Here is a 54,796-nt window from a genome sequence, read left to right as displayed (position 1 = left end):
TTGCAGCAATTTCGCGGCACCGCAGAACCTTAACGGACCGACTCGCTGCCCCTCGCCCCGCCCCGCGGGCGCAGGGGCTTGAGCCAAACCCCCTCGCCGTTCTAGCCTTTGACGCAGGGTAAGACGGGGGCACGGAATGGGACAGCCGATCCGCGGGATCACGATTGTCGGCGGCGGCACCGCCGGCTGGATGACGGCGCTGCTGTTGCAGTCGATGCTCAAGAGCGGCCCCGGCGCCGATGGCGGCCTCGGGATCACCCTCATCGAAAGCCCCAACATCCCCACCGTCGGCGTGGGCGAGGCCACCGTGCCGGGAATGCCGCGCACCCTGAAGCAGGGCGGCATAGACGAACGGGAGTTCTTCCGCACCTGCAACGCCAGCTTCAAGCTCGGGGTGGTGTTTGGCCATTGGAACGTCGACGCGCAGGGCAACCGGGTGGATTACATCAACCCCTTCGCCCATCCGCCCGCGATCGACGGGGTCTCGGCGGCGGAATATGCGCTGAAGTTCGGCACCGGCGGGCTGGAGTTCGTGCAGTGCTTCTCGCCCTCGGTCGATCTGGCCAATGCCGCCAAGGGCCCGCGCGGACCGGGGCAGATGCCGGGGCCGCCGGTGGGCTTTGCCTATCATCTCGACGCGGGCAAGTTCGCCGGGCTGCTGAAGGACACCTGCGTTGCCCGGGGCGTGACCCATGTGCTCGACGATCTGGTCGACGTGGAGCTGGATGAGCGCGGCTACGTGGCGGCGCTTCAGCTCGAGCGCGGCGGGCGGCATCCGGTGGAACTGGTGATCGACTGCACCGGCTTTCGTGGGCTCATCATCAACAAGGCGCTCGGCGAGCCCTTCGAGAGCTACGGCAAGTATCTCGCCAATGACCGGGCGATGGCGGTGCAGGTGCCCCACCGCGACCCGGAGCGGATCGACTCGGTCACGAAGTCCACCGCGCTCGGGGCGGGGTGGAGCTGGCGGGTGCCGCTCTTCAACCGGATCGGCACGGGCTACGTGTTTTCCTCGGCGCATCGCACCGACGAGGAGGCGCGGGCGGAGTTTCTGGCGCATCTGGGGCCGGATGGCGAGGGCGCGGAGCCGCGGGTGATTCCGATGCGGGTGGGGCGCAACCGGAATGCATGGGTGAAGAACTGCGTGGCGGTGGGCCTGTCGGGCGGGTTCATCGAGCCGCTGGAGAGCACGGCGATCCACATGATCGACACCGCGGTGCGCTGGCTGGTGCAATACTTCCCCGACAGCGATTTTGCCGATCCGCCACGCGACAGGTTCAACCATCTGGTCGACGAGCTCTACAACGAGGTGCGCGATTTCATCTGCCTGCACTACGCGCTCGGCAACCGGACGGACGATCAATACTGGATCGACGCCCGCGAGGCGCTGGAGGTGCCCGACACGCTCGCCGAGAACCTCGAGCTCTGGCAATACGGGCTGCCCGCGCCGCATGACATCCGCTTCGTCTCGCTGTTTTCGCCGGCGACCTACCAGGCGGTGCTGCTTGGTAAAAAGGTTTACGAAACCGACTTCGGGAAGGGCAAGTTCTCGACCGGGAGGGCGCTGGATGCGGAGAAGTGGGCGGCCTTCGTGAAGCGGGCGCGGGCCGGGATCGGGGCGCAGGTGCAGGCGGCGGCGGGGCACAGGGCCCTGCTGCGGGCGCTGCGCGGCGATGCCGTGGCCGGCAACGGCCTGCTGCCGGGGCTGGGCGGCGGGCCGGGGATGCCGCCGGCAAAGGCGGATGTGGCGGGGGATGCGGCGATCTTGTGATGCGGGGCGCTTTGGGGGCCGGGCCTTCCCTTGCGGGGGAAGGGGACACCCGCGGCAGGCAGCAAAAACCCCGGAGCGGCGGGCCGCTCCGGGGCGATTCTTGCTAAAGGGCTTGGTTGAAACTCAGTAGCCGCTGCCGAGCTGGCCGATGTTGAAGAACATCGTCTCGCCGGAGTGGTCGTCGACGCCGTCGTTGTCGGTGCTCACCCAGGCGGTGCCATCGGAGAAGATCGCCAGACCTTCGACCTTGTCGAGCACGTAGCCGCCGTTTGCCTTGAGGTCGGGCAGGAGGTCGCGGACCTCTTCCTTGCTCACCAGCGGCAGCTCGCCGCCCAGCGCGGCGGGCTGCATCTCGGAGAGGGCGACGCGGTAGATCTTCTTGGTCGCGGCGGCTTCGCCGAGCAGGTTGTCGCGCTCGACGATATAGGCGTGCTCGCCATGGGCCACGATTTCCGACAGGCCGACCCAGCCGGTGGTGGGGGCATCGAGCGGGTAGCGCACGGCGCCCCATTCGCCGGTCTCGGGGGTGTAGGCGACCAGCTTGACCTGGCCCTTCTCGTCGTCGTTCCACTCGCGCTGCACGGCCATCCAGAGCGTGCCGTCAACCAGGGTGATGCCCTCGAAACCAAAGCGCTTTTCGACCGCCATCAGCTCGGCGGGCAGGCCCACTTCTTCCTCGATCTCGCCTTGGGCGTTCACGTGGTAGAGCGCGTGGGGGATGACCCGGTCGGTGCGGCCCTCGGAGGCGAGCCAGAAGCCGCCCTGCCCGTCCAGCGTGATGCCTTCGAGGTCGAGTTTCTGGGCCGGGTAGCCGGCGCGGGTGATGTCGATGGCCTGCGTGATGCGGGCGGGTTTGGTGGAGGTGTCGATCTTGTAGATGCGTGGCTGGTAGCCGTAGAAGCTGTCACTCACGGCCCAGACGGTGCTTTCGCCCTCGGCCACCATGCCCGAGATCGCGCCCCAGCCGGTGAGCTGCTCCATGCCTTCGGAGGTGAGCTGCGGATACATCGCCTCGCCCTCGGCATATTCGAAGAGCATCACGTGGGCCCGCGCACCGCCGTCTTCGCCAAGATCGGTCTCGTTGGCCGAGACCAGCAGGTTGCGCTCGGGGATGGTGACGTAGCCCTCGGGGCCGACGCCGGAGGGCAGGAGCTGGGTGAGCACCGGGTTGGCCGGGTCGGTGGCGTCATAGACGCCGACGACGGAGCCGCGCTCGGAGCCGACGAAGATCATCGGTTTGCCACCGAACTCGCCGAAGGTGACGGACTCGGGCTCGACGCCTTTGGCGTCCGACCGCTTGTCGGGGTAGTGGCCGATCTGGATCAGCGCCTGCTCGAAGCTGGTGCCGCTGTCGTAAACCACTTCGCCGGTCTTGGAAAAGATCGTCCAGCCGCGCGAGCCGCCCTCGTAGTCGCCCTCGTTGGCGGTGGCGAAGTGCTGATCGTCGATCCATTTGACGGCATCGGGCTCGCGCTTCACGCCGCTCTGGCTTTCGGTGAACAGCAGCGCGCCGCGCTCGTCGGTGGCGTCGATGCCTTCGAGGTCCACCGCACCGGCGGAGAAGTGGGCGGAAACGGTGCCATCGGCGCCGATGACGGCGATGTGGTTGTTTTCCTGCATGGTCACGACGATTTCACCGAGGGCGTTGATGTCGACGAACTCCGGCTCGGGGTCGTCGCCGCCAACTTCGGCAAGGCCGGTCATCTCGATCTTCTGGAGGCTGTCGCAATCGAGCGTGCCATCGGTCAGGGCGATCTTCACCACGAAACCGGCGGGCATCTGCGGCAGGGCGCCATCGTTGAGGTCTTCGTCACGCTCGTTCTCGATTGCCACGGCGATGAAGCTGCCATCGGGGGCCTTGGCCACCGAGTCGGGCTGGCCGCCGAGGTCGCAGCTGGCCAACTCTTCGCCGCTGCTCAGATCAATTGCGGCGAGGCGGCCGGAGGGGGCCACGTAGCTCTCGGAGGTGTTGATGCCGGTGAAGGCCACGCTGCCGAGAACGGCGACCGAGGTCGGCTCGCCGTCGAGCGCGATGTTGCCCAGCGGCGCGGGGGCGGCGGGATCGGTGATGTCGACCCGGCCGAGCACGCCAAGCGGGCTGTCGGTGTAGACCAGCGTCATGCCATCGGCGGTGACGTCGATGATCTCGGAGGAGGTTTCGCGGGCGCGGTCCTCGCCCTCGGCCATGTTGGAGGCCACGGGGAAGGAGGCGATACGGTTGAAGACCATCTCGGCCTGCGCGGTGCCGGCAACGGCGGCCAGCGCGAAGGCGGAGGTAAGAAGCGTGCGGTGCATGGGTGTCCCTCTGGTTTTTCTTGTGCGGCGACACATGCGCCCGGCGGGTGACACGGGCGTAAAGCGGGCATGTCAGTTGCGTGACATGCGGCGAGACTCGGAAGAGGGGGGGCTGGCGCGGGGGGAGGTGCCGCCTAGCGCGGCATCATCGAAAGGCGGATCATCGCCCGCTCGACCTGCGCCATCTGCGGCGCGGTCTGCCCGGCGGAGCGCAGGGCAAGGTCGGTGTCCAGCAGCAGGGCAATGGCCTTTTCGAGCCGGGGCAGGCCCCAGTTCTGGGCCTGTCGGATCATCCGGTCGCGCCGCGGGCCGAAGACCGGCGGGCGCAAGCCGGCGATGCCCTGCGCCGGGCCGCCGGGGCTGGAGGCGGCGCTGTGCAGGGTGCGAAAGTGCATCCCCGCCATGATGCAGAGCGTGGTGGGCAGCACCCCCTGCCCCTCCAGCCGCCGCATCAGCGGGCCGATCTGCTCGCGCTTTGCCTCGGCGGCGGCGTTCAGCAGCTCATCCACCCCGGCCTCGGTGGTGGCCGGCGCCAACGCGGCCACCTCGGCCTCCGAGAGCGGCGCGGAATCACCGATTTTGTAGAGCGCCAGCTTTTCGATGAACTGGCGCAGATCGCCCGGGTCGATATGCGAGGCCAGCGCCACCAGCGCCTCCATCGCGGAATGCTCCACGTTGGAGAGGCCCGCCGCGCCGAGCCGGTCCTTGATTTCCGCCGGGTTGGGCGGGTCGTCGTAGATGGCGGCAAAGCGGGCGCGCGGGTCTTTCTCGAAGAGCTTGCGCAGCTTGGAGGTGCCCTTGAGCGACCCGGCGGTGGCGACCACCATGCCGTCGCCCTCCTGCCACTCGGTGAGGGCCGTCTTGAACAGCTCCGTCAGCCCGTCGGTCGCGCCCTCGACATGCACGGCGCGGGGGCCGGGAAAGAAGGAGGCGCCCCGGATCGCATCGAGCAGCGCCGCCGGGTCGGAGCGCAGCTCGCCCCCCGACAGGCGGGTGAGGCGCATCTCTTCCTCGCCCTGCGGGCCGACCAGCGCCTTCAGCAGATCCTGCCGCTTCAGCGACACCCGCATCGCGTCGGCCCCGGAAATCAGGATGCCCGGGCCCATGGAGGGCTTGGAAAAGAAGGCGTTGGCGTCGCGGGTCGAGAGCTTCATGGCCTGCGCCTCACGGCAGGAAGCCTTCCGCCGTGGCCAGCAGGTGAGTCACGGCCTGGTCGGCGAGGATCACCATCAGCCGCTCTTCCGCGTTGCGGGCGGCGGCGGTGGTGGCCACCGTGGTGCCGGTGGCGGAATAGGAGGTGAAGCTGTCGGTGCGCCCGGTGGAGAGCACGGCGCCGGAGGTGGTGTCGGTCACCTGATAGGTGACCTCGCCCAGCAGGTTGTAGCGCTGGGTTTCCTGATCGGCGGTGATGGCAAGGCCTTCGCGGCGGGTGGTGATCGCGTAATCCAGCCGCATCGGGCCGGCGGCGGTGCGGCCAAGGCGGGTTTCGACGCGGGAGACGAACTCGAACTCGTTGTCGGTGGTCGGCTCCGCGATTTCGATCTGCCCGTGCAGGGTGTCACCCGGCCCGCCCGGCCCGTAGAGCGGGGCAAAGCCGCAGGAGGCAAGCGTGACGAGGGCCATGGCCGGAAGGGTGGATGCAACCCACCCCCTGGCCCGCCCGATGGTGGGGTGCACCCACCCTACGGCATCACGCCACCACATTCACGATCCGTCCCGGCACAACGATCACCTTCTTGGGGGCGTTGCCATCCAGCGCCCGGATCACAGCATCCTCGGCCAGCGCCAGCTTTTCAACCTCCGCCTTGTCCATGTCCTTGGGCACGCTGATTTCGGCCCGCCGCTTGCCGTTGACCTGAATCGGCAGCGTGACCGTGTCCTCGACCAGCAGGGCCGGGTCCGCCTTGGGCCATTGCGCCTCGGTGACCAGCCCCTCGCCGCCCAGCATGTGCCAGATCTCTTCGGCCAGATGCGGGGTCATCGGGGCCATGAGCTGGGCCATGGTCGCCATGGCCTCGCGCTTGGCCGCGCTGCCGGCGGAGGATTTGGAGAGTGTGTTGGTGAAGGCGTAGAGCTTGGCGATGGAGGTGTTGAAGGCAAAGCTTTCCACCCCCTCGGTCACATCCGCGATGGTGCGGTGCAGGGCCTTTTGCAGCGCCGCGTCTTCATCATTGGCCGGGGAATCGCTGGCGGCGATCTCATCGGCCATGCGCCAGACCCGCGCGAGGTGGCGGTTGGCGGCTTCGGCGCCCGAGGCTGTCCACTCCACATCGCGCTCGGGCGGGCTGTCAGACAGCACGAACCAGCGGGCGGTGTCGGCGCCGTAGCTTTCGATGATGCTCAGCGGGTCGACCACGTTGTTCTTGGATTTCGACATCTTGGCGGAGGGGAAGACCTCGAGATGCAAATCTTCAGCACCGACTGTCTCAGGGCGATTTTGCTGAAACCCTATCCACATTTCATCGAGTGCAGCGGCGTCCTGAGTATCGATCCCAACAAGATCGAGAGCGCTCTTCAACAGTGCTTTGGGTTTCCCAGCCACCTCAAACCTTACGACTTCCTCAGGGTAATAATACTTGGCGCGGGTCTCACGTGAGAATTTTACGGTCTGACCTTCTTCTTCATCGTACCTTTCGCCAGGTGCGCGTGTGACTTCCGCTCCGGCGTACAGTTCATGCGTGACCATGCCCTGCGTAAACAGCGCGTTGAACGGCTCCTTCGACTTCTCGGGCAGGTGGCCGGTGGCCACCATCGCGCGGGCGAAGAAGCGGGAGTAGAGCAGGTGCAGGATCGCGTGCTCGATGCCGCCGACGTATTGGTCGACGTTCATCCAGTAGTCCGCATCCTCCGCCACGGTGGGCGTTTCGGCGCGGGGCGCGGTGAAGCGGGCGAAATACCACGACGAATCGACGAAGGTGTCCATCGTGTCGGTCTCGCGCTTGGCGGGTGCGCCGCAGGCCGGGCAGGCGCAGTCGCGCCAGGTCGGGTGACGGTCGAGCGGGTTGCCCGGCGTGTCGAAGGACACGTCATAGGGCAGCTCGACGGGCAGGTTCTCTTTCTTCTCCGGCACCACGCCGCAGGCGTCGCAATGCACCACGGGAATCGGGCAGCCCCAGTAGCGCTGGCGGCTCAGGCCCCAGTCGCGCAGGCGGAACTTGGTAACACCCTCGCCCCAGCCAGCGGTTTCGGCCAGTGCGATGGTGGCGTCGATCGCCTCCTGCCCGGTGGCCTCGTCGAGCCCGGTGAAGTGGTTGACCCATTTCACCTTTTGCTCTTTCGGCGGGGTGAAGGCCTCGTTTTCGACGGGGGCCGGGTTTTCGAGCGCAAAGAAGGTGTCGATGACCGGCAGGTCGTACTTGCGGCAGAAGTCGAGGTCGCGCTGGTCATGGGCCGGGCAGCCGAAGATCGCGCCGGTGCCGTAGTCCATCAGGATGAAGTTGGCGATCCAGATCGGCAGCTCTTTGGAGGGGTCGAGCGGGTGGCGGACCGTGAGGCCGGTGTCGAATCCCTTTTTCTCGGCCGTCTCCAGCTCTTCTGCCGTGGTGCCGCCCTTGGCGCATTCGGCGCGGAAGGCCTGAACCTCGGCATTGTTCTCGGCCAGTTCCTTTGCCAGCGGGTGGTCGGGCGAGATGCCGACGAAGCTCGCGCCGAGCAGGGTGTCGGGGCGGGTGGTATATACTGTCACCGGATCGCCGCCATCGGTGCGCTCGAAGGAGAATTGCAGGCCCCGGCTCTTGCCGATCCAGTTGCTCTGCATCAGCCGCACCTTCTCGGGCCAGTCCTCCAGCCCGTCCAGCGCCTCCAGCAGCTCTTCCGACATGTCGGAGATCTTGAAGAACCATTGCGTCAGTTCGCGCCGCTCCACCTCGGCGCCCGAGCGCCAGCCCTTGCCGTCGATCACCTGCTCGTTGGCCAGCACGGTCATGTCGACCGGGTCCCAGTTGACGGTGGCATTGCGGCGGGTGACGAAGCCGGCTTCCAGCATGTCGAGGAACAGCGCCTGCTGCTGGCCGTAGTATTCCACGTCGCAGGTGGCGAACATGCGCGACCAGTCGAGCGACAGGCCCAGCGGCTTCATCTGGTCGACCATCGTGTCGATGTTGCCGTAGGTCCAATCCTTCGGGTGGCCGTTCGAGTTCATCGCGGCGTTCTCGGCGGGCATCCCGAAGGCGTCGAATCCCATCGGGTGCAGCACGTTGAAGCCTTGGGCGCGCTTGTAGCGGGCCACAACGTCGCCCAGCGAGTAGTTGCGGACGTGCCCCATGTGGATGCGCCCCGAGGGGTAGGGGAACATCTCGAGGACGTAATACTTGGGGCGGCTCTCGTCGCGTGTCGCAACGAAGGTCTGGGCATCTTCCCAGGCCTTCTGCCAGCGGGGTTCGATCTCGGACGGGGTAAAGCGGGTCATGGCGCGGCCTTGCGGGTGTTCCAACGGTCCCGGCGTGTTTACGGCGGGCACGGCGCAGGGTCCAGCGGGTTCGGTGATGTGGGTGGCGGCGGCCCGGCACCCACCCTGTGGATGGGGGCCAGGCCCGCTGCGGAAACTGTGGAGGTGGGGCTCAGCCCAGCGTCAGAGCTTGCCGTCCTGGATCCGAAGCTGGCGGGCACGGGTGAGGATGGCATCCTCCACGGCGCGCACGGTGTCGGCGCTGACCGGGCCGGAGCGGCTTTGCAGCGCAACCTTCAGCGAGCGGGCATCGAGCGCCGGGTCCTGCACGTAGACGGTGGCCCGATAGGGCTGGCCGCCGCCGGGCGGACGCCCGTAGCCATAGACAATGACGCCGGTGAAGGGATCGACCGTCTGGATCGGCATGAAGTTGAGAACTTCGAGCGAGGCGCGCCAGATATACTTGTTCACCTCGACGGTGATGTTGGGGTCGTCGTTGTTGCCGAACAGATCCCAGATCGTCGACTGGCGGACCTTGCCCTTGTATACGGTGCGGCCCTGCGCATCGGTCTCGACCTGGCGCGGCGCGTTGCGCACCGTGCTCGAGCCGCCGCCGGAGCTGCCACCAAAGCTGTTGCCCAGCCGTCCGCTCACTCCGCAGGCGGAGAGCGTCAGCACCAGAGCGATAATACCTGCTGCTCGGATTTCCTTCCGGAAGGTCATTGAAAACTGCCCCTCTCACCCTTTTTTGCTTGTCTATCCGAGCGGCCCCAGCCCCACAAGGCTTTTTGGCCGCAAAGGGTGGTCGGGGCGACTGTGGCAGACATGCACCATATCGAGGAGAGTCCCCCCGCCCGGTTTGCGCCATTATTGCAATCAAACGGCGAAAGAGCGAAACAGCCTGCCATACCCAATGCGGATTCCCTGCGTTGGGCTGACCTTTGATAACGAGGGAAATACGATGAAAAAGGTTCTTCTCACTTCGACCGCGCTGGTCGCCTTCGCTGGCGCCGCCTCGGCTGAAGTTTCGATCTCGGGCTCTGCCGAGATGGGTATTTTCGGCGGCACTGGCGTCGAAACCCAATTCTTCCAGGACATCGACGTCACCTTCACCATGTCCGGTGAAACCGACGGCGGCCTGACCTTCGGTGCATCCATCGATCTGGACGAAGCCCAGGACAACTTGGCCACGGTCGCCGGCAGCGGCGACTGCACGTTCTCGACTACGGTCGACGGCTGTGTGAACGACGCGCTTGACGACGTGACCGAAGACGGTGGCGTTGCCATCTTCATCTCCGGTTCCTTCGGCACCGTGACGATGGGCGACACCGACGGCGCCATGGACTGGGCCCTCACCGACGCCGGCAACATCGGCAACCCGGGCTCGATCGCTGACGACGAGACCTCGCACGCTGGTTACCTCGGCGCGTACCTCGACGGCACCTACGACGGCCAGATCGTTCGCTACGACAACACCTTCGGTGACTTCGGCGTCGCCATCTCGGTTGAGATGGACGAAACCGGCACCATGGACACTGGCTACGCCCTCGGCTTCAAGTACAACGCTGCTCTCGGCGGTCTGGACCTGGCCCTCGGCCTTGGTTACCAGTCGGTTGACGGCAACATGGGCGCTGTGAAGGGCGTTGCTGTGGAAGATGCCATCGGCTTCTCCGCTGTCACCACCTTCGACAACGGTCTGTCGGCCGGCATCGAGTACACCCAGTTCGGCGGCTTTGCTGGCGCTGACGACGTGACTCACCTCGGCCTCGGCTTCGGCTACTCCGTGGATGCCTTCTCGGCTCACCTGAACTACGGCCAGTACTCCTCCGACGACGCAGGGTTCAACGCTGCCGGCGGTGGCGACGACATCACCGGCTACGGTCTGGCCCTCGGCTACGACCTCGGCGGCGGTGCTTCGGTTCTGGCGGGCTACGGTTCGTCCGACAACGGCGCCACCACCACCGACACCTGGTCGCTGGGTCTGTCGATGTCCTTCTAAGGACACCGGTAACAGTATCTGGGAAGAGCGGGCCTTCGGGTCCGCTCTTTTCTTTTGGGCAGTTTGAACCTCCGGGCGATCGTGCTAGCACTCGGGCAAAAGCCGGAGAGCAGCCCATGGCGCAAAGCCTGACCCCCGCCCAGATCCCCGCCGCCTATGCGCAGGGCGTCAAGCTGATGGAGGCTGGCAAGCTGCGCGAGGCCGCCGGGCTCTTCACCCAGATCACCCGGATCCGCCCGCAGATCGCCGAACCCCATTGGCAGCTCGGCCGCATCGCCGCAAAAATCGGCGACAGCCGCTCCGCCGTCGCCTCGCTCGACCGCGCCCAGAAGCTGAAGCCCCGCGAGTTGGTGGTGCTGCGCGATTTTGCCCAAGCCCTCGGGGTCTTCGGCGATACCGAGCGGCAGATCACGGTTCAGCGCCGCCTGCTCGAGATCAAGCCCGACGACGTGGCCGTGCGCAGCGAGCTGGCGATTGCCCTGCAATACATGGGTGACTTCGACGAGGCGGAATCGCAGCTGCGCCGCTGCCTCGCGCTTCAGCCCAAGAACGGCACCATCTGGCGGCTCATCACGGCGGGGCGCAAGTTCAAGCCCGGGGATCCCGCGATTGCCGAGATGCAGGCGCTCTACCGCGACAAGTCCCTCCACCCGCGCCACCGCGCCAACCTCGATTTCGCGCTGGCCAAGGTGCATGAGGACATCAAGGACTACGCCCCGGTGATGAAGCACCTGAAGCGCGGCAACGAGGAATATGCCCGGCTGTTCCCCTACTCCCGCGCCGAGCGCGAAACCGAGATCGCCAACCTCAAGGCCGCCTTCGAGGGCATCGACTTCACCCGGCCCGCGCTGGAGCCGGACCCGGGGTTTGCGCCGATTTTCGTCACCGGCATTCCGCGCTCGGGCACCACGCTGGGCGAGCAGATCATCGGCGCACACAGCAAGGCGACGGCCATCGGCGAGGCGCGGGAGTTCAACCAGTCGGTGCAGCAGGCGCTTTCCACCGGTAACCTCGGCTTTCGCCCGCTCGCCGGGCTCGCCCCCGACGCCCTCCTCGCCCTGCGCAAGCGGGCCGAAGAGCTTTATCGGCGGCGGTTCAGCTTTGGGGCCCATTGCGTCGACAAATCGGTGCAGAACTGGCACTACATCGGCCTGATCCGCTACATCATGCCCAACGCCCGCATCATCGTGATGCGCCGCGACCCGCGCGACAACCTGCTGTCGATCTTCAAGAACGTCTTTGCCGAGGGCACCCACAAATACGCCTACCGGATCGCCGACATGGTGCATTACCTCAAGGTCCACCGCGAGATGATGGACTTCTGGCGCGAGCGTGCGCCGGGGCTGTTCACCGAGGTCAGCTACGAGGCGCTGGTGGCCGACCCGGAGGCCGAGGCGCCGCGCCTGGTGGCCGCCGCGGGGCTGGAGTGGGAAGACCAGTGCCTTGAATTCTACAAACAGAAACAAAGGGTAAGCACCCTGTCGATCGCGCAGGTGCGCCAGCCGATCTATACCTCCTCGGCCCGGGCCTGGGAGCGGTATGGCGATGAGATCAAGCCGTTGATCGCGGCGCTGGAAGAAGAAGGATTGGTGCCGGATGGGGCTTGAGGATATCAGCGCGAAGGTGGCCGCAGCCGCAGAGGCGGCAGGCCGGACGGCGGAGGAGGTGACCCTGATCGCCGTCTCCAAGGTGCAGCCCGATGCGCGGGTCGAGGCGGTGCTGGAGCAAGGCCACCGCTGCTTTGGCGAGAACCGGGTGCAGGAGGCACAGGGCAAGTGGCCGGGCTTCCGCGAGCGCTTCGAAGGGGTCGATCTGCACCTGATCGGGCCGTTGCAGAGCAACAAGGCCCGGGGCGCGATGGAGCTGTTCGACGCGATCCACACCGTCGACCGCCCCAAGATCGCCGCCACCATCGCCCGCCTTGCCGACGAGCTGGGCCGCTGCCCCGAGCTGTTCATCCAGGTGAACACCGGCGAGGAGGCGCAGAAGGCGGGCTGCCTGCCCGGCGAGGTCGACGGCTTCATTGCCGAATGCCGGATGCTCTCGCTGCCGGTGAAGGGGCTCATGTGCATCCCCCCTGTCGAGGAGGAGCCGAGCCTGCATTTTGCCCTGCTCGCCAACATGGCCGAGCGCAACGGGCTGACCGGCCTGAGCATGGGGATGAGCGCCGATTTCGAGCGGGCGATTGCGCTGGGGGCCACCCACGTGCGCGTCGGTTCGGCGATTTTCGGCGATCGGCTCGCGCCGCAGGGCGATGCCTGATCCGCACAATCTTTAGGCGAGCTGCCCCGAAAGGGGCGCGCTATTCCAAATTATCGCACAGCTTTTTCGGCCGAAGGTGCGACGCTGCACACATCTGTTTCCATTACACATTTTAGTGAACGAAACCGTTCGGTTCAGGGTTCCACCCACCGCAATCCAGGGGTTAGCTGCCGCTGGGGAGGGGTGGAGATGAGATATGCCCGCCTTTCAGATCAAGGACATTCCGGCCGTCTACCGCCGCGCCCGCCAGCTTCAGGCCGAGGGGCAGTTGCAGGAGGCCTGTGCGCTCTATCAGGACATCGTCGCCCTGCGTCCGCAGACCGCAGAGGCGCATTTCGAGATCGGGCGCATCACCCATAGCACCGGCGACTACGGCACCGCGCTGAAGGCGCTGGAGCAGGCCCGCAGGCAGCGCCCGCGCGAGCCCGCCGTGCTGATGGAGCGGGCGCAGGTGCTCTCGGACTGGGGCCGGATCGACGCCGCCATCGACGCCCACCGCGAGCTGCAACGGGTCGTGCCCGGCGCGGTCGGCCCGCATGTCGAGATCGGCCTGCTGGAGCAGCGGGCCGGGCGGCAGGACCGGGCCGAAGAGGCGTTTCGGGCGGCGCTGGAGCTGAAGCCGGGCGACGGCGAGCTCTACCGGCTGCGGATGACGGCCCATCGCACCAGCCCCGGCGATCCGCTGATCGACGAAATGCGCGCGCTTCACGGCAGCGGCCAGACGCGCGGCGCCTCCCGCGCCAGCCTGTGCTTTGCACTGGCCCGCGCGCTTGAGCAGGCCGGGGCCGAGCCGGGCGAGGTCTGGCGCTATCTTGAAGAGGCCAATGCGCTCACCCGCGCCCGTGCCCCCTACGACCGTGCCGCGCGGGAGGCCGAGGATGCCGCCCATATCGCCGCCACGGAGAGCTTCGCGCCGGGAAACACCGCAGCGCCCGACGGCTTTCGGCCGATCTTCGTCACCGGAATGCCCCGCGCCGGCACAACGCTGGTCGAGCAGATGCTGGCCAGCCACGGGCAGGTGACGGGCGGCGGCGAAATGGCGGTGACCGGGCAGGTGGTGCGCCGGGTTTTGTCCGGGCAACTCGCCCCGCAGGGCTTTGCCCCCGCGCTCGAAACCGCGATGCGCCGCAAGCTGGAATTTGGCCGCGTGGTCGCCGACAAGTCGTTGCAGACCTACCGCCACATCGGCCCCCTCGCCGCCCTGCTGCCCGATGCGCCGGTCTTCGTTGTCCACCGAGACCCGCGCGATCAGCTCTTCTCGATCTTCCGGCAGGTCTTCCGCGAGGGCCGCCACCGCTACGCCTACGACCTTGGCGATCTGGTTCATGCCTTCGCCGCCTATCGCCGGATGATCGACCATTGGCGGGAGCGGGTGCCGGGGGCCTTCGTGGAGCTCGACTACCAGCAGTTCGTCGCCGCGCCCGAGGCCGGGGCCCGCCGCATCATCGGCGCCGCAGGGCTGGCCTGGGAAGACGGGGTGATGGAGTTTCACAAGAGCGCGCGCGACGTGCGCACCCTCTCGGCGGCGCAGGTCCGCGAGCCGGTGCATGACCGCTCGATCGGCGCGTGGAAGCCCTATGCCGCTCAGCTCGCCCCGATGCTCGAGGCGCTGGAGGCCGAAGGGCTGCTGCCGGGTTGATCCGCCGCAAGGCCGGGGGGCACAAGCAGCGCCGTGCCCGGCGGCGCGAGGGCGGCGATGCGGGCGATATCGGCGGGGGCAAAGGCAAGGCAGCCCTCGGTCGGATGCCCGCGCTTGCGCCAGCGATGCAGGAAGATGGCCGAGCCGCGCCCCGGCGTGGCGGGCGTGTTCCAGCTGGTGGTCAGCACGATGTCATAGAGCGGATCGGCGCGGCGCAAGCGCTCGTGGCTGGGGTCGTAGGGCGCTGTGACATGGGTGTTGTAGGCCGGGTCGTCGGGCGCGTCCGACCACAGGTCGCGCGGCCCGATGGGGATGGCCCATGGCGCGGGCCGGGCCACCCGGTCGGCGCGGTAGTAGCAGGCCAGGATGTGGTGCAGCCCGGCGGGCGTGGCCCCGTCGCCCTCGCGCTTGTCGCGGGTGATCCCGCCCTTTCCGAGCGCAACCGGGAAGCGCCGCCCCCCGAACAGCAGGCCGCGCGGGGTGAGCCGCATCACGGGTAGGCACCGTGCACGGCGAGCGCGGTGGCGGTGACCGGCTCCGTCAGCCGGAACGACACCGCCAACTCATGCGCCCCGAGCCGATACCACCGCCCGCCCGTCGGCGCCTGCACCGCCGCGCCCATCGGCGGCGGGTTCATCTCTTGGCGCAGGAAGGGCCGTGCCGCGAGCGCGGGGGCGAGGGCATCCAGAGGAAGCGGGGCCGGAAAGGCGCCGATCAGCAGCCCGCCGAACCGCGCCGTGGGGCCGGGGCTGCGCAGTTCGAAACCGGCGAAATCCCCCGCGCCGGGCGCGCTGAAGCCGATCCACGCCCCGGCATCGCGGGTGCGGGTGAGCCGCTGGCCCAGCATCGCCTCGACCTCGGCCTGCGAGAAGTCCTCCAGCCCGGCGGCGGCGGTGAGGTAGTTGGCGACCTTCACAGCAGATGCCCCGACTTGGCGGCCTTGGTGGCGAGGTATCCGGCGTTCTCCGGCGTGCGCCCCACCTTCAGCGGCACCCGCTCGGCCACCTCGATGCCCTGCGCGGTCATCATGGCGATCTTGGCGGGATTGTTGGTCATCAGCCGCACCCGCCCGACGCCCATCTTGCCCAGCAGCGCCGCGCCGATGCGAAAATCGCGCTCGTCATCCTCGAAGCCGAGCCGGTGGTTGGCCTCGACGGTATCGAACCCCTGATCCTGCAGCGAATAGGCGCGCATCTTGTTGGCCAGCCCAATCCCCCGCCCCTCCTGGTTGAGGTAGAGCAGCAGCCCGCCGCCCGCCTCGCCCATGGCCGCCAGCGCGGCATGAAGCTGGGGGCCGCAGTCGCATTTCAGCGAGCCGAGCACATCGCCGGTGAAGCAGGCGGAATGCAGGCGGGTGAGCACCGGCGCGTCGCGGTCGGGGCGGCCGACCTCGACCACGTAATGCTCTTCGGCGCCGTCATCAGGGCGAAACACGTGGAGCTTGCCGCGCCCGGCCAGATGCATCGGCAGCCGGGCAGAGACCGCCTCGGCAAAGGGCGCAAGATCATGGCTCGCCTCGGCGGCGATCCGGGTCAGCCCCTCGGGCGCGGGGCCGGCGAGCGGGGCCACCAGCACGGCGGGCAGCACCCGGGCCTCCTTGGCGAGCCGAATGCCGGCGCGGGCGATCTCGGGGCAGCCCTCGCTGCCACGCAGGGCGGTGAAGGGGCCTTTCATCGGGGTGGCAAGGTCGCTTGCCGGGTCGGCCACGGCGGCGGCCCATGCGGCAGCGCCCTCGGCAGGCAGGCGCAGGCGGGCCATGTCGCCATCATAGGCGCGCGCCTTCAGGGTTTCGGCCCGCCGGAGGGTGATGGCAAGGTAGGCCCCCGCCGCCGCCATCTCGCCCACGCGGGCGCTGTCGCCCTGCTCGGCCGCCATCACCAGCGCCGCCTCGCCCGCCGCCCCGACGATCACCACCGGCAGCCCCAGCCGCAGATCGGCACGGGCGCGGGCACGAAGCTCTTGCGGTGTGGGCAGCAGGGACATGCGTAAAACCTCGGCGGGAACTCTGGGTCATGTAGTGGGTTTCTGTAGGAATATGAAACATTTCCGCCGCCCTGCACACGGTTGCGTGAGTGATTTGCAGCAAATCTTGTCGGACCCGTGCGCCGCTCACACATCCGAGAGGAACGAAGAAAGGAGGCTCACCATGGCCAACCTGAAGAAAATTCTTCTCGTCGATGATGACGAGGACCTGCGCGAGGCGCTGAGCGAGCAACTCGTGATGACCGAAGACTTCGATGTCTTCGAAGCCGGAGACGGCCACGGGGCAATGGAAAAGGCAAAGAACGCGATCTATGACCTCGTCATTCTCGACGTGGCCCTGCCCGATACCGACGGCCGCGAACTCTGCAAGCTGATGCGCAAGCAGGGGGTGAAATGCCCGATCCTGATGCTCACCGGCCAGGACAGCGACGCCGACACCATCCTCGGCCTCGATGCGGGCGCGAACGACTACGTGACCAAGCCCTTCAAGTTTCCGGTGCTGCTGGCCCGCATCCGCGCCCAGCTCCGCCAGCATGAGCAGAGCGAGGACGCTGTGTTCCAGCTCGGGCCCTATACCTTCAAGCCCGCGATGAAGATCCTTGTCGATGACGCCGAAAAGAAGATCCGGCTGACCGAGAAGGAGACCAACATCCTCAAGTTCCTCTACCGCGCCAGCGAGGGCGTGGTGCCGCGCGATATCCTGCTGCACGAGGTCTGGGGCTACAATGCGGGCGTGACGACCCACACGCTGGAGACCCACATCTACCGGCTGCGCCAGAAGATCGAACCGGATCCCTCCAATGCGCGTTTGCTTGTAACGGAAAGCGGCGGCTACCGGCTGGTCGCCTGACGATCCCTCCGTGGCCGGGGTTCTTGGCCACACCTCCCTGTTGGACTGGCCCGGGTTTGCGCCCGGGCCTTTTTTCATGTCCGGGCCGCAGCTGCCCGCCCCCGTGTGCCGCCCGTCCCGCCCTCTGCCCCACTCGCACCGTCATCCTCGGGCCTGACCCGAGGATCTCCCGCCACCAACCTCCACGCCCGGCCCCGAGGCCCACAGCGCTCTACACCCGCCGCGAGGCAGGTGCTAGAACCGGGGCATGAAACGGCTTCTCAGGATCGTGGCGGCGCTGGCCGTTCTGGCGCTCGGGGTGGTGGGCTACACCGCCGCCATGGCGCGTGTCGGCTCGGGCGAGGCGCCCGCCATGGCCCCGCCCGACCAGCAGGCCGATGCCATCCGCGTCGACAAGTCCGACCGGCGGCTGGAGCTGCTGCGCGCGGGCGGAGTGATTGCCAGCTACCGCATCAGCCTTGGTGCCGCTCCCGAGGGCCACAAGGCCCGCGAGGGCGATGAGCGCACCCCACAGGGCCGCTACGTGATCGACTGGCGCAACCCCAATTCCATCGCCCACCTGAGCCTGCACATCTCCTACCCCAACGCCGACGACAGCGCGCGGGCGGCACAGGCGGGCGTCAGCCCCGGCGGCGACATCATGATCCACGGCATCGCCAATGGCTGGGGCTGGATCGGCGGGCTGCACCGCCTGTGGGACTGGACCAACGGCTGCATCGCCGTGACCGATGCCGAGATGCGCGAAATCTGGTCGCGGGTGCCCGACGGCACCCCGATCACCATAGAAGAGTGAGGCAGCGATGGGCCGGTTCATCAGGGCTCTGCTGAAGGTCGTCGCCCTGCTGGTGGTGCTCGCCGTGGTGGCGCTTCTGGCCTTTCGCGGCATGGCCGCGCTGCGCGAAACCCAGACCGAGCCCCCGCCCGGCGGCGCGCTGATCCAGACCGCGATGGGCGCGGTGCATCTGCGCGAGGCGGGCCCGGTGGATGGCCCCCCGGTGCTGCTGGTGCATGGCTCTGTCGGCTGGTCGGCCTTCTGGGAGGACACCATCGCGGAACTCTCCGCAGCGGGCTACCGCGCCATTGCCCTCGACATGCCGCCCATGGGCTGGTCGGAGCGCGACGCGGAGGGCGATTATGGCCGCGAAAGGCAAGGTGAGCGGGTGCTGGCGCTGGTCGAGGCGCTGGAGGTCCAGCCGGTGCTGGTGGCCCATTCCTTCGGGGCCGGCGCTGCGGCGGAGGCCATGATGGCCGATCCGGGCGCCTTTGCCGGCTTCCTCGTGGTCGACGGCGCCATCGGGCTGGACAGCGAGGCCCGGGCCCTGCCCCTGCCGCTGCGGGCGGGAGCCATGCGCCAGCTCGCGGTCTCGGCTTCCGTCACCAACCCCTGGGCCATGCAGCCGATGCTGAAGGCCTTCCTCCACCGGAAGGACCGCGCCGCGCCCTACGTCGACACCCTCAACGCCCCGATGAAGCGGCAGGGCACCACCGCCGCCATCGCCGACTGGCTGCCGACCCTGATGATGCGCCCCGAAGGCGCGGCCTCGGTCACCGAAGCGGGCTGGCGCGGCCTGACCCTGCCCGTGGGCTTCATCTGGGGCGTCGAAGACACCGCCACGCCGCTGGCGCAGGGCGAGCGGCTGGCCGCGCTGGTGCCCGGCGCGCGCCTCTGGCCGCTGGAGGGGGTGGGCCACATCCCCCATATCGAAGACCCGGCGGCATTCGGGGCGGCGCTGCTCGAGGCGCTGGACTGGGTGCGCGAGAGGTAAGGCGGGACAAGTCCCGCCCTACGGCAGGAAACCGAGCGAGGGATCGGCGCAGATCTCGTCGACGCTCGGCCGCGCGCCCCGGCTGGCGGTGTGGCGGAAGAAGGCCACCATGTCGGGCAGCGCGTCGCCATAGGCCGCGATGGCGGCATCGAGGGCCTGCGCATCACCGCGAAACATGTCGAGCCCGATGCCTGTGCGAAACGCCTCCACGCCGCCCTCCTCGGGCGTGCGGAAAATGGCGGCAATCAGGCCCGGCAGGCGCGAGGTGGCCGAGTGGCGCGCGGCCAGCGCCCGGTCTTCCGCGGTTGGCTCGCCCAGGGCAGGGGCCGCGCGGCGCGCCTCGAAGTCGTATTCCACCATGGTCCGGACCCCGCGCAGCACCCGGATGAACCGCGCCTCCGCCGGTGTCGGATCGGGCCGGGCCAGCAGGGGCGCCACCACCCGCACCTCGCAGCCCGCCATCGCGGCGATGGACTCATCATAGAGCACCGGCACCGCGATGATCGCCATGGCATCCTGTGGCGTGACCCGGAAGAACTCCACCGGCGTGCCCGCCGAGATGAGCCGGAAGCCGGTATCGGTCGGCGCGAAGCCGGCCATCTGGAGGTAGCTGATGACGAAATTGGTATAGACCCGGTCCTGCGGCATCCCGAGGTGTTGGAGCGTCGAAGGCTCGATCGCCGCCGCCTCGTCGATCTCGAAATCCTCCAGCACCAGCTTGCCCCCCTCCACCCGCGCGCGGGCCGTGGCGGCCTGCACCGAGGGCGCGCAGATGCCGTCCCGGTCGCAGGCCTCGTGGTCGAGCGGCAGCGGATGGATGAACTCCAGCCGCATCTCCCCGCCCTCGAAGGTGAGCAGTACCGAGCGCGGCAGAACCGCCTCGTTCCAGAGATAGGTCGCCAGCAGAAAGCTGCCCTGCGGCGGCAGCTCGGCCCGCAGCGGCAGGGCGGCGAGGGTCAGGACAAGGGCGGCAAACAGCGTCTTCATGCGCCCGAGCCTGCCGTGGCAGGAGAGGGCTGGCAAGGGGTGGAAACCACGCGCCTGCCGGGCTATCGAGACGCCAGACCTCAGGAGGCGGGCATGGCATTTTCACTGGCGACATGGAACATCAACTCGGTGCGGCTGAGGGCCGACCTCGTGGCGCGGCTGATGCGCGAGGAAATGCCCGACGTGCTCTGCCTGCAGGAGTGCAAGAGCCCGGTCGACAAGATCCCGGTCGAGATCTTCAAGGCGCTCGGCTACACCCACATGGTCGCGCGCGGGCAGAAGGGCTACAACGGCGTGGCGATCCTGTCGAAGCTGCCGATCGAGGAGGTCGGCGCGGCGGATTACGCCAGGCTGGGCCACGCCCGCCACATCGCCGGACGGCTGGAGAACGGCGTGACCATCCACAACTTCTACGTCCCCGCCGGCGGCGACGTGCCCGACCGTGAGGTGAACGAGAAGTTCGGCCAGAAGCTCGACTACCTCGCCGAGATGCGCGACGCCTTCCACGCCGAAACACCCGAGAAGGCCATCCTCGTCGGCGATCTCAACATCGCCCCGCGCGAGGATGACGTCTGGGATCACAAGAAACTGCTGAAGATCGTCTCCCACACCCCCGTCGAGGTCGAGGCGCTCGGCGCCACCCAGGACGCCGGCAAATGGGTCGACATCACCCGCAAGGACATCCCCGAGGGGCTGCTCTACAGCTGGTGGAGCTACCGCGCCAAGGATTGGGACGAGGCCGACAAGGGCCGCCGCCTCGACCACGTCTGGGCCACCCCCGACATCGCCAACGCAGGCCACTCCAGCCGGGTGCTGCGCCCGGTGCGCGGCTGGGAAAAGCCCTCTGACCATGCGCCGGTCTTTGCGGAGTTCGACCTCTGAAAACCCCTGTCCGCGCGGGCGGCAGGCGGTGGTCTGGAGTATTTGCAGCAAGAAAATGAACAGGGCGCGACACGCAGCATTTTCTTGCGGAAAATACTCACTGAATCATGTCGTGCGCCGCAGGCGCGCAATTTGATTCCGGCTCAGTCGCGGCGGATCACCCCGGTCAGGGCGGCGGCGGCGAGGGCGGTGACGATCCAGCCGATGCCCTTGGCGATCCAGCGCAGCCACCAGCCCGCCCGGCCCAGCGGCGAGCGCGAGGTGGAGGGGGCCCAGGCGCTTTCCTGGCCGAAGTTCACCAGCGGAATGACCAGGTCGGCGGCATAGGCGAGCGCCGAAAAGGTTTCCCAGTCCTGCCCGGCCTGTCCCGGCTGGCTCCAGAAGGCGCCCGGCCCCTCGGGGTGGCTCTCGGTGGCGGCGATCCAGGGGGCGGAGGTGAGGATGGGCGCGGCGTTGGGCGTCATGTCGCCCGCCCGCCAGGTGGCCTGGTAGAAGGTCGCCAGCCCGAGGATGAGCAGCACCGCGAAGGCCACCGAGCGGCCCGGGCGGTAGCCGTAGCCGATGGTGAGGCGCAGGACCATGTCGGCCAGCCACATCGCCAGCCAGCGCGGCCCGTAGCCCGAGGTTTCGGCCCGCAGCCGCCGGTTCTCGGCCCGCAGCAGGCGCTCCTTCACCATCAGCACGGTCTGGGCATCGCTGCGGTGGCCCATCCGGCCGAGCACATGGGCCAGTTGCTCGTAGGGCTGCGCGTTGAAGTCCAGCCCCTCGGGCCGCCGCGCCAGCCAGCTCAGCCGCTCGGTCGGGCGGGTGTCGGCGTGGCGCGAAAAGTCGGAGTAGCGGAAGCCGTCGAGCCGCAGCGGGTAGCGCGCGCCCTGCCCCGAGGGTTCGTCCTTGAACCGCGCCACCTCGGCCCCGGCGAGGTTGACCACCCGGGCGATCTCGTTGGCCTGGAAGAACAGGATGCCCCCCACCCGCGCCCGCGCCAGCGACACGGCAATATCCGCCCCATGCTCTTCGGTCGCGCCAAAGGCCCTGTGGCCGAGCGGCTCGGCGGGCAGGTCGATGCTGCAATGGGTGATGAACACGTCATGGTCGACCCGGGCGGAGGAGAAGAACAGCATGCCGCGGCAGGTCAGCGCGGTCTCGCCCTCGGCATAGGGGTAGTTGCCCAGAAACACCGAGCCTTCCACCCGCAGCGAGGGCGCAAAGATCGCATCCTGCCCGCCGCCGTCGATCTCGGCGCCGCAGATCTGCAAATCGCCCGCGATCCGCGCCCCCGCAAGCCCGATCTCCCCCGCCACCCGGCTCTCGCCGCGGATGTAGACGGAGCCGGAGAAGCGGGCGTTGTCGGCGGTGATCGCGGCCACGTGGCAGCCCTGCAGGTGCAGCCCGCGCAGGCTGGCGTTGACCAGGTTCATCTCGCCCTCGACCCGGCAGGCGGAGAGGGTGATGTCCATGCTGCAATCGGTGCCCTGCAGATCGAGCGTGCCGGTGATCCGCGCGCCGCGCAGCCGCAGCCCCTTGGGGTTGAGCGGGTGCTCGTAGAGCCCCAGCAGCAGCTCGCGCAGCAGCGCCGCGCGCACGCTCACCGCCTCGCCCGCCTCGGCCCCCGGCAGCACCCCGTCGCCCAGCGTCACCCGCTCGGGCCCGGCGCAGGAGGCCAGCAGTTTCTCTTCCGCCGGGGAGAGCGGGGCGAAGGTTTGAAGCGCCGTCATGGGGCGACGTTGCCACCCCGGCGCAGGAGCGTAAAGCGGCGAAGCGCCCGGCGATGCGACGGCCCGGCCACATTGCGCAACCCTACGTCATGAAACATTGATGCAGCCCCGCCCCGATGCTATGTTTGCCACAGGCCCGGCGTCGGGGCTTTACAGGCGCGCAGCCACGGAGGACCAGCTCCTGTCTCACTCTTCGGAGGCCGCCGTTCAGCATACGGCAGGCAACGCCCCGCATCCGGGGGCACACAACAGCGACGCAGAGGGCAGCGCCCTGCTCGCACACATCCTTGCATCGCTGGAAGACGACAAGGCGGAAGAGATCGTCACGATCGACCTCGCCGGCAAGTCGACCATTGCCGACCACATGGTGATCTGCTCCGGCCGGTCGACCCGTCAGGTCGGTGCGATTTCCGAAAAGCTCGTGGATCGGCTGAAGCAGGCCTTCGGCACCATCTGCAAGATCGAGGGCAAGGATGCGGGCGATTGGGTGCTGATCGACACGGGCGATGTGATCGTCCACGTGTTCCGCCCCGAGGTGCGCGACTTCTATCAGCTCGAGAAAATGTGGCAGCCGGCGACAGCCACCGCCTGACGCCGCACCTTGAAGCTGACAATTCTCGCCATCGGGCGGCTTCGTGCCAGCCCGGAGAAATCCCTGATTGACGATTACCTGGATCGCGCCGGCAAGACCGGACGCGGCCTGGGGCTCGGCCCGGCCTCCGTGGTCGAGCTGGAAGACAAGCGCGGCGGCGGCAAACCCGCCGAGGCCGAGCTGCTGCGCCGCGCGGTTCCTGCGGGGGCCGTGGTGGTGGCGATGGACGAGCGCGGCAAGGTGATGAGCTCGCCCGCCTTCGCCGACCAGCTCGGCAAGTGGCGCGACACCGGCCGCCCCGAGGTGGTGCTGATGATCGGCGGCGCCGACGGGCTCGACCCGGCGCTGGTGGCCGAGGCCGACTTCACCCTCAGCTTCGGCAAGATGGTCTGGCCCCACATGCTGGCACGGGTGATGCTCTCCGAACAGCTCTACCGCGCCACAGCGATCCTTGCCGGCACGCCCTATCACCGGGTCTAGCGCGCGCCGTGCAGCGCCGTCCCGCGGGGTGGCGCAGGCAACAGCTCCGTCGGGCACTTTATGGTGCAGCAGTCATCTTGCAGTCGAGGGAGATGCTGCCCTCACCAAAGCGCCGCCCCGGTGGGGCGGGACGGCGCTGCACGGCGCCTTCGGCTTGATTCCGTGCAATGCCCACCCTCAGACCGTTCACCTCTTTCGAACCATAGGCTAAGACTCCCCGCAAAAGCCCAAGGAGCCGCCCCATGCCCAAACCCGTCGTTCTCTGCATTCTCGATGGCTGGGGCCTTGGCGATGGCGGCCCCGGCGATGCGCCTGCGCTGGCGAAAACCCCGAACATGGACCGGCTGCTCGCCACCTGCCCCCATGCCACCCTCACCACCTTCGGCCCCGATGTCGGCCTGCCCTCGGGCCAGATGGGCAACTCCGAGGTCGGCCATACCAACATCGGCGCGGGCCGCGTGGTGGCGATGGACCTCGGCCAGATCGACCTTGCCATCGAAGACGGCTCCTTTGCCGAGAACGAGGGGCTGGGCGCCTTCATCGCCGCGCTGAAGGCCTCGGGCGGCACCGCCCACCTCGCGGGTCTCGTCTCGCCCGGCGGGGTGCACAGCCACCAGTCCCACATGCTCGCCGCCGCCCGCGCCATCACCGCCGCCGGCGTGCCGGTCGCGATCCACGCCCTGACCGACGGGCGCGACGTGGCCCCCAAATCCGCCGACAGCTACATTGGCGAGACCGAAAAGAACCTGCCCGAGGGCGCCCGCTTCGTTACCGTCTCGGGCCGCTACTTCGCCATGGACCGCGACAACCGCTGGGACCGGGTGAGCCGCGCCTACGAGGCCATCGTCCACGGGCAGGGCGAGCGGGCCGAGAGCGCCGGGGCCACGGTTGCCGCCGCCTACGCCGAAGACAAGACCGACGAGTTCATCCTGCCCACCGTACTGCCCGGCTACGAGGGCATGAAGGACGGCGACGGGCTGTTCTTCCTCAACTTCCGCGCCGACCGCGCCCGCGAGATCCTGCGCGCCATCGGCGAGCCGGGCTTTGCCGAGTTCGACGCGGGCACCCGCCCCGAGCTGGCCGCGCTGCTCGGAATGGTGGAATACTCCGAGGGCCACAACGCCTACATGACCACCTGCTTCCCGCCGCGCGACATTGCCAACACGCTGGGCGCATGGATCGCCAAACAGGGGCTCACCCAGTTCCACATCGCGGAAACCGAGAAATACCCCCATGTCACCTTCTTCCTGAACGGCGGCAAGGAAGACCCGGAGCCGGGCGAAGACCGCTACATGCCGAAATCGCCCGATGTGGCCACCTATGACATGCAGCCCGAAATGAGCGCGCCCGAGGTCTCCGACCACCTCGTTGCGGCAATCGGCAAGGGCTATGACTTCATCGTGGTCAACTTCGCCAACCCCGACATGGTTGGCCATACCGGCGTGATCGAAGCCGCCGTGGCTGCCTGCGAGGCGGTCGATACCGGGCTGGGCCGTGCGCTCGATGCGCTCGAAGCGGCGGGCGGGGCGATCATCGTCACCGCCGACCACGGCAATTGCGACATGATGATTGACCCGGACACCGGCGGCCCCCACACCGCCCACACGCTCAACCCGGTGCCGGTGGTGATCTACGGCGCGCCCGAGGGGTCCAGAGTTTCGGAAGGGCGGCTGGCCGACCTCGCGCCAACGGTGCTCGACCTCATGGGCCTGCCCCAGCCGCCGGAAATGACCGGCAAGAGCCTGCTGCAATGATCCGCGCCGCGCTTCTCTCGCTTGCGCTCGCCGCCACCCCGGCCGCCGCCCAGCAGGCCGACCCGGCCAGCATCGCCGTCGAGGCGGCGTCGCTGCTCTCCAAGGCCGCCGCCGCGCTGCAAGAGGCCGAAACCCGTGCCGACCGGGTCGAGGCGCTCACCCGCACCGTCCGCGCCTATGAAACCGGGCTCACCGCCCTGCGCACCGGGCTGCGGCAGGCGGCGATCCGCGAGGGCGCGCTGCGCGCCACGCTGGAGGCGCGCGAGGGCGAGGTCAGCCGCCTGCTCGGCGTGCTCTCCACCATGGAGCGTTCGCCCGCCCCGCTGCTGCTGCTCCACCCCTCCGGCCCGGCGGGCACCGCCCGCGCCGCCATGACCCTCAGCGCCGTCACCCCCGGCCTTCAGGCCGAAGCGGCCGCCCTGCGCGACCAGGTCGAAGAGATCGCCCTGCTCCGGGTGCTGCAGGAAAGCGCCCGCGAAACCCTCGCCGACGGGCTGACCGGCGCGCAGGAGGCCCGCCTCGCCCTGACCCGCGCGATCGACGAGCGCACCGACCTGCCCCGCCGCTACGTCGAAGACCCGGCCCGCCTGCGCGAGTTGCTCGAAACCTCCGACACCCTCGCCGCCTTCGCTTCCGGCCTCTCCGACATGTCGGGCGCCTCCGCCCCCGAGAACGCCGGCTTCGAGGCCAGCCTCGGCACCCTGCCCCTGCCCGGCCCGGCCACCGTGATCCGCCGCTACAACGAGCCCGACGCCGCCGGCATCGCCCGCCCCGGCCTGCTGCTGGCACTCTACCCCGGCACCCTGCTCACCGCCCCGGCCGCCGCCACGATCCGCTACACCGGACCCCTTCTCGACTACGGAAACGTGATGATCCTTGAGCCCGCACCCGACACTCTGCTGGTGCTTGCCGGGATCGAAACTGTCTATGGTGAGCCTGGCCAGATCGTGGCCGCGGGCGCCCCACTCGGCCTGATGGGCGGGCAGACCCTCGGAACGACAGCCGGAGAATTTGCCGAAGGAGCCGCGCCGGAAGCTGGTGCAGACCGGAGCGAAACGCTTTATATGGAGCTCAGACAGGGCGAGGCCCCGGTGGATCCGACGCCGTGGTTCGCCGCTACCAAGGATGGATGATGGTATGAAGAAATTCATGATGGCCGCACTGGGCGGCACGCTGGCAGGGGTGCTGATAAGCACTCAGGTCGCAGGCCCCCTGATCGCTCAGGAAACCGACCGCAACGCCTCGATCTACGAACAGCTCGACCTGTTCGGCGACATCTTCGAGCGGATCCGCGCCCAATATGTCGAGGAAGTCGACGAGAAGGACCTGATCGAAGCGGCCATCAACGGCATGCTCACCTCGCTCGACCCCCACTCCTCCTACCTCTCCCCCGATGATGCCGCCGACATGCGCGTGCAGACTCGCGGCGAGTTCGGCGGCCTCGGCATCGAGGTGACGCAGGAAGAGGGCTTCGTGAAGGTCGTGTCGCCCATCGACGACACCCCCGCCGACGAGGCCGGCATCGAAGCGGGCGACTTCATCACCCATGTCGACGGCGAGTCGGTGCTCGGCCTCACGCTCGACGATGCGGTCGAGCTGATGCGCGGCCCGGTCGGCTCCGAGATCATCATCACCGTGGTCCGCGAAGGCGTCGACGAGCCCTTCGACGTGACCATCGTGCGCGACACCATCAAGCTCACCGCCGTGCGCACCCGCACCGAGGGCCACTCGGTCGTGCTGCGGATCACCACCTTCAACGACCAGACCTTCCCCAACCTCGAAGAGGGCCTGAAGAAGGCCGTCGAAGAGGCCGGCGGCATGGATGAGATCAACGGTATCGTGCTCGACCTGCGCAACAATCCCGGCGGGCTGCTGACCCAGGCGATCAAGGTCTCCGACGCCTTCCTCGACAAGGGCGAGATCGTCAGCACCCGGGGCCGTCAGGCCGCCGATGGCGACCGTTACAATGCCACCGCGGGCGATCTGGCCGAGGGCAAGCCGATCGTGCTGCTGATCAACGGCGGCTCTGCCTCGGCCTCCGAGATCGTCGCCGGTGCGCTTCAGGATCACCGCCGGGCCATCGTCGTGGGCACCAAGAGCTTCGGCAAGGGCTCGGTCCAGACCGTGATGCCGCTCAAGGGCGACGGCGCCATGCGCCTGACCACCGCGCGCTACTACACCCCCTCGGGCCGCTCGATCCAGGCGCTGGGCGTCTCGCCCGACATCGTGGTGCAGCAGCCCACGGTCGACCCGAACGCCGCGCCGGAGGAAGAGGAAGAACCCTCCGCCGCCGCCCGCCGCCGCTCCGAAGCCGACCTGCGCGGCGCGATCAGCAACGACAGCCTGAGCGAAGACGAGATCCGCCAGATCGAGGAAGAGCGCGCCGAGGCCGAGAAATCCGCCGAACTGCGCGAGGAAGACTACCAGCTCGCCTACGCCATCGACCTCCTGAAAGGCCTCCACGCACTGGAGCCCGCCGAGGCCGCCAAGGCCGCAGCCGAGTAAGGGCGCGCACAGCAGAAACACAAAAGGGCGGCCTCCGGGCCGCCCTTTTTCGTTCCGGCCCCCTGCCCTGCGCCAAGCTCAACAAATCCCTGCCGAATTTCCGCCAGAATGGCTTTGCATGCTGCCCGCATGTTTCACGAGTTCCTCCCCCTTGGCGGCCCCGCTCTCCTCAACGGCCCCGCCCCACAAACCGGCCCCGCCGCCCTGCTGATCGACGGCGACAACATCAGCCCCCGCCACGCCGAGGCCCTCCTCGCCGCCGCGCCCCGGCCCCAGGTCGCCCGCCTCTACGCCGACACCCCGCACGCCAAACCCTGGGAGGGCATCCACGCCCTCGACCTCAGGCAGACCGGCCCGGGCAAGAACGCCGCCGACATCCTCCTCGCCCTCGATGCGCTCGAACTCGCCCTGGCCCGCGGCTACCGGCACTTCACCCTCGCCAGCTCCGACGGCGACTTCTCCCACCTCGCCCGCCGCCTGCGCGAGCACCACTGCACCGTCACCGGCCTCGGCGAAGCCAAGGCCCCCGCCAGCTTCCGCAACGCCTGCACCCACTTCCACCTGCTGCCTGCCTGCCCCGCGCCGACTGGCCCGCAAGACCCCGACGCAACTCTGAACCTCAAGATCCGCGCCCTCATCAAGGCCGGCAGCACCGGCGCCTCAGGCATCCCCGTCGCCCAGCTCGGCGCCCAGATGTTCCAGCGCCACGGGCTGCGCGCCCGCGACCTCTCCGATCGATCCTGGCCCGCCTACCTCACCGCCCGCCCGGCCCTCTACACCATCACCAACCCCGGCCCCGACGCGATCGTCCGCTACCACCCCGAAGCCTTCCGCGCCCTCACGGCCCAGTAACCCCCCGCTCCATTTTCTTGCTGCAAATATCTCCGGGGGTGTGGGGGCTGGCCCCCCGCTCCGCCCCCTCCACACACGCCACCGCTATTGAATAACCCCCGCCCCTGCCCCTAACTCCCCCCATGACCATGGACCCCGACTCACTCCCCTACCGCCCCTGCGTGGGCGTCATGCTGCTCAACACCGAAGGCCAGGTCTTCACCGGCCAGCGGATCGACAGCGACATCCCCGCCTGGCAGATGCCCCAGGGCGGGCTCGACAAGGGCGAAGACCACCGCACCGCCGCCCTGCGCGAGCTGGAAGAAGAAACCGGGATCAGCCCCGCACGGGTCGAGATCCTCGCCGAAACCGCCGCGCCGGTGCGCTACGACCTGCCCCCCGAGCTGCTCGGCAAGGTCTGGAAGGGCCGGTATCGCGGGCAGGAACAGCATTGGGTGCTGATGCGTTTCCTCGGCGAAGACTCCGAGGTGAACCTTGCCACCGAACACCCCGAGTTCTCCAAGTGGCGCTGGCTGCCCGGCGCCGAGTTGGTGGCCAATATCGTGCCCTTCAAGCGCGCGGTCTACGAGGCCGTCGTCAAGGAATTCGAGGAGTATCTCCGATGAAGATCATCGCCGCCGCCCTGGCCCTCACCGCCGCCAGCCTCTCTGCCGTGCCCGCCGTGGCGCTCTCCTGCCTGCGGCCAGACCCGGTGCGCATCTACACCCAGGCCCGCGACGCCGAGGCCCGCTATCGCATCGTCCACGGCACCCTCACCGCGCAGGAAACCGTGCGCCGCAAGCGGCCCGCCCCCGGCAGCCAGGCCACGCCCAAGCCGGTGCGGGTGAAGGCCCGCCTGCAGGGCATGCAGCTTGGCCGGGGCGGCTTTGCCACCCCGATCGACACCCCCGTCACCGTCGTCCTCACCTGCGCCGCCTCGTGGTGCGGCGGCTGGCCGGGCGCCGGGCAGTTGCTGATGGCGGTGCAGGAAACTTCGGGCGGGCTGCGCGTCGAGTCGGACGCCTGCAGCAGCCAGATCTACAGCAAGCCCACCCGGGCCGACCTCGGCCGGGTGCTGACATGTCACAAGGGCGGGGCCTGCGCGACCGACATGCGCTGATCGTGCTTTTCCGCACACCCCGTCTCGTCTAGACGGGGTGTCATGGGACATAAAGTCGATACGCGGGCCATCGGGCTGGATGCGGGCCTGAGCTTCATGCGTTGGCTCACCGGGGCGGAAAATCTGCACTACGGGCTCTGGGATGGCCTGCCGGTGGCAGCCGAAAACCTCGGCGCGGCGCAGGCCGCCTATACCGAGAAGCTGTTTTCCTACCTCCCCCAAGGCCCCCTGCGCATTCTCGACATCGGCGGCGGCGCGGGCGAAACCGCCCGAAAGCTCATCGCCCTCGGCCATGACCTCGAAATCGTGGTGCCCTCCCCCTTCCTCGCCTCCCGCTGCCGCCAGAACGCCCCCGAGGCCCGCGTGCACCAATGCATGTTCGAGGATTTCCCCGGCGCGGGCGGCTTCGACCTCTGCCTGTTTTCCGAGAGTTTTCAGTATATTCCCCATGAGCTGGCGCTGAAGGAGGCCTTCGGCCTGCTCAAGCCCGGCGGCAAGGTGCTGATCGCCGACTGCTTCCGCTCCGAGCACTACCGGGGCGTCCAGCGCAGCCAGACCGTCGGCGGCGGCCACCGGCTCTCGGCCATGCGCGAAACCCTGGCCACCATGGGGCTGACGGTGGAGGCCGAGGAAGACATCACCGAGTCCGTCGCCCCCTCGATCGACCTCGAACAGGGGCTGTTCAACGTCATCGGCCATGCGGTCTGCCGGGTCGACGAGGAGCTGAAGGTCAAGCGCCGCAAGACCCGCTGGGCGCTGGCCTTCGCCATTCGGCGGATGATGAGCGAGCGCCGGCTGTTCCGCCTGAACGAGCGGCTCAACGAGCAGAAGCGCACCGCCGAGGTGTTCTGCCACTTCAACCGCTACATGATCTTCCGCCTGTCGAAGTAGCCGCAGGAGGGCGCACCGCCATGGCGCACCCTCCCGCCGTTCGGGTCAGCTCATCGCAAAGGCGCTCTTCTGCCCCGCCGTGGCCTGGGTCTTGAAGATCGAGGTGTTGTCAGGCGCGGGCGGCAGCGGCATGCGCACCGGCACGCTCTCCAGCCGCGGCTCCAGCACCGGCGCCCCCGTCACCACCCGGCTCTGGATGTCTTCCCAGAACTTCCGCTGCCCGAGGCTGTGGATGTAGCTCGAAGCGCCAAGGATCGGCCAGGCATCGGCGCGAGCCAGCTCGTAGAACAGGATCAGCCGGTTGCGGTCGCTCATGTTGGGCGCCGAGCCGTGCAGCGTGCGCACATGATGCACCGTCATGCTGCCTGCCTTGCCGGTGAGGGTCACCGCCTTGTCGAGGTCAAACGCCGGATCTTCCGGGCTGACCGCCCCGGCAAAGACCCCGTTCACATGGTGGCTCAGCACCGGCCCCTTGTGGCTGCCCGGAATCACCATCAGCGGCCCGTTCGCCGCATCGACATCGGCCAGCATCAGCCCGAAGGCGAGCAGGTCATCGTTGGTATGCGGGTAGAAGGCCCAGTCCTGATGCCACTCCACCGCCGCCCCGCCGCCCGGCGCCTTGGTGTTGAGCTTGGAGGTGTTGATGATCGTGTCCGGCCCGAGCAGGTCGTTCAGCACTTCGGTCACGCGGCTCTTGGTCAGGATCTCCCAGAAATAGGGGTTCTGCTTGTGCGGCAGCTTGATCCGGGTGAGGCGCGGGGTGTCTGCCGTATGGCCCTTGTCGAGATCGTAGCGCTCGTCGCTCTCGGTCAGCGGGCGGGCCTCGTCGATCATCTCGGCGGTGATCTGCTGCATCTTCGCCAGCTGATCCGGGTCCACCACATCCTCGACCATCAGATAGCCGTTCTCTTCGTAAAACTCTTTTTGCTCTTTCGTCAGCATTTCGCGCCTCCTCCGGGCCGTTCGACTCGCATGGTACCGATACCATAGCTTGCATGGTATCGGTACCACCGCTATTCCCGTGAGGTCAACACCGGAGCGGACATGCAGAAGAAATGGGTGACGATGGGCGACGTGGCCCGCGCGGCAGGCGTCGGCAAGATCACCGTCAGCCGGGCGCTCTCCACGCCCGACAAGGTCTCGCCGGACACCCGCGCAAAGGTGGCCGCCGCCGTGGCCGAGCTGGGCTATGTGCGCGACGACACCGCCGGGGCGCTCTCGTCGCAGCGCTCCCGCGTGGTGGGGGCCATCGTGTCGACCTTCGACCAGCCCACCTTCGCCTCCACCATCCGCGGCCTCTCCGAGGGGCTCACCGAGGGCGGGCTGCACCTGCTGCTCGGCACCACCCAATACGAGCCCGAAACCGAGGCCGGGCTGGTCGCCACCCTCATGGGCCGCCGCCCCGACGCGCTCATCCTCACCAGCTCCGAGCACACGCCCGAAACCCGCGACATGCTCACCCGCGCCCGGCTGCCCGTGGTCGAGCTCTGGGAGCTGCCCGAGCAGCCGATCTTTGCCGCGGTCGGCTTTTCCAACCGGGCGGCGGGGCGGGCGATCACCGCGCACCTGGCCGAGACGGGCCGCCGCAACATCGCCTTTCTCTCCACCGACCGCCCCCATGACACCCGCGCCCGGATGCGCGCCGAGGGCTACACCGAGGCGCTGCACCGGCATCTCCCCGGACAGGCCCCGCGCATCCTGCGCCTGCCGCCCCGCCCCGAGGCAACCGGCCCCGATTACGGCGCCGAGGGGCTGGCCCGCGTGCTGGCGCAATGGCCCGACACCGATGCCGTCGCCTGCGTGTCCGACGCGCTCGCCATCGGCTGCTACTGCGAGGCCACCCGCCGGGGCCTGTCGGTGCCCGGCCAACTCGCCGTGACCGGCTTTGGCGATGTGCCCGAGGTCGGGGCCTCCGGCATCGGCCTCACCACCATCCGCATCGACGGGCAGGCGATTGGCCGCAAGGCCGCCGCGCTGACCCTTGCCGCCACCTCCGGCGCGCCTCTGCCCGAAACCCGCATCGACATGGGCTTCACCCTCGCCCGCCGCGCCAGCAGCTAGGCGCCGCCCAGATGCGCCGCCATCGCGCGGCCCAGCGCAACGTGGTCCTCGGGCGCAAAGTGGATGCCATCCACCGCGCTCACCGAAATCACCGCCCCGGCATCGAAAAAGTCGATCCCCCGCACCGCCGCCAGCGCCCTCACCGCCGGGGCCAGCGCCGGACCGAGGGCCGCCGCCCCGGCAAATTCCGCCGTGAACAGCCCGGCCTCCACCGGCGGCGGCGGGGCAACCAGAGTGATCTTCATCCCCGGGCTGCGCGGCGCCTCCTCGGCGCTCGCCGCAATGTCGAGCAGCCCGGCCAGCCCGGCAGCGATCTTCTCGGCGCTCGGCGCGAACCGCGCCTTGCAGTCGTTCGTCCCCAGCATCAGCACCATCCGGTCGAGCGGGGCATGGCTCCGCAGCGCCATCCGCAGCGCCGGACGCGCGTTCATGAAGGCCCCCATCACCGGGTCGTCATGCTGCGTCGTGCGCCCCGGCAACCCCTCCTCGATCAGCTCCACATCGCCCAGCGCCGCCGCCATCACCCGCGGCCAGCGCACCTCGGGGCCAAAGCGGTCATACCCGCCCCGCACCGCCATCGGCGGGGTGCCGAAGGTGTTGCTATCGCCAAAACAGAGAATCCTTTGTGCCACGGTCGCCTCCTCACATTGCCGCCCCGGCAGCTTTTCCGTTTTCCCGCGCCGCGTCCACGGGCAGACTAGCGCAAAAGCGAGGACGAGTGATGGGCAAGCTGGGCCGGAGGGCTGTGGTGTTTGGCGCAGGTGCGGCGGCGGGCGTGGCCGGTGCCCGCTGGCTGAAAAGCGACGTGCCGGTGCTCGCAGGCACCCGCCCGCTGGGGCCCCAAGCCGCCGCCAACACCCTCAACGACGCGTCCGGCCTGTCGCAGACCCCCATCGCCAAGCACGTGATCCTCACCGACGACCCGGGCGAAAGCCTCGTTGCCGCGCTGCGGGCCGAGCTGAAGGAGGCCGCCGCAGCGGGCCGCCCGGTCAACCTCGGCGCGGCGCGCCACTCCATGGGCGGGCAGGCCATTCCGCGCGGCGGCACCGCCATCACCCATGACAACGCCCGCATCACCCTCGACAGCGCGGCCCGGCGCTACCTCGCCCCCGCCGGCGCCCGCTGGCATCAGGTCATCGCCCAGCTCGACCCGGTGGGCGCCAGCCCCGCCGTCATGCAATCCAACTCCGACTTCGGCCTTGCCGCCACCTTCTCGGTCAATGCCCACGGCTGGCCGGTGCCCTACGGCCCGATGGGCGCGACCGTGCACCGCCTCACCATGGTCCTGCCCGATGGCGAGCTGGTCAGCGCCAGCCGCAGCGAGAACGCCGAGCTTTTCGCCATGGCGATGGGCGGCTACGGGCTGATCGGCCTCATCACCGAGCTGGAGGTCGACATGGTCGACAACCAGCGCCTCCTGCCCAGCTTCACCCGGATGGAGGCCGAGGCCTTCGCCCCCGCCTTCCGCGCCGCCGTCGACGACCCCGAGGTTCCCATGGCCTATGGCCGCCTCAACGTGGGGCGCGAGGGCTTCATGTCGGAGGCGCTGCTCATCACCTACCGGGCCGACCCCGACAGCACCGAGATGCCGCCCGCCGCCTATGCCTCCGGCCTCACCTCCCGCGCGGCCGCCCGGCTCTACCGATGGCAGCTCGGCAACGAGCGGATGAAGCGCTTTCGCTGGTGGACAGAGGCCCGCTTTGCCCCGGTCATGGCCGGGGCCGCCACCCGCTCCGCCCTGATGAACGAGCCGGTCCTCACCCTCGATGACCGCGACGAACGCCGCACCGACATCCTGCACGAGTATTTCGTGCCCTTCGACCGCTTCTCCGACTTCCTCCGGGTCTGCCGCGAGGTGATCCCGGCCAGCTACCAGGAGTTTCTCAACGTCACCCTGCGCTTCGTCGATACTGACGGCGAAAGCTGGCTCTCCTACGCCCGCGTGCCCCGCATCGCCGCCGTCATGAGCTTTTCGCAGGAGATGACCGAGCGCGGCGAGGCCGACATGGCCCGCATGACCCGCGCCCTGATCGAGGGCATCAACCGCATCGGCGGGGCCTACTACCTGCCCTACCGCCCGCACGCCACGCTCGACCAGTTGCAAACCGCCTATCCCCGCGCCGCCGAATTCGCGGCACGCAAACGCGAGATCGACCCGGGGCTGCTGCTCCGGAACAACCTTTGGGACAGCTATCTGGGGCAGCTATGACAACACTCCGCATCATCGCCTTCGGCTATTTCTTCGCCCTGCTCGGGGCCGCCGCGCTCAACTACGTGCCTGGCATCACCGACAGCGAGGGCCTCGCCTTCGGCATCTTCGAGCTCGATATCTTCGATGACGCCCTGCACCTCGTCTCTGCCCTCTGGGCGCTCGGGGCCGCGCTCACCTCGCACCGGGCCAGCAAGATCTTCCTGCTGCTCTTCGGCGCGCTCTACCTTGCCGATGGCGCCATGGGCCTTGCCTTCGGCTCGGGCTACCTCGACATGGGTATCTTCACCAATGGCGTGCTCGATCTGCCCTTCGGCTTCAAGATCCTCGCCAACCTGCCCCACATCGGCCTCGGCGGCTTTGCCCTCTTCGCCGGCCTCGTGCTGGACCGCAAATGATCCGCTGGCTCTTGAAATGGGTCAAACGCCTGCTGCTGGTGGCGATCCTGCTGATCGCCGCGCTGCTGGCCCCGGTCGGCTACGTCGAGGTTGCCTGTCGCGGCGGCGAGACGGTGGCGAGCGACTACACTTCCTTGCTGCCCGAGGAGTGGCACCGCGCCGAGGGCCGCACCCTGATGACCTACCCCGAGTGGCACATCGTCCACGCCTATGACGACTACGGGCAGGTCATCACCGAGGCCGACCCGCATGACTTCGGCTATTTCCGCGCCGTCGGCGGCTTCTGGGGCTCGCTCTGTGCGCTGTCCGAGGCCTCCCCGCCCCATGGCGGCTTCGACTGGACCACCAAGCAGACGATCTACGTCATCGGCGTCAGCTTCACCGCCGAGCTGATGCTGAAGGCCGCCTATGAGGAAACCATCGGGCGCTTCTACACGTGGCGACGCGGGCCGGAGCATACGGTGCTCGATGATCTCTCCGCCCGGCAGGCCCGCGACTACGCCGCCTTCCTCCAGCAAACGCCGTGGTACAAATGGGACTTCAAGGCCGACATCGCCGAGCAGGCCGCCGCCTCCGAGGGCACCCCGCGCGACAACGAGCGGCGCCTCGCCCTCGGCCTCGAGTTCTCCGCCAAATCCGCCTATGCGGGCGTGATCGAGCAGGCCGTGGCCGGGGTCGGGGCCGATGCGCTGCGCCTGCGCATGGTGGTGCAGGCCGATCCCGCCGATATCGAAGGGCTGGACGGGGTGGAACTGGTCGAAACCCGCCCCGAGGGGCTGGTGCTCGAAACCCCGCGCTACCGGGCGCTGACCGGGCTGATGCAGGAGATGGCCGGTCGCGGAGTCGACTTCGTGGAGATCGCCGGAAACGACAACATCATGCTCACCGCCCTCGCCCCCGCCCCGCTCGACGGGGCGCTCTATGCCCGCACCCGGCAGGGCTACGGCGATACCCGCTCGCTGATGCTGATGAAGGTGGCCGATCTTGCCGCCTTCCTGCGCGAGAACGGTGACAGGGTGGAGCATGTCCACGATTATTAAGCGCCTCGCCCTCGCCTTGCCCCTGCTGCTGGTCGCATGGGTGGCAGTGATGGCCCTCGTCATGCGCTTTTCCGACGCCGCGCCCGCGGCGGTGGTGCTGCTGCCCGGCCCCGGCTTTCTGGCCGCGCTGCCCGGGGATGCGGCGATTGTCAGCCAGAACCGGGTGAGCCTGACCCTCAAGAGCAAGCAGCCCGATTTCGCCGCCCGCCTCTACCGCGCCGGGGCGCTTCTGGTGCTGCCCGCCGGGCTGACGGGCTGCCTTCCTCTGCCCGGTGCCCTTGCAAACAAGGGCTGAGTGCTCCATCTACCCGGGCAACAGCGAATGGAGACCCCAATGCTCGAACTCGGCCAAGGCAACACCGAAGCCCCCGCGGCAGACGATCTAATCAAGGACGTGAACGAAGCCGACTTCATGAAAGAGGTCATCGAGGCCTCGCAAGAGGTGCCGGTGATCGTCGATTTCTGGGCCACCTGGTGCGGCCCCTGCAAGACCCTCGGCCCCCAGCTCGAAGCCGCCGTCGCGGCGCAGAAGGGCCGGGTGAAGATGGCCAAGGTCGATGTCGACCGGAACCAGGCCATCGCCGGGCAGCTCCGCATCCAGTCGATCCCCACGGTCTACGCCTTCTGGCAGGGCCAGCCGGTCGATGGCTTTCAGGGCGCGCTGCCCGAGAGCCAGCTGAAGGAATTCGTCGAGAAGATCGCCGCCATGGGCCCCGAGGCCGATGGCGGGCTGGCCGATGCCATCGCCGCCGCCGAGGAGATGCTTGAAGAGGGCGCCGCTGCCGATGCCGCCGAGGTCTTCGCCGGCGTGCTCGAGGAAGAGGCCGAGAACCCGCAGGCCTACGGCGGGCTGATCCGCGCCTACCTCGCCGCCGGTCAGGCCGAGCAGGCCGAGGCGCTGCTGACCAATGCCCCCGCCTCGCTTGCCGGCAATGCCGAGCTGGAGGCCGCCCGCGCCCAGATCGAACTGCTGAAACAGGCCGAGAACGCAGGCCCCCTCGCCGAGCTGACCGCCGCCGTCGAGGCCGACCCCGACAATCACCAGGCCCGCTTCGACCTCGCCACCGCCCTCCAGGCGGCCGGCGACAGCGAGGGCGCCGTGGCCCAGCTTCTCGAACTCTTCCGCCGCGACCGCGAGTGGAACGAGGGCGCCGCCAAGGCCCAGCTCTTCACCATCTTCGACGCGCTCAAGCCGCAGGATCCGGTGGTGCTGGCCGGGCGTCGTAAACTCTCCTCGATGATATTTGCCTGACGGGCGGCGCGGCCTACCTCATGGCCATGATGCACACAGGCGATCTTCCCCAGACCATCCCGGTCTTCCCCCTGCCCGGGGCGCTGCTCCTGCCGCGCGCCCGGCTGCCGCTGCACATCTTCGAACCGCGCTACCTTGCGATGCTCGACGATGCGCTCAAGACACCGGGCCGGCTGATCGGCATGGTCCAGCCCTGCGAAGCCCCCAAGGGCTGCGGCTGCGGCCCGGGCCGGTTGCAGAAGATCGGTTGCGCCGGGCGGCTCACCGGGTTTTCCGAAACCGAGGATGGCCGTTACATGGTCACCCTCACCGGCATCTCGCGCTTCCGGATTCAGGAGGATCTTGAAGGGTTTACCCCCTACCGCAAGGTCAAACCCTGCTGGAAGGGCTTCGACCGCGACCTTGGCAAACCCGAGCACGACAGAGGCTTCGACCGCGAAGCCTTCATGCCCCAGCTCTGCAAGTATTTCGAGGCTCAGGGCCTGTCGACCGATTGGGAAAGCCTGGAGGAGGCCGACGACGAGCTGCTGATCAACTCGCTCTCCATGCTCTGTCCCTTCGAGGTGGAGGACAAGCAGGCGCTGCTGGAAGCGCCCTCGCTGGAAACCCGCCGCGAAACGCTGGTCACGCTGATCGAGTTCGCCCTGCGCAGCGGCGAAGACGGCGAGGAGCGGATACAATGAGCGCCGGCGAAACCGAGGTGCCCGCCGCCCATTCCGGCGTCGAGCGCCACGTGCTCGAGGCGCTGGTCTGCCCCGAGACCCAGGGCGTGCTGCGCTATGACGCCGAGGCCGGAGAGCTGATCTCCGAACGCGCCCGCCTCGCCTTCCCGATCCGCGACGGCATCCCGATCATGCTGGTCGACGAGGCCCGCAAACTGGACGAGTGAGCGATCGGTGGGTTGGCACCCACCCTACGGATCACTCCAGCCGCCCTGCGGGATGTAGGGTGGGTGCCAACCCACCACCCTGCACGCGCTTAAAGCGCCTTCCCCTGCAACAGCCGCGGCAAGTCCCCGGTCAGCCCCGCCGCCTCGCGGATGAACCGCTGCCGCAGCTCCGGCACCGCCGCCACCGCCGAAACGCCCAGGTCCCGTGCTGCGCGCAGCAGCGGATTGTCGTTCGAAAACAGCCGGTTGAAGCCATCGGTCGCCAGCGTCAGCGCGGTGCGGTCAAAGCTGCGCCACTGCCGGTGCCGCTCCAGCACCAGCGCCGCGCCCGGGTCTTCGCCGCGCCGCCGCGCCTCGGTCACAACCTCGGCCAGCGTCGCCACATCGCGCAGCCCCTGGTTCAGCCCCTGCCCGGCAATCGGATGAATCCCCTGCGCCGCATCGCCCACCAGCGCCACCCGCTCGGCCACGATGCGCTCGGCCACGGTGAGGGTGAGCGGATAGGCAAAGCGCACCCCCTCCAGCCGGATCTCGCCAAGAAAGTCGCCAAACACCGGCCGCAGCGCCTCCAGAAACGCCTCATCGCTCGCCTTCGCCAAGTCCTCGGCCCGGTCCCGCCGTTCCGACCAGACAATCGAGCTCCGCTCCCCCGGCAGCGGCAAAATCGCGAGCGGCCCGGTCGGCATGAAGAACTGATGCGCCACCCCGCCATGGGGCTTTTCATGGGCCACGGCGCAGGTCAGCGCGGTCTGGCCATAATCACTGTCGCGCCGCGCAATCCCGGCCCGCCGCGCCGTGGGCGAGCCGCGCCCGTCGGCCCCGGCCAGCAGCGCCGCCTTCAGCACCCGGCCCGAGCCCAGCGTCACCGCCACATGCCCCGGTGCCACCGCCTGCGCCACGATCTCCTCGCCCGCCAGCAGCTCCACGCCTTCGGCCTCTGCCAGCGCCGCCATCAGCGCGGGCCGCAGGTGGCGGTCTTCCAGCATGTAGCCCATCGGGCCTTCGTCGATCTCGCCCGCATCGAGGTGCAGCAAGCCGCCCAGCACACCCTCACCCGCGCGGCCATCACCGGTTTTCACATGCAGGATCGGCTGCGCCTTGTCTGCCACGGCGTCCCAGACACCCAGCGCCCTGAGCAGCCGCTGCGAGGCCAGCGCCAGCGCATAGGACCGCCCGTCGAAATCGGCCGCCACCTGCGCGCCCGCGGGCTGGCGATCCACCACCACCACCCGCGCCCCGCCCCGTGCAAGGGCCAGCGCCAGCGACGCCCCGGTGAGCGCCCCGCCTGCAATGATCACATCGGCATCAAACATGCGCCGGACTATGGCCCGCCGGGCGGGATTGTCCATGGGGCGCGGCGTCGCTACCGTCGCCGCAAACACGGGAGACGCATATGAACTGGCAGGGCAAATCGGCATCGGACCTCGGGCGGGCCATCGGGCGCGGCGAGATTTCACCGCGCGAGCTGACCGAGGCGATGCTGGCGGCAATCGACACCCATGCCTTCGGCCCCCGCATCTACGCCCGCACCACCCGCGCCCGCGCGCTGGCCGAGGCCGAGGCGGCGGAGGCCCGCGCCAAGGCCGCCACCCGGCGCGGGCTGCTCGATGGCGTGCCGATCTCGTGGAAAGACCTGTTCGACACCGCAGGCGTTGCCACCGAAAGCGGCTCGCGGCTGCTCGAAGGGCGCACACCCACGCGCGATGCCCTCGTGCTCGCTCGTGCTTCCGCCGCCGGGCTGGTCTGCCTCGGCAAGACCCACCAGACAGAGCTGGCCTTCTCCGGCCTCGGGCTCAACCCCGTCACCGCCTCGCCGCCCTGCGTGAACGACCACGAGGCGGTTTCGGGCGGCTCCTCCTCGGGCGCGGCAACCTCGGTGGCCTTCGGGCTGGCGGCGGCGGGCATCGGCTCGGACACCGGCGGCTCGGTGCGCACCCCCGCCGCCTGGAACGACCTCGTGGGGCTGAAAACCACCCTCGGCCGCCTGCCCGTGGAGGGCACCGTGCCGCTCTGCGCCAGCTTCGACACCATCGGCCCGCTCACCCGCACCGTCGAAGACGCCGCCGAACTGCTGGCGGTGATGGAGGCAGGCCGCGCCGCCGACCTGCGCGGGGCAACGCTGAAGGGCGCGCGCTTCATGGTGCTGCAAACCGTCGCGCTCGACGGGCTGGCAGGCCCGGTCGAGGCCGGGTTCAACAGCGCCGTCGAGCGGTTGCAGGCCGCCGGAGCGCTGGTGTCGCGCCGCGCCGTGCCTGAGGTGGCAGAGGCCATGGCGCTGGCCGGGCCGCTCTATGCGCCCGAGGCCTATGCCACATGGGAGGCCGAGATCGAGGCCGCGCCCGAAAAGATGTATCCCCCCGTGCTGGCCCGCTTCCGGGGCGGGCGCGAGGTGCTGGCGCGCGAGAACATCGCCGCATGGCAGGCGCTGCGCCGCCATCGCGCCGCATGGGCCGCGGCCACGGCGGGCCATGACGCCGTGCTCATCCCCTCGGTCGCCAACCTGCCGCCCAAACAGGCGGCCCTGCTGGCCGACGAAGCCCATTTCACCGAGCAGAATCTGCTTGCCCTGCGCAACACCCGCATCGGCAACCTGATGAACCTGCCCGCCCTCACCCTGCCCACCGGCCTGCCTTCCACCGGCATCATGCTGATGGGACAACCCATGGGCGAGGCGCGGCTGCTGCGGCTCGGAGCGGCGGCAGAACGGGCGCTGGCCTGAGCCGTTCCGGGCGTCGGGACAAGTCCCGACCTACGGCCATTCGCAACACGTTGACTCAAATGCCACAATTCGCGCCCGACAGGGACCGATCTGCAACGGTTCCTCTGGACGCGCCCCCGGCCCGCGGCCTATCCTGCCTGCAAAAGCGGGGCAAAGACCCTGCACCCGAGGCAGCAACGTACAAACAAGATGAACACACCCGAGCGGTTTTCGAACCTGCCAGATTACGCCTTTCCGCGCCTGCGGAAGCTCCTGCACGGCACCGAGCCGGGCGGGGAGGTGGTGGACATGACCATCGGCGAGCCGCGCCATGGCATGCCCGGCTTCGTGGCGCCCGTTGTCGCGCAAACCGTTGACGAATTTGCCAAATACCCGCCCAACGAAGGCACGCCCGAGCTGAAGGCCGCGATCTCCGGCTGGATCTCGCGCCGCTACGGCGTGTCGCTCGACCCCGAAACCCGGGTGATGGCGCTCAACGGCACCCGCGAGGGGCTGTTCAACGCCTGCCTCGCGCTCTGCCCCGAGCGGGCCGCCAACGGCGACACGCCCACGGTGCTCATCCCCAACCCGTTCTACCAGGTCTACGCGGTCGCCGCCGTGGCCGCCGGTGCCGAGCCGGTCTTCGTGCCCGCAACCGCCGAAACCGGCTTTCTGCCCGATTTCGCCTCGCTCCCCGAAGACGTGCTGGCCCGCGCCGAGATCGCCTACCTCTGCTCGCCCTCCAACCCGCAGGGCGCGGTGGCCGATGCGCTCTACTGGCGCGAGCTGATCGGCATGGCCGAGGGCTACGGCTTCCGCATCTTCGCCGATGAATGCTACTCCGAGGTCTACCGCAACGCCCCGCCCCCCGGCGTGTTGCAGGTCGCCGCCGAAATGGGCGCGGACCCCGAAAAGATCGTCTCCTTCCACTCGCTCTCCAAGCGCTCCAACCTGCCCGGGCTGCGCTCGGGCTTCGTCGCCTCCGGCCCGGCCAACATGGCCGAGATCAAGCGCCTGCGCGCCTATGCCGGTGCGCCGATGCCCCTGCCGCTGCAACGGGTGGCCGAGTTGGCTTGGTGCGACGAGGCGCATGTGGAGGAAAGCCGGGCGCTCTACGCCCGCAAATACGCAATCGCCGACGAGATCTTTGCCGCCTGGCCAGAATACACGCCCCCCCAGGGCGGGTTCTTCCTGTGGCTGAAGGTCGATGACAGCGAGCAGGCCACCCTGAAGCTCTGGCGCGAGACCGGGGTGAAGGTGCTGCCCGGGGCCTACCTCGGGCGCGAGGTGGCGGGGGTGAACCCCGGCGCCGGATACATCCGGGTGGCGATGGTAACGAAAGATACAGACGAGCTGCAGGACGGGCTGACAAGGCTCCGTGACTGCCTCGCAGGTTGAGGGACAGGACGAGGAACACCATGGCATATCAGGCAAAACACCGTGACCCGCTCTTCGACTCCGCCATGCAGGCGGCGATCGAGAAACGCGGCAAGGAAATGATCGGCATCGGGCTCATCGCCGCCGGTCTGCTGGTGGCGCTGATGCTTGGCTCCTACGTCCCCGACGATCCCTCCTGGCTCTCGGCCACCGATGCCCCGGCGCAAAACATCCTCGGCCGCTTCGGCGCCTCCATCGCCGGGCCGCTGTTCATCATCGTTGGCCACGCGGCCTGGGTGATCCCGGTGATCCTTGCAGCCTGGGGCGTGCGCTTTGCCCGCCACCTCGGGTCCGACCGTGCCCTGTCCCGGCTGGTCTTTGCCCCGATCGCCGTGGCGCTGGCCGCGATCTACGGCGCCATGCTCACCCCCGGCGGCGACTGGGTGCACAGCTTCGGCCTCGGCGGTCTGTTCGGCGATACCGTGCTCGGCGCCCTGCTCAACATCCTGCCCCTCGGCGCCGGCCTCGGCGTCAAGCTGCTGGCCATTCCCTTCGGCCTCGGGGCGCTGGCCATGCTGGTCTTCGCCCTCGGCGCCACCCGGCTCGAACTCAAGCTCTTCACCCGCTTCCTGCTGGTCGGGGTCATCATGCTCTACGCCGGCGTGATGAAGCTGATGGGCAAGGGCGCGCAGGGCTCGCTCTCGCTGGCCCAGGCCGTGAAGGCCCGCCGCGACGCCAAGCGCGAGGCCGCCGCCGAAGCCGAGCTGCTGACCGAGGCCGCCGCCCCCGTGGTCGCCCGGCACGACTTCACCCCGCGCCCGCTGGTGATGCGCGATGACGAGCCGGCCGAGCACGCCGCCGCCGCACCCGAGCGCAAGGGCCTGCTGGCCAGCGTCACCGGCCTCGTCCGCCGCCCCGTCGAGCCCGAGCTGGTCGAGCCCGAGCCGCAGGCCCATTACGACGCCGAGCAGCCCTCCGACGACCGCATCCGCGCCCGGATTTCCGATGCCATCCGCCAGCGCGCCCGCGTCGGCGGCGCGGTGCGCCCGGTGCTCTCCAACGGCCTGCCCGCCGAGCCGCCGGTGGTGCGCGCCCGCAAGCCGCAGCCGCTGCTGCTCAACACCAAGGGCGCCGTTCCGCCCGCGCCCATGGCCATGCTCGACGACGACGCCGAGGTGATGGAGCCCGTCTCCCACGCGCCCGCCGCCCCCGTCATCGCCCGCTCTCCGGCCGCCGCGCCCGCCGCCATGGCAGAGCCCGCGCCCGTGCCGCAGGAGGCCCGCGCCGTGGTGCAGCATCCGCCCCGCAAGGTGGCGCAGCCCTCGCGCCGCGCCCAGGCCGAGGCCCAGCCCGCGCTGGCCTTCGACCCCGAGGAAGCCCGCTTCGAGCTGCCCCCGCTCTCGCTGCTCTCCCCCGCCCAGGCGGTGGACCGCACCCACCTCTCCGACGAGGCGCTGGAAGAGAACGCCCGGATGCTCGAATCCGTGCTCGACGACTACGGCGTGCGCGGCGAGATCGTCTCGGTCCGCCCCGGCCCGGTTGTGACGATGTACGAACTCGAGCCCGCGCCCGGCCTCAAGGCCTCCCGCGTGATCGGGCTGGCCGACGACATCGCGCGCTCCATGTCGGCCCTCTCGGCCCGCGTCTCCACCGTGCCCGGCCGCTCGGTCATCGGCATCGAACTCCCCAACGAGCGCCGCGAGATGGTCAACTTCCGCGAGATCCTCTCCGGCAAGGATTACGGCGACGGCAACCACCGCCTGCCCCTCGCGCTCGGCAAGGACATCGGCGGCGAGCCGGTCGTGGCCAACCTCGCCAAGATGCCCCACCTGCTGATCGCCGGCACCACCGGCTCGGGCAAGTCCGTGGCCATCAACACCATGATCCTCTCGCTGCTCTACACGCTCCCGCCCGAGGAGCTGCGGATGGTGATGATCGACCCGAAAATGCTCGAACTCTCCGTCTATGACGGCATCCCGCACCTGCTCTCGCCGGTCGTGACCGACCCGAAAAAGGCCGTGGTCGCCCTCAAGTGGGTCGTGGGCGAAATGGAAGACCGCTACCGCAAGATGTCCAAGATGGGCGTGCGCAACATCGAGGGCTACAACGCCCGCGTCCGCGACACGCTCTCCAAGGGCGAGATGTTCTCCCGCACCATCCAGACCGGCTTTGACGACGACACCGGCGAGCCGATCTTCGAGACCGAGGAGTTCAAGCCCGAGACCCTGCCGTTCATCGTGGTGATCGTCGACGAGATGGCCGACCTGATGATGGTCGCCGGCAAGGAGATCGAGGCCTGCATCCAGCGCCTCGCCCAGATGGCCCGTGCTTCTGGCATCCACCTCATCATGGCCACCCAGCGCCCCTCGGTCGACGTGATCACCGGCACCATCAAGGCCAACTTCCCCACCCGGATTTCCTTCCAGGTGACCTCCAAGATCGACAGCCGCACCATCCTCGGCGAAATGGGCGCCGAGCAGCTTCTGGGCATGGGCGACATGCTCTACATGGCCGGCGGCGGGCGCATCACCCGCGTCCACGGGCCGTTCTGCTCGGATGAAGAGGTTGAAGAGGTGGTGAACCACCTCAAGAGCTTCGGCTCCCCCGAATACGTGAGCGGCGTGGTCGAAGGCCCGGATGACGACAAGGAATCCGACATCGACCTGGTGCTCGGCCTCGGCGGCAACACCGATGGCGAAGACGCGCTCTACGATCAGGCCGTGCAGGTCGTGATCCAGGATCGCAAATGCTCCACCAGCTACATCCAGCGCAAGCTCGCCATCGGCTACAACAAGGCCGCCCGCCTCGTGGAGCAGATGGAAGAAAACGGCCTCGTGGGCGCAAGCAACCACGTCGGCAAGCGCGAAATCCTCGTGCCCGAGCAGCAGTAGGCTGCGCCCGCGACGGGCGTGTCTCCCCCACCCTGCGGAGGCTCCGCAGGGTGGCAGAACCCCACCGATCGCGCATTCCCGATCCTCAACACCCCCCTGCCCCACCGTGCGCCGCGATAACCACGTTTCGGCCGTTTCGCGTATGCACGGGGTGTGTACAGCCTGTGCACAGGGTGTGACTCGCAAATGTTCACCGCCCGTTCCGGCCAGCAAGGTTTTGGCGCGGTGCCGTAACCCGGCGTTAGCGGATAGCTGGGGCCAACACCCCATTCTCCCCGCCTTGTTATCGCATATCAGGCACAAACCGCCTAAGTAGGGCGTTGACGGGCACGAAGCCTGAACTGAAACAAGAAGGACGCCGCATGAAACTCCTGCGCACCCTACTCGCCCCGGCCCTCCTGCTGGCCCTCGCCCTTCCGGCTGCGGCCCAGAAGGTCTCGCTGTCGAATTTGTCGAACTATCTCAACAAGTTCACCACCGCGACGGGCGAGTTCACCCAGATCAATTCCGATGGCACAATCTCCACCGGCCAGATCTACATCCACCGCCCCGGGCGCATCCGGTTCGAGTACAACAAGCCCGACAGCAGCCTCGTGATGGCCGGCGGCGGCCAGGTCGCAGTGTTCGACAGCAAGTCCAACACCGGCCCCGAGCAATACCCGCTGCGCCGCACGCCGCTCTCTATCATATTGGCGGAAAGGGTTGATTTTAACCGCAGCGGCATGATCACGGGCCACAAGTCCGACGGCAAAACCACCACCGTCCGCGCCCAGGATCCCGAGCACCCCGAGTATGGCCACATCGAGCTGGTCTTCACCTCCTCGCCGGTCGAACTGCGGCAATGGGTGATCACCGACAATGCCGGCTCGCAAACCACTGTTGTGCTTGGAGAACTGAAGAAGGGCGGCAACATGCGCCCCTCGCTGTTCAACATCCCGCAAGAGACCCAGCGACGCGGCAACTGAGCGTCGTCCCGGCGGGGCCCGCCTGCACGGCGCGGCCCCGTTCCTTTTGCCGTCAGGCCTTGCCGCAGGCGGCGAGCTGGGCGCGGTAAACCTCTGATCTCGCACCCACTTGTCCGGCCACCCGCACCAGCCACGCCTTGGCGTTGTAGCTGCCATTGCGGAAGCCGGTATGCCCCTCGTGATAGGCCAGATACTGGTTGCGCGCGTCGGTCAGCGCCACCCCGTTCCGCTCGCGGGTCTGGTTCATATACCAGCCCATGAAGTCGGTGGCGTCCTGGATATCATCGCGCCGGGCACGGCGGTTTCCGGTCTCGTCCTTGTACTCCTGCCAGGTCGCATCCAGCGCCTGGGAGTAGCCGAAGGCCGAGCTCTGCCGCCCCATCGGGATCACCCCGAGAGACCACTGAAACGGGGTCCGGGCATCGCCGTCGAACTTGCTTTCCTGATAGATCGTGGCCATTTGCACGTGCACCGGCACGTTCCAGCGCCGCTCCGTGCGCTGCATGGCCCGCAGGTACTTGGGCCGCTCGTCGACCAATGCACATGCATTCTCGAGGTTGCGGGGGCTTTCCAGCTCACGCCCGCCACCACAGCCCGCAAGAAGGGCCAATACCAGCACGGTGCTGATTTTCCTGCTCATCGTCACTCGCCTCTGCTCGCGCGGTCTTTGCCGCATTTTGAGCAAGAATAAGCGAATTCAGTGCCCGGGGGAACGCTCAATAGCGCAGGGCAGATCACATTTCAGACGAGGAAGGCGAGCGCCAGCGGCAGGAAGGCGACCGACAGCAGGGTCGAGGCCACCACCAGCCCGGCCACGGCAGAGCTGTCGGCGCCGAAGCGTTCGGCGAGTAAGTAATTTGTAACCGCGATCGGTGTTATCAATTGCAGGATCAGAACGGCAAAGGCCGTGCCGGTGAGGCCAAAGGCAAGGCCCGCGCCAACGCCGATGCCCGCGCAGACCGCGGCCTTCAGCAGCGAAAGCCAGAAGGCACGGCCCATGTCTCCCGGCTGAAGCCGCGCAACGGCCACGCCGAGGGTGATGAGCATGAGCGGGATCGCGACCTGCGCGATGAGGTCGATGGTGTTGGTGATCCAGATCGGCGTCTGCCAGCCCTGCCACAGAAACAGCGCGCCCAGCGCGGTGCCGATGACGACGGGTTCCTTGAGCGATTTCAAGGGGTTGCCGCCACCCGACACCAGCCAGATACCATAAGTGAACGACATCATCGCCATGATGGCGAAGATCACCACCGCAAAGCCGAGGCCCTCCTCGCCAAAGGCAAAGAGCGCCAGCGGCAGGCCAAGGTTGCCGGTATTGCCGAAGATCAGCGGCGCAAGATAGGTCCGCATGTCGAGCTTGAGCAGTTTGGCGACCACGTAAAACGTTATGATTACAGCGGCATAGGCCGCGATGGCAGCAAGCGACACGGCGGTGAGGGATTGCGGGTCGATCTCGGTCTTCATCAGCGCGCCGAAGATCAGACAGGGGATCGCCAGCGTCATCACCAACCGGGTGATGAACCGCATGGGATAGTCCTGCCCGAGCTTCACCCAGACAAAGCCGATTGCCGCCAGGATGAAGACGGGCGCGACAATTTGCGCCACTGTCAGAACGAGGTTCACACACTGTTTCCCTGTTTTTCCGGGCGGATTTGTAGACATCGCCCCCCGCCTCGACTAACCATCGGCACGTGGGGAGCGCAATGGAATGATGAAGACCCGGGCCAAATATCACCTCGGACAAGTGGTGAAGCATCGAAAGCATCCCTTTCGGGGCGTGATCTTCGATGTGGACGCGATGTTCTCGAACACGGACGAATGGTATGCCGCCATTCCCGAAGAGAGCCGGCCGTCCAAGGAACAGCCGTTCTATCACCTGCTGGCCGAGAACGACCAAAGCTACTACGTGGCCTATGTCAGCGAGCAGAACCTGGTGGCCGACTACTCCGGCGAACCGGTGGACCACCCCGACCTGCCAGACCTCTTCGGCCCGTTCGAAGACGGCGTCTACCCCCTCCACTTCCAGCTGAACTGAGGGGCTCCCCCCTCAATACCCGATCGCGCAGCCGTCCTTTCGAGGATCCGATCCGCCGATCAGCACGCCCTCCGGCGTGATCCGGATCGCCTGCGCCCCGCCAATCGGCTTGGGCGCCGCAAACAGCCTGTGGCCCTTCGCCACCAGAGCGGCGCGGGTCGCCTCGGGCATGGCCTCCTCCCATTCGACACCCTTGCTGGTCGAGAAAAACCGTGGCGCGTCAATGGCTTCCTGGGGGTCCATCCCGAAGTCCAGGATGTTGGAAAGCAGCCGGGCATGGCCGGCCGCCTGATATTGGCCCCCCATCACGCCAAAGGGCATCTCGACCCGCCCGTCGTGCAGCATCATGCCCGGAATGATCGTGTGCATCGGCCGCTTGCCCGGCCCGGCCTCGTTGGGATGGCCCGGCACAAGCGAAAGCCCGGCGCCCCGGTTCTGCATCAGAATGCCGAATTTCGGGCTTACCAATCCCGAGCCGAAGCTGTGGAAGATCGAGTAGATGAGTGACAGTGCCATGCCGTCGCGGTCGACGACGCAGAGGTAGACCGTGTCGCGGTGCACCGCCTCGGTGAGGCTCGCCACCTGCTCCTGCACCCGGCCCGGGTCGATCAGCGCCGCCAGCTCCGCACCAAGGCCGGGCCGCAGCAGGCGCGCCGGATCGGCCATGTGATCGGGGTCGGCCACAAAGCGGTCGCGGGCATCGTAGGCCAGTTTCTGCGCCTCGATCTCGATATGCGTCCGCTCCGCGCCCAGCGGGTCCATCCCGGCAATGTCGAACTCCTGGAGAATCGCCGCCATCAGCACCGCCGCCGCGCCCTGGGTGTTGGGCGGGTTCTCGGCAATCGTCCGACTGCGATAGGGCCCGGTGACAGGATCGACCCAGCAGGCGGCCTGCGCCCCGGCGGCAAAATCTTCGAGGCTGTGGCTGCCGCCTTCGACGACCTTGAGCATGTCTTCAGCCACTTCGCCCTCGTAGAACGCCGATGGCCCCTCCTGTGCGATGCGACGCAGAACCTCTGCCTGCCCCGGCGCGCGAAACAGCTCGCCATGGGCCAAGGGCTTGCCCTGGTTCAGAAAATACGCACGCGCCGTGTCACTCTTCAGGTGTTGCCCCTCGAGCCGCCAGTCGCGCGAAACCCGCCCCGCCACCGGCACGCCCTCCTCGGCATAGTGGATCGCCGGGGCAAGGCTCTGCGCGAGGCCGAGCTTGCCGAAGCGCTCCGACAGGGCGGCAAAGCCGGAAATGGCGCCGGGAATGGTGACGGCGTGTGGGTTGTTGTAGACCTCGATCACCGGCCCGAGGCTGCGCAGCCGCTCTGGGTCGGTCGCTGCCGGAGCGCGGCCCGAGCTGTTGAGCGCATGCACCTCGTTCGACCCGGCAGGCTTGACCAGCGCAAAGCAATCGCCCCCGATCCCGGTGCTCTGCGGCTCGCAGAGGCCCAGCAGCACGGCGGCGGCGATGCCGGCATCCACCGCGTTTCCGCCGGCCTTCAGGATCTCCACGGCAGCCTGCGCCGCCAGCGGGTGCGACGTGGCGCACATGCCATTGAGTGAGAGAACAGGCGAGCGGCCCGGGTATTCGAAATTGCGCATGGGTATTCCTCCGGCGGTGACACTAGGGGGCACGGCGGAGGGCAGCAAGACAGCGATGTCGGGAAGAGAAGAACCTCGACGCCACGCACTGGGTGGGGGCTATGAAGCGTGGCGCCGAGGGAAGCTATATGCAGCTACCCGTTCTGTATCGCCCTTGATCCTGACCCCCCTGAGGTCGGATCGGGACCATTTTGCGGCGATGATCGCCGAGCGCGAAACAATGATGCGGAGAGGGCGGATTGGGCACGGATTCAGCACCCAATCGGCACCGGTGCGGCTTGGATGATAGCGTATCGGCGCGGGCCTCAGCCCCGGTCCGACAGCTCGTCGACATCGAGCGAGAAGGTCAGGCGATTCTGATCGTTCTCGCGGGTGTATTCCAGATCGTTCGAAAGCTCGCGGATCAGGAACCAGCCAAAGCCGCCTTCCGGCAGGGCGTCGAGCGGCACATCCACGCGAGCCGCCTGCCCGGAGGGCGCGGCGAGGCCGGGCATGGGCCGGCCATGGTCGGAGACCGCGCAGAACAGCCGGCGCTCGCCCTGCAGAACGGTAATCTCGATCACGCCCGCAGCGGATTCTTCGTAGGCGTGTTCAACGACGTTGTTCAGCACTTCCGCCAGAACCAGCTCGACGGTGCCGCGCGCATCTTCCGTCAGGTTCAGAGGCGACAGATCGCCCAATACCCGCTCCAGCGCGCGGCGCACTTCGAGCGGGGAGCTGGAGAGCACGATGCGCAGGGCATTGCGCTCGCCCTTTGCCACAAGGGGAAAGGGCGTGACATTTGCGTGCTGTTCCATGGTGGCGCGTTTGGCCATGTCGCGGCCCGTTCAGGCGGCGTTTTCGGCGGCGGCAAGGCCGGCGGCGACGGAGCTGTGGATGGTAAAGACAGAGTCCATCCGCGTGAGCTTGAAGACCTTCGCCACCGTCCGCGACAGGCCCGCCAGCTCCAGCTTGGCGCCCGGGTCGATCTGCTTCATGGCGCCGACCACGGCACCAAGGCCCGAACTGTCGAGAAACCCGACTTCGCTCATGTCGAGCACGATCCGCCCGGGATGGCCCAGGGTCCGCTCTCGCATGGTTTCCTTGAAGGCAACCGCCACGGCCGCGTCGATCCGGCTTTCGTGCACGGTGACGAGAAGGATCTTGCCCTTGGTGATGGCTTCGACGTTCATGGCCTGCTCCGAGACAATTGCGGTTGCCTTCAGACCTAGACGCCAAACCTTACCATTCGGTATGCAGGTGCCAGATCAGATCTGGGAGAGAGCGATGGCACGGGTAGGAATTGCAGGCGCGGCACGCACGCCGATGGGCGGGTTTCAGGGCGCATTCGCCGATGTCAGCGCAGCGGACCTCGGAGGCGCGGCCATTCGTGCGGCGATGGAGCAGGCGGGCACCGAGCGTGCCGACGAGCTGCTGATGGGCTGCGTGCTGCCCGCCGGCCAGGGCCAGGCCCCGGCGCGACAGGCGGGCTTTGCCGCAGGGCTGGGCGAAGAGCTGCCCGCGACCACGCTCAACAAGATGTGCGGCTCGGGCATGAAGGCGGCGATGGCCGGCTTCGACAGCATCATGGGCGGCAGCGCCGGCGTGGTGATTGCCGGCGGGATGGAGAGCATGACGGGTGCGCCCTACCTGCTGCCCAAAATGCGCGGCGGCGCGCGCATCGGGCATCAGCAGGTGCAGGATTCGATGTTTCTCGACGGGCTGGAAGACGCCTATGACAAGGGCCGCCTGATGGGCACCTTTGCCGAGGATTGCGCCGAGAAGTTTCAGTTCACCCGCGCCGCGCAGGACGACTATGCGCTCGGCTCGCTGGAAAACGCGCTGGCGGCGCAGAAGGAAGGCCGCTTCGACGGCGAGATCACTGCGGTCACGGTGAAGGGGCGGCGCGGCGACACGGTGGTGACCGAAGACGAGCAGCCCGGCAACGCACGGCCCGACAAGATCCCGACGCTGAAGCCCGCCTTCCGCGAGGGCGGCACGGTGACGGCGGCCAACTCCTCCTCGATCTCCGACGGGGCGGCGGCGCTGGTGCTGGCGGGCGAGGACTCGGGCCTGCCCATCCGCGCCCATATCCTCGGCCACGCCAGCCACGCACAGGCCCCCGGCCTGTTCACCACCGCCCCCGTGCCCGCCGCGCAGAAGCTGCTGAAGCGTCTCGGCTGGAGCGTGGAGGACGTGGACCTCTGGGAAGTGAACGAAGCCTTCGCCGTGGTCCCCATGGCCTTCATGCGCGAGATGGGCGTGGGCCGTGACAGGATCAACGTCAACGGCGGCGCCTGCGCCCTGGGCCACCCGATCGGGGCCAGCGGTGCGCGGATCATGGTTACCCTGCTGAATGCGCTGGAAAAGCGCGACCTGAAGCGCGGCGTGGCCGCTATCTGCATCGGGGGAGGCGAGGGCACGGCGATCGCGATTGAACGTGCCTGAGGTCGACTATGCGGCGCTGATCAAGGTGGTCGAGAGCCTGACGGAGGGCGAAACCGACGAGGTGGCGATCATGGCCACGCTGGCCTGCGAAATCCACCACGCCGACGACCGCTTCGACTGGACCGGCTTCTACCGCGTGACCGCGCCGGACATGCTCAAGATCGGCCCCTATCAGGGCGGCCACGGCTGCCTCGTGATCCCGTTCGGCAACGGCGTTTGCGGCACCTGCGCGCAAACGGGAGAGGTGCAGCTTGTCGATGACGTCGAGGCCTTTCCGGGCCATATCGCCTGCGCCGCCTCGACCCGGTCCGAGATTGTGCTGCCGGTCCGGGGCGCATCCGGGCGGCTGATCGGCGTGCTCGACATCGACAGCGATCAGCCCGCCGCCTTTGGCCCGGCCGATGCGGAGGGGTTGGCGCAGGTGATCGAGGTGGCTTTCGGCAATGGCGGGCACTGGCGATGAGCGGCTGGCGGCTTTCACCGCGCCGGAAGCGGATGGAGGGCCTGCGATGAGCCTGTCCGGTTCCTGCCTGTGCGGGGCGATCCGCTTTGAGGTCACCGGAGAGCCGCAGGGCGTTTCGGTCTGCCATTGCGGGCAGTGCCGGCGGATGTCGGGGCATCTGTGGTCGTCCGCCTACGTGAAGGACGGCGAGCTGACGATCACCGGCGAACCGCAGTGGTATGCTTCTTCCGAAACCGCCAAACGCGGCTTCTGCCCGACCTGCGGCAGCTTCCTGTTCTGGAAACACAACGCCGAAGACACCATCAGCTTTGCCCTTGGCGCGGTGGATGGGCCGACCGGCCTGACACTGCAGAAGCACATCTTCACGGCCGACAAGGGCGACTACTACGACATCGGGGATGGGGTGGAGCAGACATGAGCCATCAGGGCCGGTGCAACTGCGGCGCCATACGCTTCGAGGTGGATGGCCCGCTCGTTGAGGCCTCTGCCTGCCATTGCGCCCAGTGCCGCAAGCAGTCGGGTCACGTGATGGCCGGGGCCGATTGCCATGAGGACGCGCTGCATGTCGAAGGCACGCCGCGCTGGTACGAGGCCAGCCCCTTGGCCCGGCGTGGCTTCTGCCCCGACTGCGGCTGCCAGCTCTTCTGGCAGGCCCATGGCGACAGTACGATTTCGGTGAACCTCGGTGCGCTCGACGCGCCCACCGGCCTTCGGCTGGAGAAACACATCTACGTGGCCGACAAGGGCGATTACTACACCATCACCGACGGGTTGCCCCAAGAATGAGCGACGACTACCGCCCGCCCGACACGCCGCTCGATGTGCTGCACCATGACCACGAGCTGCTTGCACTCAACAAGCCCTCGGGCCTGCTCTCGGTGCCCGGGAAGGGCGAACATCTGGCGGACTGCCTGCTGGCACGGGCGCAGGCGGCATTTCCGGAGGCGCTGCTGGTGCACCGGCTCGATCGGGATACCTCGGGCGTGATGGTCTTTGGCCTCACCCCCCATGCCCAACGCCACCTTGGCCTGCAGTTCGAGCACCGGCGCACCAAGAAGCACTACGTGGCGCGGGTCTGGGGCGAGATGGAGGCGCCGGAAGGCGTGGTGGACCTGCCCCTGATCGTCGACTGGCCCAACCGGCCCCGGCAGATGGTGGACCATGAGAACGGCAAGGCCGCGGTGACGCGATGGAAGCGGCTGAAGGCGGGCAAGGGCGAAAGCCGGGTGCGGCTGATGCCGGAGACGGGCCGGTCGCACCAGCTCCGGGTGCATATGCGCGAGATCGGCCACCCCATTCTGGGAGACCCGTTTTATGCAGAGGGCCCGGCACGGGACTTCCCCCGCCTGATGCTCCATGCCGAAATGCTTCGGGTGCTGCACCCCGATGGCGGCAAGGGTGTGAGCTTCAAGGCGAAGGTGCCGTTTTGAGGGCGGGGTTTCCCCTGCCCTGCGGCCCCAGCGATCAGCGGGCGTATTTCGCCGCGTTGCTCTCGATCTCGGCGATCTGGTCGGCCATGGCCTTCCGGTAGGCGGGGCGGGCGAGGCAGCGGTCACGGTAGGTCACGAGGGTCGGGTGATCTTCGATCAGGTTCAGCCCGTCGAGCCCGTGCAGCACAGAGGCCATCATCAGGTCGGCCACGCAGAAGGTATCGCCCAGCAGATAGTCTTTCTCGCCCAGCGCCCCGGCAAGGCGCTTGAGTTTCTTGCCGGCCATTGCCCGCAGGGTCGGGGCAACGCGCTCTGCGGCTTCGCGGTCTTCAACGAAGGTCTGCACGGTGCCCACAACG

Annotated in this window: 55 protein-coding genes (1 of these 55 cut by a window edge); 36 read left to right on the top strand and 19 right to left on the bottom strand. The window is 68.3% G+C overall.

Translation table 11 applies throughout. The features are described from left to right. The first annotated feature begins 136 nt into the window (after nucleotides 1-136). Nucleotides 137-1,771 carry a tryptophan halogenase family protein gene (locus GTH22_RS17580; RefSeq protein WP_252946891.1) on the top strand — a complete coding sequence of 545 codons (1,635 nt, stop codon included), beginning with the start codon at nucleotides 137-139 and terminating at the stop codon, nucleotides 1,769-1,771. Nucleotides 1,772-1,894: 123 nt separating this feature from the next. Here the strand turns inward: GTH22_RS17580 and GTH22_RS17575 are convergent, their stop codons facing one another. From GTH22_RS17575 to GTH22_RS17555, 5 genes are all read right to left on the bottom strand, one after another. Next, nucleotides 1,895-4,066: an esterase-like activity of phytase family protein gene (locus GTH22_RS17575; RefSeq protein WP_252946890.1), complete on the bottom strand. Its 2,172-nt coding sequence runs from the start codon at nucleotides 4,064-4,066 to the stop codon at nucleotides 1,895-1,897. A 134-nt stretch (nucleotides 4,067-4,200) separates the two neighbouring features. Then, nucleotides 4,201-5,220: a DNA polymerase III subunit delta gene (gene holA, locus GTH22_RS17570; protein WP_252946889.1), complete on the bottom strand. Its 1,020-nt coding sequence runs from the start codon at nucleotides 5,218-5,220 to the stop codon at nucleotides 4,201-4,203. A gap of 10 nt (nucleotides 5,221-5,230) precedes the next feature. Further along, nucleotides 5,231-5,689: an LPS assembly lipoprotein LptE gene (lptE, locus tag GTH22_RS17565; protein WP_252946888.1), complete on the bottom strand. Its 459-nt coding sequence runs from the start codon at nucleotides 5,687-5,689 to the stop codon at nucleotides 5,231-5,233. Nucleotides 5,690-5,756: 67 nt separating this feature from the next. Then, the gene (leuS, locus tag GTH22_RS17560; RefSeq protein ID WP_252946887.1) at nucleotides 5,757-8,474 is read right to left on the bottom strand and encodes a leucine--tRNA ligase; all 2,718 of its coding nucleotides are present in this window, start codon (nucleotides 8,472-8,474) and stop codon (nucleotides 5,757-5,759) included. A gap of 162 nt (nucleotides 8,475-8,636) precedes the next feature. After that, entirely contained in the window at nucleotides 8,637-9,176 is a 540-nt protein-coding gene (locus tag GTH22_RS17555; RefSeq protein ID WP_252946886.1) for a DUF3576 domain-containing protein, read from the bottom strand. A 238-nt stretch (nucleotides 9,177-9,414) separates the two neighbouring features. Between GTH22_RS17555 and GTH22_RS17550 the strand changes: the two genes are divergently transcribed. From GTH22_RS17550 to GTH22_RS17535, 4 genes are all read left to right on the top strand, one after another. Continuing rightward, nucleotides 9,415-10,452 carry a porin gene (locus GTH22_RS17550; RefSeq protein WP_252946885.1) on the top strand — a complete coding sequence of 346 codons (1,038 nt, stop codon included), beginning with the start codon at nucleotides 9,415-9,417 and terminating at the stop codon, nucleotides 10,450-10,452. Between the two features lie 116 nt (nucleotides 10,453-10,568). Further along, nucleotides 10,569-12,059, top strand: a complete 1,491-nt coding sequence (locus GTH22_RS17545) for a sulfotransferase family protein (protein WP_252946884.1) — start codon at nucleotides 10,569-10,571, stop codon at nucleotides 12,057-12,059. After that, nucleotides 12,049-12,714, top strand: coding sequence for a YggS family pyridoxal phosphate-dependent enzyme (locus GTH22_RS17540; RefSeq protein WP_252946883.1), 666 nt, complete (start codon nucleotides 12,049-12,051; stop codon nucleotides 12,712-12,714). Before GTH22_RS17545 ends, GTH22_RS17540 begins: the two co-directional genes overlap by 11 nt. Nucleotides 12,715-12,910: 196 nt before the next feature. Continuing rightward, a complete protein-coding gene (locus GTH22_RS17535) occupies nucleotides 12,911-14,353 on the top strand; it encodes a tetratricopeptide repeat-containing sulfotransferase family protein (RefSeq protein ID WP_252946882.1) in 1,443 nt (480 codons plus the stop codon). Here GTH22_RS17535 and GTH22_RS17530 read toward each other — a convergent pair. From GTH22_RS17530 to ribA, 3 genes are read right to left on the bottom strand one after another with little or no spacing between them, the layout of a single operon-like run. After that, nucleotides 14,299-14,844 (bottom strand): L,D-transpeptidase, encoded by a 546-nt coding sequence (locus GTH22_RS17530; RefSeq protein WP_252946881.1) that lies wholly within the window; start codon nucleotides 14,842-14,844, stop codon nucleotides 14,299-14,301. The genes GTH22_RS17535 and GTH22_RS17530 overlap by 55 nt on opposite strands. Next, a complete protein-coding gene (locus GTH22_RS17525; protein WP_252946880.1) occupies nucleotides 14,844-15,269 on the bottom strand; it encodes a hypothetical protein in 426 nt (141 codons plus the stop codon). The genes GTH22_RS17530 and GTH22_RS17525 overlap by 1 nt, the downstream gene beginning before the upstream one ends. Continuing rightward, nucleotides 15,266-16,336: a GTP cyclohydrolase II gene (gene ribA / locus GTH22_RS17520; RefSeq protein WP_252946879.1), complete on the bottom strand. Its 1,071-nt coding sequence runs from the start codon at nucleotides 16,334-16,336 to the stop codon at nucleotides 15,266-15,268. Before ribA ends, GTH22_RS17525 begins: the two co-directional genes overlap by 4 nt. A 163-nt stretch (nucleotides 16,337-16,499) precedes the next feature. On the opposite strand from ribA, the gene GTH22_RS17515 reads away from it, so the two are divergent. From GTH22_RS17515 to GTH22_RS17505, 3 genes are all read left to right on the top strand, one after another. Further along, nucleotides 16,500-17,186 (top strand): response regulator transcription factor, encoded by a 687-nt coding sequence (locus tag GTH22_RS17515; RefSeq protein WP_252946878.1) that lies wholly within the window; start codon nucleotides 16,500-16,502, stop codon nucleotides 17,184-17,186. Between the two features lie 247 nt (nucleotides 17,187-17,433). Then, a complete protein-coding gene (locus GTH22_RS17510) occupies nucleotides 17,434-17,979 on the top strand; it encodes a murein L,D-transpeptidase family protein (RefSeq protein WP_252946877.1) in 546 nt (181 codons plus the stop codon). A 7-nt stretch (nucleotides 17,980-17,986) separates the two neighbouring features. Beyond that, nucleotides 17,987-18,952, top strand: coding sequence for an alpha/beta fold hydrolase (locus tag GTH22_RS17505; RefSeq protein ID WP_252946876.1), 966 nt, complete (start codon nucleotides 17,987-17,989; stop codon nucleotides 18,950-18,952). Between the two features lie 18 nt (nucleotides 18,953-18,970). Here the strand turns inward: GTH22_RS17505 and GTH22_RS17500 are convergent, their stop codons facing one another. Then, nucleotides 18,971-19,939 carry a hypothetical protein gene (locus tag GTH22_RS17500; protein WP_252946875.1) on the bottom strand — a complete coding sequence of 323 codons (969 nt, stop codon included), beginning with the start codon at nucleotides 19,937-19,939 and terminating at the stop codon, nucleotides 18,971-18,973. A gap of 93 nt (nucleotides 19,940-20,032) precedes the next feature. Between GTH22_RS17500 and GTH22_RS17495 the strand changes: the two genes are divergently transcribed. Beyond that, on the top strand, nucleotides 20,033-20,821 hold the full coding sequence (locus GTH22_RS17495; RefSeq protein WP_252946874.1) for an exodeoxyribonuclease III: 789 nt from the start codon (nucleotides 20,033-20,035) through the stop codon (nucleotides 20,819-20,821). A gap of 143 nt (nucleotides 20,822-20,964) precedes the next feature. On the opposite strand, the gene GTH22_RS17490 is transcribed toward GTH22_RS17495, so the two are convergent. Next, on the bottom strand, nucleotides 20,965-22,536 hold the full coding sequence (locus GTH22_RS17490; RefSeq protein ID WP_252946873.1) for a hypothetical protein: 1,572 nt from the start codon (nucleotides 22,534-22,536) through the stop codon (nucleotides 20,965-20,967). Nucleotides 22,537-22,657: 121 nt separating this feature from the next. Between GTH22_RS17490 and rsfS the strand changes: the two genes are divergently transcribed. From rsfS to GTH22_RS17445, 9 genes are all read left to right on the top strand, one after another. Beyond that, nucleotides 22,658-23,128 carry a ribosome silencing factor gene (rsfS, locus tag GTH22_RS17485; RefSeq protein ID WP_252946872.1) on the top strand — a complete coding sequence of 157 codons (471 nt, stop codon included), beginning with the start codon at nucleotides 22,658-22,660 and terminating at the stop codon, nucleotides 23,126-23,128. A gap of 9 nt (nucleotides 23,129-23,137) precedes the next feature. Further along, nucleotides 23,138-23,608, top strand: a complete 471-nt coding sequence (gene rlmH, locus GTH22_RS17480) for a 23S rRNA (pseudouridine(1915)-N(3))-methyltransferase RlmH (RefSeq protein WP_252946871.1) — start codon at nucleotides 23,138-23,140, stop codon at nucleotides 23,606-23,608. 242 nt (nucleotides 23,609-23,850) lie between these two features. After that, nucleotides 23,851-25,362, top strand: coding sequence for a 2,3-bisphosphoglycerate-independent phosphoglycerate mutase (gpmI, locus tag GTH22_RS17475; RefSeq protein ID WP_252946870.1), 1,512 nt, complete (start codon nucleotides 23,851-23,853; stop codon nucleotides 25,360-25,362). Then, nucleotides 25,359-26,495, top strand: coding sequence for a murein hydrolase activator EnvC (locus GTH22_RS17470; protein ID WP_252946869.1), 1,137 nt, complete (start codon nucleotides 25,359-25,361; stop codon nucleotides 26,493-26,495). Before gpmI ends, GTH22_RS17470 begins: the two co-directional genes overlap by 4 nt. 4 nt (nucleotides 26,496-26,499) lie before the next feature. After that, entirely contained in the window at nucleotides 26,500-27,867 is a 1,368-nt protein-coding gene (locus tag GTH22_RS17465; protein ID WP_252946868.1) for a S41 family peptidase, read from the top strand. A gap of 108 nt (nucleotides 27,868-27,975) precedes the next feature. After that, nucleotides 27,976-28,719 (top strand): NYN domain-containing protein, encoded by a 744-nt coding sequence (locus GTH22_RS17460; protein ID WP_252946867.1) that lies wholly within the window; start codon nucleotides 27,976-27,978, stop codon nucleotides 28,717-28,719. 122 nt (nucleotides 28,720-28,841) lie between these two features. Continuing rightward, complete coding sequence (locus tag GTH22_RS17455) at nucleotides 28,842-29,324, top strand: RNA pyrophosphohydrolase (protein ID WP_252946866.1); 483 nt, start codon at nucleotides 28,842-28,844, stop codon at nucleotides 29,322-29,324. After that, nucleotides 29,321-29,818: a hypothetical protein gene (locus GTH22_RS17450; protein ID WP_252946865.1), complete on the top strand. Its 498-nt coding sequence runs from the start codon at nucleotides 29,321-29,323 to the stop codon at nucleotides 29,816-29,818. Before GTH22_RS17455 ends, GTH22_RS17450 begins: the two co-directional genes overlap by 4 nt. Before the next feature lie 42 nt (nucleotides 29,819-29,860). Then, nucleotides 29,861-30,709 (top strand): class I SAM-dependent methyltransferase, encoded by an 849-nt coding sequence (locus GTH22_RS17445; RefSeq protein WP_252946863.1) that lies wholly within the window; start codon nucleotides 29,861-29,863, stop codon nucleotides 30,707-30,709. A gap of 45 nt (nucleotides 30,710-30,754) precedes the next feature. On the opposite strand, the gene GTH22_RS17440 is transcribed toward GTH22_RS17445, so the two are convergent. Next, nucleotides 30,755-31,651, bottom strand: coding sequence for a phytanoyl-CoA dioxygenase family protein (locus GTH22_RS17440; RefSeq protein ID WP_252946862.1), 897 nt, complete (start codon nucleotides 31,649-31,651; stop codon nucleotides 30,755-30,757). Between the two features lie 102 nt (nucleotides 31,652-31,753). Between GTH22_RS17440 and GTH22_RS17435 the strand changes: the two genes are divergently transcribed. Beyond that, nucleotides 31,754-32,770 (top strand): LacI family DNA-binding transcriptional regulator, encoded by a 1,017-nt coding sequence (locus tag GTH22_RS17435; protein WP_252946860.1) that lies wholly within the window; start codon nucleotides 31,754-31,756, stop codon nucleotides 32,768-32,770. Here GTH22_RS17435 and GTH22_RS17430 read toward each other — a convergent pair. Further along, nucleotides 32,767-33,402: a GDSL-type esterase/lipase family protein gene (locus GTH22_RS17430; RefSeq protein ID WP_252946858.1), complete on the bottom strand. Its 636-nt coding sequence runs from the start codon at nucleotides 33,400-33,402 to the stop codon at nucleotides 32,767-32,769. The genes GTH22_RS17435 and GTH22_RS17430 overlap by 4 nt on opposite strands. Nucleotides 33,403-33,491: 89 nt before the next feature. Here GTH22_RS17430 and GTH22_RS17425 point away from each other — a divergent pair, with 89 nt between their 5' ends. From GTH22_RS17425 to GTH22_RS17395, 7 genes are read left to right on the top strand one after another with little or no spacing between them, the layout of a single operon-like run. Beyond that, nucleotides 33,492-34,979, top strand: coding sequence for an FAD-binding oxidoreductase (locus tag GTH22_RS17425; RefSeq protein WP_252946856.1), 1,488 nt, complete (start codon nucleotides 33,492-33,494; stop codon nucleotides 34,977-34,979). After that, on the top strand, nucleotides 34,976-35,377 hold the full coding sequence (locus GTH22_RS17420) for a hypothetical protein (RefSeq protein WP_252946855.1): 402 nt from the start codon (nucleotides 34,976-34,978) through the stop codon (nucleotides 35,375-35,377). Before GTH22_RS17425 ends, GTH22_RS17420 begins: the two co-directional genes overlap by 4 nt. After that, the gene (locus GTH22_RS17415) at nucleotides 35,374-36,417 is read left to right on the top strand and encodes a hypothetical protein (RefSeq protein ID WP_252946854.1); all 1,044 of its coding nucleotides are present in this window, start codon (nucleotides 35,374-35,376) and stop codon (nucleotides 36,415-36,417) included. The genes GTH22_RS17420 and GTH22_RS17415 overlap by 4 nt, the downstream gene beginning before the upstream one ends. After that, on the top strand, nucleotides 36,401-36,712 hold the full coding sequence (locus GTH22_RS17410; protein ID WP_252946852.1) for a hypothetical protein: 312 nt from the start codon (nucleotides 36,401-36,403) through the stop codon (nucleotides 36,710-36,712). The genes GTH22_RS17415 and GTH22_RS17410 overlap by 17 nt, the downstream gene beginning before the upstream one ends. A gap of 39 nt (nucleotides 36,713-36,751) precedes the next feature. Then, nucleotides 36,752-37,669 (top strand): thioredoxin, encoded by a 918-nt coding sequence (gene trxA / locus GTH22_RS17405; protein WP_252946851.1) that lies wholly within the window; start codon nucleotides 36,752-36,754, stop codon nucleotides 37,667-37,669. 26 nt (nucleotides 37,670-37,695) lie between these two features. Then, a complete protein-coding gene (locus GTH22_RS17400; protein ID WP_252946850.1) occupies nucleotides 37,696-38,352 on the top strand; it encodes an LON peptidase substrate-binding domain-containing protein in 657 nt (218 codons plus the stop codon). Beyond that, on the top strand, nucleotides 38,349-38,558 hold the full coding sequence (locus GTH22_RS17395) for a Trm112 family protein (protein ID WP_252946849.1): 210 nt from the start codon (nucleotides 38,349-38,351) through the stop codon (nucleotides 38,556-38,558). The genes GTH22_RS17400 and GTH22_RS17395 overlap by 4 nt, the downstream gene beginning before the upstream one ends. 89 nt (nucleotides 38,559-38,647) lie before the next feature. Here GTH22_RS17395 and GTH22_RS17390 read toward each other — a convergent pair whose 3' ends face one another. After that, nucleotides 38,648-39,907, bottom strand: coding sequence for a UbiH/UbiF/VisC/COQ6 family ubiquinone biosynthesis hydroxylase (locus GTH22_RS17390; protein WP_252946848.1), 1,260 nt, complete (start codon nucleotides 39,905-39,907; stop codon nucleotides 38,648-38,650). A 44-nt stretch (nucleotides 39,908-39,951) separates the two neighbouring features. Between GTH22_RS17390 and GTH22_RS17385 the strand changes: the two genes are divergently transcribed. From GTH22_RS17385 to GTH22_RS17370, 4 genes are all read left to right on the top strand, one after another. Beyond that, on the top strand, nucleotides 39,952-41,277 hold the full coding sequence (locus GTH22_RS17385) for an amidase (protein ID WP_252946847.1): 1,326 nt from the start codon (nucleotides 39,952-39,954) through the stop codon (nucleotides 41,275-41,277). Nucleotides 41,278-41,466: 189 nt separating this feature from the next. Then, entirely contained in the window at nucleotides 41,467-42,654 is a 1,188-nt protein-coding gene (locus GTH22_RS17380; RefSeq protein WP_252946846.1) for an aminotransferase class I/II-fold pyridoxal phosphate-dependent enzyme, read from the top strand. Between the two features lie 20 nt (nucleotides 42,655-42,674). Further along, on the top strand, nucleotides 42,675-45,524 hold the full coding sequence (locus GTH22_RS17375) for a DNA translocase FtsK (protein WP_252946845.1): 2,850 nt from the start codon (nucleotides 42,675-42,677) through the stop codon (nucleotides 45,522-45,524). 362 nt (nucleotides 45,525-45,886) lie between these two features. Next, on the top strand, nucleotides 45,887-46,489 hold the full coding sequence (locus GTH22_RS17370) for an outer membrane lipoprotein carrier protein LolA (protein ID WP_252946843.1): 603 nt from the start codon (nucleotides 45,887-45,889) through the stop codon (nucleotides 46,487-46,489). 52 nt (nucleotides 46,490-46,541) lie between these two features. Here the strand turns inward: GTH22_RS17370 and GTH22_RS17365 are convergent, their stop codons facing one another. After that, complete coding sequence (locus GTH22_RS17365) at nucleotides 46,542-47,129, bottom strand: transglycosylase SLT domain-containing protein (protein ID WP_252946842.1); 588 nt, start codon at nucleotides 47,127-47,129, stop codon at nucleotides 46,542-46,544. Nucleotides 47,130-47,230: 101 nt separating this feature from the next. After that, complete coding sequence (locus tag GTH22_RS17360; RefSeq protein ID WP_252946840.1) at nucleotides 47,231-48,112, bottom strand: AEC family transporter; 882 nt, start codon at nucleotides 48,110-48,112, stop codon at nucleotides 47,231-47,233. An 85-nt stretch (nucleotides 48,113-48,197) separates the two neighbouring features. On the opposite strand from GTH22_RS17360, the gene hspQ reads away from it, so the two are divergent. After that, the gene (hspQ, locus tag GTH22_RS17355) at nucleotides 48,198-48,524 is read left to right on the top strand and encodes a heat shock protein HspQ (protein ID WP_252946839.1); all 327 of its coding nucleotides are present in this window, start codon (nucleotides 48,198-48,200) and stop codon (nucleotides 48,522-48,524) included. 12 nt (nucleotides 48,525-48,536) lie between these two features. Here the strand turns inward: hspQ and GTH22_RS17350 are convergent, their stop codons facing one another. The 3 genes from GTH22_RS17350 to GTH22_RS17340 form a co-directional block, all read right to left on the bottom strand. Further along, nucleotides 48,537-50,117, bottom strand: a complete 1,581-nt coding sequence (locus tag GTH22_RS17350; RefSeq protein WP_252946837.1) for a gamma-glutamyltransferase family protein — start codon at nucleotides 50,115-50,117, stop codon at nucleotides 48,537-48,539. Nucleotides 50,118-50,422: 305 nt separating this feature from the next. Then, nucleotides 50,423-50,932 (bottom strand): ATP-binding protein, encoded by a 510-nt coding sequence (locus tag GTH22_RS17345; RefSeq protein ID WP_252946836.1) that lies wholly within the window; start codon nucleotides 50,930-50,932, stop codon nucleotides 50,423-50,425. Nucleotides 50,933-50,944: 12 nt separating this feature from the next. Next, nucleotides 50,945-51,289 carry an STAS domain-containing protein gene (locus GTH22_RS17340; RefSeq protein ID WP_252946835.1) on the bottom strand — a complete coding sequence of 115 codons (345 nt, stop codon included), beginning with the start codon at nucleotides 51,287-51,289 and terminating at the stop codon, nucleotides 50,945-50,947. 94 nt (nucleotides 51,290-51,383) lie between these two features. On the opposite strand from GTH22_RS17340, the gene GTH22_RS17335 reads away from it, so the two are divergent. Genes GTH22_RS17335 through GTH22_RS17315 form a run of 5 tightly spaced genes read left to right on the top strand, consistent with a single transcriptional unit; the run spans nucleotide 51,384 to nucleotide 54,437 of the window. Next, a complete protein-coding gene (locus GTH22_RS17335; RefSeq protein ID WP_252946834.1) occupies nucleotides 51,384-52,544 on the top strand; it encodes an acetyl-CoA C-acyltransferase in 1,161 nt (386 codons plus the stop codon). Beyond that, the gene (locus tag GTH22_RS17330) at nucleotides 52,531-53,007 is read left to right on the top strand and encodes a GAF domain-containing protein (RefSeq protein WP_256471605.1); all 477 of its coding nucleotides are present in this window, start codon (nucleotides 52,531-52,533) and stop codon (nucleotides 53,005-53,007) included. The genes GTH22_RS17335 and GTH22_RS17330 overlap by 14 nt, the downstream gene beginning before the upstream one ends. Before the next feature lie 46 nt (nucleotides 53,008-53,053). Then, on the top strand, nucleotides 53,054-53,425 hold the full coding sequence (locus GTH22_RS17325) for a GFA family protein (RefSeq protein WP_252947668.1): 372 nt from the start codon (nucleotides 53,054-53,056) through the stop codon (nucleotides 53,423-53,425). Continuing rightward, nucleotides 53,422-53,793 carry a GFA family protein gene (locus GTH22_RS17320; protein WP_252946833.1) on the top strand — a complete coding sequence of 124 codons (372 nt, stop codon included), beginning with the start codon at nucleotides 53,422-53,424 and terminating at the stop codon, nucleotides 53,791-53,793. The genes GTH22_RS17325 and GTH22_RS17320 overlap by 4 nt, the downstream gene beginning before the upstream one ends. Next, nucleotides 53,790-54,437, top strand: coding sequence for a pseudouridine synthase (locus GTH22_RS17315; RefSeq protein ID WP_252946832.1), 648 nt, complete (start codon nucleotides 53,790-53,792; stop codon nucleotides 54,435-54,437). Before GTH22_RS17320 ends, GTH22_RS17315 begins: the two co-directional genes overlap by 4 nt. A gap of 34 nt (nucleotides 54,438-54,471) precedes the next feature. Here the strand turns inward: GTH22_RS17315 and GTH22_RS17310 are convergent, their stop codons facing one another. Next, nucleotides 54,472-54,796 carry the end of a glutathione S-transferase family protein gene (locus GTH22_RS17310; RefSeq protein WP_252946831.1) on the bottom strand. Its footprint extends 344 nt past the window's final position, so 325 of the gene's 669 nt are visible here — the last part of the coding sequence; its start codon lies beyond the right edge, outside the window; it ends in the stop codon at nucleotides 54,472-54,474.

This window comes from Oceanicola sp. 502str15 (assembly GCF_024105635.1).
GTDB lineage: Bacteria > Pseudomonadota > Alphaproteobacteria > Rhodobacterales > Rhodobacteraceae > Vannielia.
This window is presented reverse-complemented; position numbering and strand designations above follow the sequence as displayed.

Excerpts from the sequence above, each read along its gene's own strand:
- GTH22_RS17435 (WP_252946860.1), top strand. The coding sequence starts at position 31,754 with ATGCAGAAGAAATGGGTGACGATGGGCGACGTGGCCCGCGCGGCAGGC.
- GTH22_RS17385 (WP_252946847.1), top strand. The coding sequence starts at position 39,952 with ATGAACTGGCAGGGCAAATCGGCATCGGACCTCGGGCGGGCCATCGGG.
- trxA (WP_252946851.1), top strand. The coding sequence starts at position 36,752 with ATGCTCGAACTCGGCCAAGGCAACACCGAAGCCCCCGCGGCAGACGAT.
- GTH22_RS17315 (WP_252946832.1), top strand. The coding sequence starts at position 53,790 with ATGAGCGACGACTACCGCCCGCCCGACACGCCGCTCGATGTGCTGCAC.
- GTH22_RS17345 (WP_252946836.1), bottom strand. The coding sequence starts at position 50,932 with ATGGCCAAACGCGCCACCATGGAACAGCACGCAAATGTCACGCCCTTT.
- GTH22_RS17335 (WP_252946834.1), top strand. The coding sequence starts at position 51,384 with ATGGCACGGGTAGGAATTGCAGGCGCGGCACGCACGCCGATGGGCGGG.
- GTH22_RS17350 (WP_252946837.1), bottom strand. The coding sequence starts at position 50,117 with ATGCGCAATTTCGAATACCCGGGCCGCTCGCCTGTTCTCTCACTCAAT.
- rsfS (WP_252946872.1), top strand. The coding sequence starts at position 22,658 with ATGTTTGCCACAGGCCCGGCGTCGGGGCTTTACAGGCGCGCAGCCACG.
- hspQ (WP_252946839.1), top strand. The coding sequence starts at position 48,198 with ATGATGAAGACCCGGGCCAAATATCACCTCGGACAAGTGGTGAAGCAT.
- GTH22_RS17400 (WP_252946850.1), top strand. The coding sequence starts at position 37,696 with ATGATGCACACAGGCGATCTTCCCCAGACCATCCCGGTCTTCCCCCTG.
- GTH22_RS17325 (WP_252947668.1), top strand. The coding sequence starts at position 53,054 with ATGAGCCTGTCCGGTTCCTGCCTGTGCGGGGCGATCCGCTTTGAGGTC.
- GTH22_RS17550 (WP_252946885.1), top strand. The coding sequence starts at position 9,415 with ATGAAAAAGGTTCTTCTCACTTCGACCGCGCTGGTCGCCTTCGCTGGC.
- GTH22_RS17420 (WP_252946855.1), top strand. The coding sequence starts at position 34,976 with ATGACAACACTCCGCATCATCGCCTTCGGCTATTTCTTCGCCCTGCTC.
- GTH22_RS17465 (WP_252946868.1), top strand. The coding sequence starts at position 26,500 with ATGAAGAAATTCATGATGGCCGCACTGGGCGGCACGCTGGCAGGGGTG.
- GTH22_RS17495 (WP_252946874.1), top strand. The coding sequence starts at position 20,033 with ATGGCATTTTCACTGGCGACATGGAACATCAACTCGGTGCGGCTGAGG.
- ribA (WP_252946879.1), bottom strand. The coding sequence starts at position 16,336 with ATGTCCCTGCTGCCCACACCGCAAGAGCTTCGTGCCCGCGCCCGTGCC.
- GTH22_RS17575 (WP_252946890.1), bottom strand. The coding sequence starts at position 4,066 with ATGCACCGCACGCTTCTTACCTCCGCCTTCGCGCTGGCCGCCGTTGCC.
- GTH22_RS17460 (WP_252946867.1), top strand. The coding sequence starts at position 27,976 with ATGGCTTTGCATGCTGCCCGCATGTTTCACGAGTTCCTCCCCCTTGGC.
- GTH22_RS17380 (WP_252946846.1), top strand. The coding sequence starts at position 41,467 with ATGAACACACCCGAGCGGTTTTCGAACCTGCCAGATTACGCCTTTCCG.
- GTH22_RS17540 (WP_252946883.1), top strand. The coding sequence starts at position 12,049 with ATGGGGCTTGAGGATATCAGCGCGAAGGTGGCCGCAGCCGCAGAGGCG.
- GTH22_RS17320 (WP_252946833.1), top strand. The coding sequence starts at position 53,422 with ATGAGCCATCAGGGCCGGTGCAACTGCGGCGCCATACGCTTCGAGGTG.
- GTH22_RS17425 (WP_252946856.1), top strand. The coding sequence starts at position 33,492 with ATGGGCAAGCTGGGCCGGAGGGCTGTGGTGTTTGGCGCAGGTGCGGCG.
- GTH22_RS17445 (WP_252946863.1), top strand. The coding sequence starts at position 29,861 with ATGGGACATAAAGTCGATACGCGGGCCATCGGGCTGGATGCGGGCCTG.
- GTH22_RS17510 (WP_252946877.1), top strand. The coding sequence starts at position 17,434 with ATGAAACGGCTTCTCAGGATCGTGGCGGCGCTGGCCGTTCTGGCGCTC.
- GTH22_RS17370 (WP_252946843.1), top strand. The coding sequence starts at position 45,887 with ATGAAACTCCTGCGCACCCTACTCGCCCCGGCCCTCCTGCTGGCCCTC.
- leuS (WP_252946887.1), bottom strand. The coding sequence starts at position 8,474 with ATGACCCGCTTTACCCCGTCCGAGATCGAACCCCGCTGGCAGAAGGCC.
- GTH22_RS17555 (WP_252946886.1), bottom strand. The coding sequence starts at position 9,176 with ATGACCTTCCGGAAGGAAATCCGAGCAGCAGGTATTATCGCTCTGGTG.
- GTH22_RS17395 (WP_252946849.1), top strand. The coding sequence starts at position 38,349 with ATGAGCGCCGGCGAAACCGAGGTGCCCGCCGCCCATTCCGGCGTCGAG.
- GTH22_RS17440 (WP_252946862.1), bottom strand. The coding sequence starts at position 31,651 with ATGCTGACGAAAGAGCAAAAAGAGTTTTACGAAGAGAACGGCTATCTG.
- gpmI (WP_252946870.1), top strand. The coding sequence starts at position 23,851 with ATGCCCAAACCCGTCGTTCTCTGCATTCTCGATGGCTGGGGCCTTGGC.
- holA (WP_252946889.1), bottom strand. The coding sequence starts at position 5,220 with ATGAAGCTCTCGACCCGCGACGCCAACGCCTTCTTTTCCAAGCCCTCC.
- GTH22_RS17375 (WP_252946845.1), top strand. The coding sequence starts at position 42,675 with ATGGCATATCAGGCAAAACACCGTGACCCGCTCTTCGACTCCGCCATG.
- GTH22_RS17535 (WP_252946882.1), top strand. The coding sequence starts at position 12,911 with ATGCCCGCCTTTCAGATCAAGGACATTCCGGCCGTCTACCGCCGCGCC.
- lptE (WP_252946888.1), bottom strand. The coding sequence starts at position 5,689 with ATGGCCCTCGTCACGCTTGCCTCCTGCGGCTTTGCCCCGCTCTACGGG.
- GTH22_RS17365 (WP_252946842.1), bottom strand. The coding sequence starts at position 47,129 with ATGAGCAGGAAAATCAGCACCGTGCTGGTATTGGCCCTTCTTGCGGGC.
- GTH22_RS17415 (WP_252946854.1), top strand. The coding sequence starts at position 35,374 with ATGATCCGCTGGCTCTTGAAATGGGTCAAACGCCTGCTGCTGGTGGCG.
- GTH22_RS17515 (WP_252946878.1), top strand. The coding sequence starts at position 16,500 with ATGGCCAACCTGAAGAAAATTCTTCTCGTCGATGATGACGAGGACCTG.
- GTH22_RS17455 (WP_252946866.1), top strand. The coding sequence starts at position 28,842 with ATGACCATGGACCCCGACTCACTCCCCTACCGCCCCTGCGTGGGCGTC.
- GTH22_RS17545 (WP_252946884.1), top strand. The coding sequence starts at position 10,569 with ATGGCGCAAAGCCTGACCCCCGCCCAGATCCCCGCCGCCTATGCGCAG.
- GTH22_RS17450 (WP_252946865.1), top strand. The coding sequence starts at position 29,321 with ATGAAGATCATCGCCGCCGCCCTGGCCCTCACCGCCGCCAGCCTCTCT.
- GTH22_RS17390 (WP_252946848.1), bottom strand. The coding sequence starts at position 39,907 with ATGGACAATCCCGCCCGGCGGGCCATAGTCCGGCGCATGTTTGATGCC.
- GTH22_RS17470 (WP_252946869.1), top strand. The coding sequence starts at position 25,359 with ATGATCCGCGCCGCGCTTCTCTCGCTTGCGCTCGCCGCCACCCCGGCC.
- GTH22_RS17500 (WP_252946875.1), bottom strand. The coding sequence starts at position 19,939 with ATGAAGACGCTGTTTGCCGCCCTTGTCCTGACCCTCGCCGCCCTGCCG.
- GTH22_RS17410 (WP_252946852.1), top strand. The coding sequence starts at position 36,401 with ATGTCCACGATTATTAAGCGCCTCGCCCTCGCCTTGCCCCTGCTGCTG.
- GTH22_RS17530 (WP_252946881.1), bottom strand. The coding sequence starts at position 14,844 with ATGCGGCTCACCCCGCGCGGCCTGCTGTTCGGGGGGCGGCGCTTCCCG.
- GTH22_RS17490 (WP_252946873.1), bottom strand. The coding sequence starts at position 22,536 with ATGACGGCGCTTCAAACCTTCGCCCCGCTCTCCCCGGCGGAAGAGAAA.
- GTH22_RS17340 (WP_252946835.1), bottom strand. The coding sequence starts at position 51,289 with ATGAACGTCGAAGCCATCACCAAGGGCAAGATCCTTCTCGTCACCGTG.
- GTH22_RS17580 (WP_252946891.1), top strand. The coding sequence starts at position 137 with ATGGGACAGCCGATCCGCGGGATCACGATTGTCGGCGGCGGCACCGCC.
- GTH22_RS17505 (WP_252946876.1), top strand. The coding sequence starts at position 17,987 with ATGGGCCGGTTCATCAGGGCTCTGCTGAAGGTCGTCGCCCTGCTGGTG.